We start from the raw sequence: 57671 nt of genomic DNA, 5'->3' as shown, positions 1-57671 counted from the left end.
TTCTTCGATCATAAACCGGTCGTACATTACCCAATCAGGTTGTATATCAGCTAAAATCTGATCCGTGCGTTCATCATTGAGGTAAATTGCAACTTCCTTTACCCCAAAAGGAGATAAGTCATCGCTATAAGGCGTTTGCTGTGCGGTAGATCCGAAATAAATCTCCATCTCCCACGATTGAAAAACAGCTAATAATTGCAACATGCGCTTGCCTGCTGCAGATGAACGTGATTCAGGCCATACCTGACCAATCACTACTATCTTTTTTCCTTTTAACGAATGCTCCATCTTACAAAAGTACAGCTTCTAAAGCAGTATCACTCCTTAATTTTTAATCTCTATTATATTTAGTATTTTTGCTGAAAACGAAAAGGAATTATGTTAGGACTAAAACTTTTAACCGATCCAAGATGGGCCAATATTGCGGAATCAAATCTTGAGGAAATCTTGACTGATCACTGTTGGTGCGAACAAAAAGCAGCAACTAACGCCATTACACTAATCACATACAACTCGGAATACGAGGACCTTGTAACCGAATTAACGGATATTGCCATTGAAGAAATGGAGCATTTCAAAATGGTTCACGAAATCATTAAGGAAAGAGGATACACCTTAGGACGTGAACGCAAGGATGATTATGTTAATCAACTCGTTAAGTTTTGCAAAAAAGATGGAAGCCGAAACGATGCTTTTATTGACCGTTTATTATTCGCTGCCATGATTGAAGCTAGAAGTTGTGAGCGTTTTCGCGTTTTATCTCAAAATATAAAAGATGAAGAACTCGCTAAGTTCTACTATGATTTAATGGTTTCTGAAGCCAATCACTATACGACATTCTTAAAATTTGCACGCAAATACAGCGAACGTGTTGACGTAGATAAGCGCTGGAAAGAATGGCTTGAATTTGAAGGTAACTTAATTCAGAGCTATGGTACAAAGGAACATATCCACGGATAAACTATAATATGCGAGTCTTTACTCGCATTTTTTATTCCAACTTTTGAACGCATTTCAATAATTTTCGGGCCATACTCTGATAGGCCGGAGTTTTTGCTGTATAGTTAACTTCGATTAATTCAGCAATCAATTTGGCTTGGGTGGGAAATTTCTTACACAACAACAAAATGATGCACATCGCATTAGCTTCTGTTGCTACTTTGGTCTCTGTAGTTAACCAAACTAAACTCTGATTCAACAACTGTTCTTCTTGTTGATCTGTCAATAAATGCCCTCGCTTTTCCAACAATAGAACTGCCATTTTACTTGTCAAGCGCTTGACACTCTCATCTGTTACACGCGGTAAATTTTCAATAAAAAAGACAATATAATCATCTAATAAGTGAGGATTCACTTGAACCAAATCGTCTAAAACAATACTCGCTAATACATTTACTTTACTCGTGGGATCAAACGTAAATTCGACTAAAGTTGACAGTACATTCGGTTGTTTTTCGATGTCTTCTCGTATTTTTTTTCTGCTTGCTAAGCTTGTATTTCCTTTGGATAAAATCTTATAAATCATAGCATAAATCGCTTATACTGCTCAATATAAAAGCATTGTATTGGTAAATATACTCCGTTTTTTTTCTATTTATTAAAAATAATAATTGTTTTTTCCATTTCTTATTCTATATTTGTAGAACAAGATCTACACAGATAGATACCTACGCATTTAACCTATTATTCTTACTTTGTTTGCAAAACAAAGTAAGGTCAGAGGAAAAGAGCGAATAGCAGGCATGCATTTAACAAGAACCACGCCTAACAAAAAACGAGAACAATGATAAAATTACCGCAAACAGAAGAACAGTTAATGGAATACATTTGGGATTTAAAGCAGGCTTTTTCCAAGGACTTATTGGAGAAATATCCTAATCCTAAACCAGCACAGACCACTTTGGCTACCTTGTTAAAACGGTTAACAGAGAAAGAGTTTATTACCTATGAAACATTTGGTAATTCAAGAGCCTATACTCCCTTAGTTAAAAAGGAAGATTACTTTGAAACCCACTTAAATACTTTAGTAGAGCAACACTTTAATAACTCTGCTTTTTCTTTTGCTTCATTTTTTACCCAAAAAAGCAAGATGAGTAAAAAGGAATTGGAAGCACTCAAAAAAATTGTAGAAGATCAACTAAAAGATTAATCACATGCTATTATACCTCATCCAAACCACAGTTTTATTGTTTATGACACTTGGGATATACAAGCTTTTTCTAGAGCAGACCAAGATACATGAATTTAAACGCTATTATCTTCTTGCGGCCTTGGTACTTGCGCTGATCTTGCCTTTGGTAAAAATTCCATCTACTAGTCCATTAACTATAGCCAATAGCAAGTTACAGGAACTAAATGAAATAATTATTTCGCCTACAACTTCATCCACAGCGGATGCCGTTTATTCATACATCACTCCATCCACTGTTTTACTTCTACTCTATAGCCTTGGAGTTCTCATCATGTTGATTCGCTTTTTTAAGTCAATACAGCAGTACAAAAAACTAGAACAACGAGGAAGTCTTGTTTACGACCGCGGACAGCGATTTGTTTTGGTAGACCATATCGATACAGCTTTTACCTTTCGAGATACCATTTACCTTCCGCTTTACATTCCCATTGATTGGACCAACAAAATTATCTTACATGAATACAACCATGTAAAGCAACATCATTCCCGCGATATTTTATTCATTGAGATATTAAAAATAGTCTTTTGGTTTCAGCCATTATTATATTGGTATCAACAGCATATTGCCTTAAATCACGAGTTTTTGGCAGATGATACCCTAAATACTTCTAAAGAAGAAACCCAAGCCTATTTACAATTACTATTAACCCAAACCTATCAAAACAATGAACAACCTATGAGTAGTTCATTCAACTTTAACTTAACTAAAAAACGGTTCATTATGCTAACAAAAGTAAACAAACCTCTGCACAATACCCTAGCGGTATTGGGTACATTCGCCTTCATTTGTATTCTAGGCGCAACGACAGTATTTGCACAAGAGCGCAAAAAGGAAAACACAGAAACAACCCGTGTTGGAAAAGAAAATCAATCATCAAATTCTGACGAAGTATATATTGCAGTGACCAAACCAGCGACTTATCCTGGTGGTATGGAAGAGTTTAATAAAGATTTTATTGCAAACTTTAAACTACCTGAAACAGAGCTAACAACAGCGCGAGTGATTCTGATGTTCGTCGTTGAAAAAGACGGAAGCTTAAACGAAGTTAAAATCGTGAAAGATCCAGGTTATGGTATTGGAGAGGCGGCCATAGAAGCTTTGTCAAAAACAAAAAAATGGATTCCTGCACAATATCATGAAAAAGTGGTTCGCAGTCAATTTACCTTACCTATTACGCTAGCTTATCCCCCAACAGAAAAGGAAAACAGTTAACCACCAAAACTAAAGAAATATGAGAAAGATTTATTCTTCGCTTTTTATTTTACTATTTCTACTAGTGAGTGGTCAAACAAAGGTAGTGGCGCAACAAGCTTCGTCAGTATTCCAAGAGTACAACCAGTTTTTAGACGTAAAGTTCTATGATTCCTCACCATATGTAGTGATCAAAGAGGTTGATTTAGCACTACCTGGAGCGACTGCTGTCAACAGACAACCGAGCTTTTGGGATTTTTTGATTATCAATCACTCTGCTCGTTTGGACTATGATGCTTTAGCTCAGATCAACGATAGCATTGTAGTGAGCCAAAAAGTAATTCAGCACCTGGAATCAGATGCTACTTTTGCTACTTTAGTACAGAACTACCGCGCCAAGGTAGTTGATCATACGCAAGCCAAAGACACGGTTCATATGGATAAAATACTCAACGTAGCAGTTAAGTTCTTTAACCTTACTGGAGTCACAGCTGAAGGAGCTTATAGTGCAAGAGTTTGTGTAGGGATCAACCCTTTAAAAAATACAGAGAGAACGCGTTCACCCTATTTAGAAGCTTTTGCTTTTGATGCTATTATCAACAACTTACGCAGTGAATCCTATCCCTTTTACGACTATTATATTAAAGCGATACAAAAGATTTACAAGTTAAACTTAGGAACGAATGACCAAGATCAATTGCTTCGTGCCCAAGGAGCATTATTTATCCAGATGTTGGATTCAACCGATCTACAGCAACTACTAAAAGATGAATACGAACGCAAGAAAGATATTTTGCCTTTCGTTTTAAGATCGAGCTAAAAAAAAGACAAAAGAGCGAGTATTCGCTCTTTTGTCTTTTTTTATTCTAGGAGTAACATCTTTTCAAGTAGGAAATTATAGTTAACCCAAGCTTTCTTTTACCTTTTTGGTCAAACTAGCATAAACTAATTCATAGGAATGATCGATCAATTGCTGTAACAAATTCCATTGAACTGATCCACCGAGATGTACGCTATTCCAATGCTTTTTGCTCATGTGATACCCTGGAACAATTTCACTGTAATCTGCGCGTAGTTCTTCTGCCTTTTCTGGATCACACTTTAAATTGACGAAGCAATTGCCTTGCTCCCATTTCGTCAAATTGAGTAGCAGATAAATTTTTCCTCCTACTTTAAACGTCAGGGTTTCCTCGTCAAAGGGAAAATCCTCTGTGGTGCCTAATTTGTTTAGGCAGTAATCGTAAATAATATGTACATCCATGAGATAGCCATTAAAGTATTTGATATAGAATAGGTTTACTAGGCGAAGCATCATTGACAAAAGAGGCGATCTGCATATTCAGGAGATAAAAACCATCGTGTACCCAGTCTGGCACATAGATCATCTCGGTTATTGTCGCATCGAATTGTGCGTCTTCATTGACATTATTGATGTCTTTCACATTCCAAAACGCTTTGTGCGCCAGTAGCTTGCCTTCGTCTTTTTCTTTGTCCACACTAGGCAAGTCGATCAACAAATGTTTGATGCCTTGTTCGCGTAAAAACAAGGCCGCGGCAGCATCCAAATAAGGTGGATTAGTATGGGAATACTTGCTGTGCTTCTTCGCTGTTGCATTGGGTAAGGTGCGGATGATTACGGCTGTTTGCTGTTGGTTAATCCACATAGCACGCAGCTGTTCTACCGTTATGATTGCATCACCATTGGCTTGTCTTTGAGGTTCAATCGTAAGAACTTGAGCGTAAAAAACAAACGTCTTCAACGTATCATTAATACTGTAAAATTCGCGGGTAATATGTCCTAAACACTCTGTATGAGTCCCGTGTCCATGAGGGTTAAACGCAATGGTATTAAAATTGGTAGACGATTGTCCTTCACTGACTTTGCCGACCCAATCTCCCATTCGAACTGGTTCAATCGACGGCTTATCTAAATACCACGCAATGGGATTATCATCCGTATTCGTGAGTGGAATAGAGAGATCAATCGGTTGTGAAAAATCCACCGTATAGTTTTGATCATGAATAGATAGGGTTGCTTTCAAGGTTTTATTTCAAATCTAACCAAAATAAATCAGATGCAATACCATCGCTTAAAAATTTTCCTTTGTCAGTGATCGTTAAGATTCCCTCTTGTTGTTTCATCAATCCATCTGCAATAAAAGAAGCTGATTCAGCTAGCACATAGTTGTGATAATCCGATCCAAATTCGCGTAAAATGCGATCTAGGTCTACCCCCCAAATTGTGCGTAAGCCCGTCATAATGTATTCATTGTATCGATCTGAGAGAGAGAGTTCTTCAATTTCAGAAGGCAATTCTCCTGCTTCAATAGCTTTGATATACAAGGGATTATTAGCGATATTCCAGCTGCGGTACTTGCCGTCAAAACTATGGGCTGAAGGCCCGATACCCAAGTACTTTTTTCCCAACCAATAGGCGGAGTTATTTTTAGAGAAATAACCAGGTTTAGCAAAATTGGACAACTCATAATGAATATATCCCTCTTGTTTTAACTTGTCAATCAATAGCATAAAATGCGCATGAGCCACTTCTTCCTTAGGACTAGGCACAACTCCTTTTTGAATGAGTTTATTCAAAGCAGTACGTTCCTCTACCGTTAAAGCATAGCACGAAATATGTGGGATTCCCAAATCTAAAATACGCTGAATATTTGCTAACCAACGCGTGTTGGACAAATCGGGAATACCGTAAATCAAATCGATAGAAATATTGTCAAAATATTGCGTGGCTTCTTGTAAACATGCTACGGCTTCTTGTGCGTTATGGGCGCGATTCATCATTTTGAGTTCATCTTCTCCAAAAGATTGGATGCCAATACTCAGTCGATTGACTTTGGACTGAGCTAGGCGTTGTATTGTCAAGGGATCTAGATCATCGGGATTGGCTTCTAACGTAATCTCGGGTTGATCCACCACCACAAACAATTCATAGACCTTTTCGATCAATGCATTTATTTCTTCGACAGCAAGAATACTCGGCGTCCCTCCTCCGAAGTAAATGGTTTCAATGGTTTCGTTGTTTAGCTCTTCCTTACGCAAGACGAGTTCTGTTTTTAGCGCTTTTAGCATATCTTCCTTCTTCTTTAAAGAGGTCGAAAAATGAAAATCACAGTAATGACAGGCTTGCTTACAGAAGGGAATGTGAATATAGATACCTGCCATTATTTTTTTACTCGATCTTGATTTTGTTTAATAAAAGCATCCCAACCGCTATAGGATTTACCTACTACCGCTTTTCCTGAATTGAAGAAATGACAAACGGCGGCGGCTAATCCATCAGTACTGTCCAAGTTTTTGGGCAATTCTTTTAACCCCAACAATTGTTGTAGCATTTTTGCTACCTGCTCTTTACTTGCATTTCCATTACCTGTAATTGCCATTTTAATTTTCTTTGGCTCATATTCTGTAATGGGGATCCCGCGAGAAAGTCCAGCAGCCATTGCAACGCCTTGGGCGCGTCCCAATTTGAGCATCGACTGTACATTTTTTCCAAAAAAGGGAGCCTCAATGGCAATCTCATCTGGACAATGTGTTTCGATTAACTCTATAGTACGCTCAAAAATTCGACGTAATTTAGTATAGTGATCGTCGTACTTATTCAATTGCAATTCATTTAGTTGAATAAATTCCATTTGCTTATTTACAACGCGAATAAGTCCAAACCCCATAATAGTTGTTCCTGGATCAATACCTAATATAATTCTATCTATTGTCAAATTCTCTTTTTTTTCTTTTGTGCTCACCAACCCAAAAAATATGATTTACTTTGTGTTGATGAAAATTATATCCAACAAAACTAAGCAATTCCTTGTACTTCTACTTAAGATAATTGTCGTAAGTAGCGCTTTTTATTATATCTATAACAAACTGTCAAGTGACAATACGTTAGATTTGGCTTTGCTCAAAGAAGTTTTTGTTAATCCTCAGCATACTTGGGCTATACTTGCTTTACTTTTTTTAACTTTTTCCAATCGCTTTGTCGAAATCCTAAAGTGGCAAAATCTGGCTTCGTTGATTCACCCTATCAGTGTTGGACAAGCGACGAAACAGGTACTGAGTGCGTTGACACTAGGAATTTTCACTCCCAATGGTATTGGAGAATATGCAGGTAAGGCGCTTTACTTTCCCAAAAAAGATACTGGCAGAGTTATTTTTCTCAATATGCTATGTAACGGTGTACAAGTAATTTACGCGATTTTATTTGGTTTACTAGGCTTAACGATACTCAACTATACCCATCATTTTATCCCGCCCTACTACTTGTGGATTCTTTATGGCATTGCATTGGCTCTTCTTTTGCTGATCTTCTCCCTGCGTCATTTGAGCATCAAGGGATATTCCATTCAGACTGTTGTTCAGATGCTTCGAGAGATTCCGAAAGGGATACATCGAAAAAACCTTTTTCTCGCACTGTTGCGCTATGCTTCTTTTACCCATCAATACGTCATTTTATACTATCTCTTTGACGTTGATATCCCCTACTTTGATCTACTATGTGCAGTAGCTGCTATTTATCTATTAGCCTCTTCTTTGCCCAATTTTCAGTTTTTAGAATTTGCAGTAAAAGGCAGTATTGCCCTATTTATTTTTACAGCATTGGATGTCAACCAATGGGTTGTTGCTTTAGTTGCTACCTTGATTTGGTTGTTGAACATAGTTCTACCAATTTCCATAGGTAGTTTTTTCGTGCTGACGTTTAGCGTAAAAAAATAGATTGACTCATGTCGTATGGTAGGAATTTATTTGCGCAATAAGGTTTTAGCTTTGGCACAAATAGCAGAATCACAGACAAAATAGCTTCATCTGCTTATTGTTTGTGTAAGACCAAAGGCAATACGAATTGGCTGGTAACGGGAACACCTCTTTTCATTGCTGGAGAAAGGTTTTGAAAGATTTTACTCTTTTCTTGCAAGAGGCTATCTACGCTGTTCACCTGTTGTTTAAGGCTGTCATTCACTTGGTATAAAGCCAAAGAAACACGGGCATCGGGTTGTATAGTAACGAGTACGTTTAGGGTATCCATATGGGCAAAGGTACCGCGAAGGGTATCTAGGTGAAGGTTGGCCTCGAGCTCTTGAGTAACATAGGTAAAGAAACATTCTTTGCGGGTTTCTTCGTCAAAAATAGAATCACAACTTGCTACGCTGGGATAGAGGTCGACTTTGGTCCAATCAATTTTATTCAATTCTTCTTCAAGCAATTGTTGCTCATCGGGAAGTCGGGAGGACATCCACTGACAAGAAGTGAATAAAACGGGAAAAAAGAAAACTATCCAACTCGGTTTCATGAAACAATATTGTTGTAATTTTAGTTAATCAAAAATACAAAAAAAAAAGAGATGGACTATTTCTTATTAATCTTAGGTTTTTTACTATTAATTGGCGGAATAATTGGCAGTGTACTTCCTGCCTTACCAGGGCCACCGGTGAGTTGGTTGGGTATTTTGTGTTTGTCTTTTGTTGAGGGCATGGAAATCAGCAGTCTAGCCTTGTGGGGCAGTTTAGTGGTTACCGTTGTGATTTCCGTCTTGGATTACGTCATTCCCGCTCAGGGAACTAAGCGATTTGGCGGCAGTACCTATGGGGTATGGGGCACGAATATTGGCTTAGTTCTCGGCTTGATTACACCTATCCCTTTAGGCTTTATTATAGGTCCATTTCTAGGGGCTTTGATTGGCGAACTTCTCTATGACAGTCGAGATATTTCACGTGCCTTAAAAGCTGCTATTGGTTCGTTTATTGGTTTCTTAGCCTCCACCTTTTTAAAAGTGGTTTTTGGCCTTGTGTTGCTTGTATGGGGGATTGTGTTACTTGTTCAAAAGTTCTCCGCAGCCGTTTTACTTTGATCGGCCAATTAATGGTTTATTGACAAAAGTAAGTGCAATTCCCAATAAAATAATACATCCTCCTGCAATCATTTGTAGGGAAATACCCTCGTCTAAGAAATACCATGCCAACAAGGCGGCAACTAATGCTTGACTTAACAAGCTGAGTGACACGCGAGTTGCACGCATATTTTGCGTCGCATAACTAATAAGTAACCACGCCAATAGTTGACAGACAATCCCTTGTACAACTAAGGTCATCCATCCTTCTGTAGAAAAACCAGTAAAAGCTGATCCCATCACGAAGTTTAGAAGAGCAAGGAAAATCGTCGATACTAGAATGCTATACGACATAAAAGGAACCACTTCTACTTGCTCCAAGACTTTCTTACTCATCAAAATATACGTAGCATAAAGCAATCCAGATAGAATACTAAAGAGAAAGGGGATATCAAACGATAGATTGACAAATACCTCAACACCAACAAGCGTTACCATGCCGATTAAGGCGAGTACCGTTCCAATCCAAAAATTAACAGAAGGTTTGATCTGGAGGAAGAAGTAGCTACCTATTCCCACCCACACAGGAGCTAAATTACCCAATAGAGTTGCTTGTGTAGCGGTAGATCCTTGGATAGCGATATTCCACACACCAATATCCAATCCAAAGCACATCCCACACAAAACAATCAACGTCATTGTTTTGCGATCGTACACTTTGAGTTTTTTGGTCAATAAGGCATAGGGAACGATGAATAAAGCAGCAATTGCCATGCGATAAAAGGCAGAAATTAATCCCGGAACAAGAGCCATCTTGACCAACACCGGAAAAATAGAAATACACAAAATCCCAATAAATAAGGCTATTCTAGGCTTTGATCCCATCAGACTATACACTTTAAATTTGCGCTGCAAAATACGCCGATTTTTGGGTTAAATCCACGCTTTTATTCTTTCTTATTTCTTTTTTCTATTGTTCATTCCTCCTTCAAAGGCTTGATGCATCGTTTACCGCTTAAAGCATTAAAAATACAATCTTATCACGCTGCATATTTTTTAGAATCACTTGTTACTTTAGCTGTAAATCCCAAACAAAAAAGCCTTACAAGAAATCTTGTAAGGCTTTTTTAGTATTGAATAAGTATTCCTTAATTTAAAATAGGATTAACTGTTAATTGATCCATAGTAAAATACAGGGCCGTATTGGCATATCCCTGTGCATTTACATCTGTTGTTTCCAAGAAAAACAATAAGTATTTCACTTCACCTAATGAAGATAAATCTACTGTTTTCCAGCCCTTATCAATTGCTTGAACTCCATTTCTAAAATCGACCAAATAATGAGTTACTGGTTCTGCCGAGGTTAACTTCATATCCGCTCCTACTCCATATACTTTAAGTGCAAAAGAATCTCCTGCTTCAAATTTTGTCGCAAAATCATCTCCTTCCGCAATACCATAATAGCTCCATGGACTTAGGGCAATTGCAGTACTAACCGCTTGATATCTGTTTTCATTATCTAACGCAACCACTGCACTGAAATTCTCCACATCGATTTCTGCTCCTGGTTGTAATACGCTCGGATCAGGTTTATGATCGGCATAGGCTACTAAAAACGGTTTTCCCTTTCCTGCTACTCCACCTTGAGCCATAGATCCCCATTGGTTTTTAATCCATCCTCCTTCACTATCCGCATGGTTGGTGTTATCCGAACTATTTGATACTGTAAATCAGTACCATACATCCCAATCTGTCATAGCATTATGACTGAACGAGAAAATCGAAGAGGCTAATGGAGCATCCTCTGTAAAAGTTTCTTTCCAAATTTTCCCTCCTGTTGTTTCGATCCCTTCACTTAAATCAAAAGCAGAAAGATCTAAACGGATATGATCATAATTAGCAGATTTTGCAACATCTACATAATAGGTGTAAAACTCAATTTGGCTGCCTTTTTCTATTTTTATTGAAACTTGGTGCTCCCCTGGCGTAGTAAACGCATGGCGTAAGACAGCCTCATTAGATAGTCTGGTATTGGTTGTATGATCAAACCAAGAATAAGAGGCTCCTTCAATAGTAATTCCAGGATCGATTACAGTTTCTTCAAAGGTAACTGCCGTTAATCGACCTTTATCAACGTTAATATTATATACACTACTGTCGTCATTTGAGCAGCTTGTGAGTGTAATGGCTGAAAAGCTCAACCCTAAAACCAATAAGGTACTAATTCTAACTAATTGTTTTTTCATATTTATATGTATAAGTGTTATTCGTATTATTCGTCAAGATGTAAGTCGATAGCGCCACCGACTTCGGTTGATGTTTCACCCAACCAACCTGCTTCTTGATTAAGTCCTGTGTAGACTTTGATAAAATCTATACCTGGGAGGTTGGCTTTGTTTCCGTTTTTGTCAACTGCCCAGTCAATATCTATTGTTGATCCCTCATGTTTATTTGGATAATTATCAGCATAGCCCCAAGCAAAAGGTTGTAACTTCCATCCCGATTCGGTTTCATTCACCTTTGTTGCATTAGCGGGCAATAGGGTACCTTTGAATCGCAAAACATCCGAGGTTACCCATTGAGGATAATAGCTTTGATGGTGGAAACTATTTTTCTTTTTCCATCCTTTATTCCCGAGGTTATCTTCCCATTGGATGTATTGTTCTATTTCTTCTTGGCTATCATCAAGTGCTTTAGCAGGTCTGTAATACACAATTTCATATCCTGATTGAACGCTTCCTTTCTCATGTTCACTACCTGCAATTTCAAACCATTCTTCCTCATCGGGAATCCCATTTTTATTTGCGTCATAGGCCACTAAAATTACACCAGGCTCAGCATTATTGGCAAATGCATTGCCTAGAATTCTAACATCGCGTTTTCCAGGAATATTGGCTATGGTATGATCAAAACCAAAAACAACATAACCGCCAAACCCTCCTAGCGTAATAACAGCATTATTTTGTAAAGCTTTTTCTGCCTTGATTCTCATGCTTTCAACCGTATCACCTTCTTCATATGGCGGTAGTGTATTAACAAATTGGCCAAACGCAGGCGCATATTCCAATACTTTAGTAACATTTGCTTTGTATACCTTTGGATCATCTGGCTGTGAAGTAGTATCACTCGAACAGCTGTTGAAAGCAACGATCGCAATACTGGCTAACATTGCTATTCCACTATTTCTTTTTATATTTTTCATTTTATTTATCCTTTTTATCTTTCCTAATTTCTTGTTTGTTCCTCCAACTATCTTTCTTAACAAATGCTATATGTGCTGGTACATTGCCTGACATTGCTTTCCACTTCAACAATCCTTCCGCAGAATAACAATACACATAGCCATTACCTATATAGTCTTGTGCATCTGTTATGAAAATATCTTTTGATTCAGGATTAACTGCAATACCATAAGGCATAAACAGCTGTTGATCTGTTCCATCCGTACTTATTGAAGTTCGGATTAGTTGTTTTGTATGGATATCTAACATCCCATAAGACGTTGTCTTCCCCCCACCTGTCTGATAATTAGCTGTATAATAATATAAAATAGCATCATCAATAGTCATGTTTGCTACGGGTATGTCTAATTTTTGTTTGACTTGATCCACTGCTGAGTCAATCACATACAAGCTAGGAGAGATATCGTTGTAATTTCCACGTGCGCTAACATATACATCGCCGTTTTTATCTACCTGCATACGGTGTAAATTTGGTGCTACTTCTATTTTTTTTATCTCCGTAAAAGTGGTTAAGTCCACCACAGAAACTGTCGTATCATAATTGGGTTCACGATAGCCTCCTGAGTTTGCCACATATAATTTATTGCGGTATACCGCCATTTCCTCTGGTTGATAACCCACATTCACTTTTCGGGTAATCGTTAGAGAAACAGTATCAATCTCTGCTACAAAGCCAATTTCGGCATTGGGATCAACTTCTATTTTCCCAGAAAAAGAACTCACATACACCTTGCCCTGATCAAAAGTTAGGTATCGGCAATTGGGAACGTGAATTTGCTTGATATGTTTAGCTGTTGCTACATCAAAAACTTCTACAAAATTGGAGGCATTGATAGTAGCATAGGCTTTTTTGCCATAGATTTTAAGATCATTTCCTACATCTCCTAATTCACGGGGCAGTGTTGGGTTGCGTTCTGAGAAAATATCGCGGGTATACACCCCTTGCTCATAGTCAAACCAGTCAATAGTTGCACGGTTCATCCCCATATTTCCCTCATTCAACAAATAAAATCCCTGATACTCTTCTACTAGAACAGGAATGGATACGACAGAGCTATCCGAAACGAAGATTAATTCTTCCTTTCGACAACTGCTACAAAGCAAGCTAAGTCCTAGTAATAAAAAAACAAATACTCTCATTTCATTAAATAGCTAAGCGCATGGATAAGCGAAAATTTCTTCCTGGCATGGGAAAATTAGTTACAACTTCATAGTGCTGATTGGCTAGATTATTTGCTTCTAAGCGAAAAGTTAGTTGGCAATCCTTCCATTTCAGTTGCTTTTGTAGTGCCACATCATGGGTATACCACGGTTGTAATTCATTTCGTTTGTTGTTATTTTTGTTGCCATTATAGCGTTTTCCTACATAGATAAAGCTGTAATTCAAGCTCCAATTGCGATAATCTACACCAACAATAGAGGAAGCTGAGTGCCAAGGCGCATAGGGAATCTGATCGCCGTAATAGGAGGGTTTTCCTGCGGGAAGTACACTGAGATCTCTAGCAACCGTATATTCATAGGTTAACCCAACCTGCGCTTTGACACCTGCCAAGGGCTCCCAAAGCGATTGAATCTGTCCCTCTAGTCCATAATTTTCTACTTTGCCCAAATTCGACATCATCCACCTCATCATACTTGAAGTAGGAGAAGCGATAATCTTATCAGTAACACGGGCATAGTATGCATCAAGTGAAACACTCACGGCTTTCCAGGATCCTAAAGACAAAGGTTGCTGGTGAGAAAAACCTACATTGACCTGACGAACATATTCTGGTTTTACGTTTGCCGTTCCCACTTGGGTATAATATAAATCGGTAAAAGAGGGCAGTCGATACGTGTGCTTATAAAAAGCATGTAGAGTAAATTCTCGATCGTGCCAAGGTTGATAGTTGACAAAAACCGAAGGAGTTATAAACGACCGATCAGTCGCAGGGGCATGATATTGTGCGTTCTCTTTTATAAAACTACCGAGTACAGCTGCTTGGGCCTTAAAGGCTCCATGGGTATAGGTAGTCGATAAAGCGGAATAAAAAGAATAGCGTTCAGGATCTGAAAAAGGAGAGCCTTGCCCTAGTCGTGTAGCTCTTACTATATTATACTGTGCATCTGTTGCCAAAGCCACCTTCCAAGAAGGTGTTAGTGCAACGGCATGAGCAGCGGACAAATACCACTCTTGCTGGTGATACGTATTGTCAAATTGGGGGTTGTACGTTACTTCTTCCCCTTCAAAATCAACGGTTTTTCTCGAGGTATAATGCAGTTGATCATAGGCAAATTTTCCTTTGACGATAAACTGATACGCAGGTGATACGCTGCTGGTCCATTCCGCTTGCATGAGTAGATTCTTATCTCCTTGTTGTTCATTTGCGCGTTCTGTTTGAAGGGTAATATCACTTTTCTTGATAATTGCACTAGGGAGTTCGCGTTGGGATTGGTAGTAATAGACTAATGCCTGCCACGTATTGCGGTGGTCTTTGCCAAACCAATTGTTTTCAATGCGGTAGGATTCAATACCACTATTCTTTCGATAACTACTGAGGTCATAGGCAATTGATCCATCGAGATTTAATCGCTTTTGCCTGAATTTATACACTCCGTTTGAATGGAGATAAGAGGCGTGAATACTCGTACTCACTTTATCGTTAATCTTTAGTTCTAGTCCTGCGGAGGGATTAACCCATTGAATGGAGCCTAGGGTATACTTCACATAGGCGTGTGCATTTTCGTTTTCTTCAAAAACAGGTCGTTTGGTTTGGATGTAAACTGCTGAGGCTGAAGCAAATTCCCGTGCTGATTGCAGTACTGTTGTGCGTTGTCCATTATACAAGTCGATTTGTTCTACATTTTCCAAGGTAAATTTGCCCAAATCAACAATTCCATTCTGCGCATTCCCTACTTGAATACCATTGTAATACACCCCAACATGATGGGTCCCCATGTTTCGAACATCTACGGTTTTCATACCTCCCATACCGCCGTAGTCTTTGACCTTTACCCCTGCGAAATACCGCAAGGCATCGGCAACACTTGCTTGGCTTAACCGTTCCAAAGAAGTTGCTGTTAAGGTTTGTGGAGGGATAAGGTCGATGGGGATTTCTTTGTGGACGACAATTTCTTTCAATGCCGTTATACTATCAGCAGGCTGTTGAGCAAACCCCAAATGAACATAGAGACTTCCCAAACATCCTAATAGAACAGAAACAGGTGATATACGCATACTTCTAATACTTTTACAAGCTTACACAGACGCATGCAAAGGCTTTACTTGTATTACAAGTAAAACTGTTCTACTGCGTTTATTGTCTTGGCATCGAAAACATAAAACAAATCCTAAAATGGCAGGTATTCTGACTTACTCTTAACAAGCGTCCTTCCCATTAAACAACAGTGGACAACTAGGCTTGCTAAACCATTGAGCTTACAGCAGCGGGCCTGTTGGAGATTTTCACTCCATTCCCTTTTGATTATCTCTTCAGATAAACCATTTTATTCTTGGTGCAAATATAGCTAAAAAAGCAAACGGTAGGCGGACATGGGTTTCCTATAAAACAAAAAAGCTCTCCGTGAATTTCAGGAAAGCTTTTCATTGGTCTAACTACTAAACCTAGTGCTTGCGCACTTAACAACACAACTAAATTTTACAACCTAATAATCAGTGATTATTAGAGGGCAAAAAAAGCCTCCCACGAAATGAGAGGCTTCTTTTTTACTGGCGGTCTGGACGGGACTCGAACCCGCGACCCCATGCGTGACAGGCATGTATTCTAACCAACTGAACTACCAAACCAGTATTAACCATAAAATCATTACAGCGACAAAGATAGACTTTTTTTAAAAACCACAAAGAAAAATATTTTTTTCTTTATCTTTTTCGCTTACTCAAATTTATCTTGAGCTTTGCGGTCTGGACGGGACTCGAACCCGCGACCCCATGCGTGACAGGCATGTATTCTAACCAACTGAACTACCAAACCTTGTCTTTATTGCTGTAATGCGGTGCAAATATACGACCATTTTCTACACTTCCAAATCTAGCAGTGAAAAAAAATCATCTTTTTTTCATCAAATCCAGAATACACCTGAGTTTCAACAAACTAAAAGACGAAAAAAAATGAACTTTTTTTTTAATTATTGACGCGTTTTTGATTCTAAACCTGCTTTTCACCTTCTCCACTCGCTCCCATTCGTTCCTAATCCACCCTATATTTCATTTTTTTTATGCATCTCCTCACCTTTTTTCTTCTTTTTTTGTACGTAGATCCAACAAAAAATGGAGTAGAGACACAAAAAAAAACAGTGATAAAATGATTTATCACTGTTTTTTTTATTTTTTTAATCGTTCAAAGTCGACTTATAACGCTTCGTTGATTAAATCTTCGTATGCTTTTTTAGGAGCAACTCCTACTTGACGGCCTACAACTTCTCCATTTTTGAATACTAATACTGTAGGGATGTTGCGGATTCCATATTTAGAAGCAAATTCTTGGTTGTTGTCTACGTCAACTTTTCCTACTACTGCTTTTCCTTCGAAATCTGCACTTAACTCAGATACAACTGGAGCTAACATCTTACATGGTCCACACCATACCGCCCAAAAATCTACTAAAACGGGTTTGTCTGATTTTAATACTACTTCTTCAAATGTAGCGTCTGTTATTTCTAATGCCATGGTAATACTTTTTTTTACGTTATAAGACAAAACTACTAAAATTATTATACTTACCTCATCCTTTTTAATCAATTTTATCTATTTGTGAATTTACAAAGCCGATTCTTTTTCTTTGTTTATTTAAACTCTCAAATTGCCACTTCCTCTGTTTTTGCTTTATTGGACTCCACTACACTCCATTGCTTATACATTTTTATACCTTATATAGTAAAACCTATTTTTTACTACTTTTACAAAAAAAATGCCGGACGAATTACAAACACTGGACAAACTTTTACTCCAACGACTGAATATAGTATGTACTACTTATGCCATAGATCCCGAATGTCAAGAGTATTCTGGTTGTAGCTGTACCATCGCCTCTCATCGCATTATTTATCGCAAAGCAAAAATTACACCTAAGAAAATTGGTCAGTTTGTAACGGTATGGAAACGCAATGAAGCAGGGATTACAGCGCCTTTTAGTACAGCGGATACTATTGATTTTTTCATCATTTTAACGGAGGATCAGCATCAAAGCGGATGTTTTATTTTCCCCAAGGCTGTATTGGAACAACACGGTATCATAACTACGGATGCAAAGGAAGGAAAACGAGGATTTCGCGTCTATCCTTCTTGGGATACACCGACAAGTAAACAAGCCTTAAAAACACAACAATGGCAACAGCAGTATTTTATATCGCTCACAGCATGGAATAATCAAACACAGGCTCTTGCTCAATCTATTTTACGCTTAGCTGACACAAAATAAAAAAACGCCTTGTTGTTGCTACAACAAGGCGTTTTTACTATATAAGATGAGTTAATTCAATTTAAACATAATTTGCTGGCGTTCTAACTCTTCGAGAAGATCTGCACTAATGGTAATGCGACTGTTTCTACTCGACATCTCAATGCGGTTAACGACTCTAAATTCTTCTTTTTTCTCTTCAAATTCGAAAGCCATCTCCTCTTCAACCATCATATCCTCGCTAACTTCGCCATCCTCATTCATTGATATAGGAAGAGTTGGTATCGGTATTGGCTTACTGTCTTCCTCTATGGCTACTTTTTCCAATTCGTATATATCAAAGAACACTTGTTTATCCCCATTGTATTTATCCAGTGTTGCCTTAATTTCATTCAACTTACGCTCACTCAATTCCTTCACATTCATTTGCACGATTAACTGTTTAGCAAAAGACGGAATAACTTCGTGTAGTAATTTCATTTCCATAAATTGTAAACGAGGTTCACCGCGTTCACCAGTATCTTTTCGAATCCAACCTTCGTTTACTTGTACGCGTACAAACACGAAAGTATTGATCAACAGAAAATGCCTGAACTTTAAAAATTCTTCGTTAAACAAGCGAAATTCAAAAGACTCATCATATCCTTCAATCGTAAAGGCAGCCCAGTCCTTCCCTTTTGCCGAAGTTCTAAATTGAACATCGCTAATCATTCCTCCAAAACTCACCACGCGTCCTGTAAAATTCTCTAAACGCGCCAATTCTTCCACACGTACATTGCAAAAGCTTTTCAATTCAAAGCGGAAGTCATCTAGTGGGTGTCCTGAAATATAGATTCCCACCACCTCTTTCTCTTTGGCTAATTTTTCCATCGTACTCCATTCTCCACAAGCTGGTAATAGGGGTTCAGGGATTTGCACCTCACTGCTATCCCCAAATAAACTCACTTGTGCTGAATTTTCGCTTTCTTGGGTTTTAGCACCATACTTGATTGCTTTCTCCAGGAATGTATTGGGATCCGTTGGATCAGTATAGAAATATTGAGCGCGATGTGTATTTTCAAAACAGTCGAATCCTCCAGCAAGCGCTAAGTTTTCAAATGCTTTTTTATTGGCTGCTCTCAAATCAATTTTCTTCGCTAAGTCAAAAATAGAGCGATAACGGCCGTTTGTACGATTATCGACAATTGTTTTTACCGCTCCTTGTCCAACGCCTTTTATAGCTCCCATCCCAAATCGAATCGCATATTCGTTGTTTACCGTAAACTTATAAAACGACTCATTAACATCGGGTCCTAATACGTGCAATCCCATGCGTTTACACTCCTCCATAAAGAAGGTAACTTGCTTGATATCATTCATATTATTAGACAGCACAGCTGCCATGTATTCTGCGGGATAATGTGCTTTCAGATAAGCCGTCTGATAGGCAATCCAAGCATAGCAGGTTGAGTGTGACTTGTTAAATGCATAAGATGCAAAAGCTTCCCAGTCTTTCCAAATCTTTTCTAACACAACAGGATCATGTCCTTTTTGTGCCGCTTGATCCACAAACTTAGGTTTCATTTTATCTAAGACATCCTTTTGTTTTTTACCCATTGCCTTACGCAAAACGTCGGCCTCACCTTTAGTGAATCCCGCTAATTTTTGCGATAGCAACATCACCTGCTCTTGGTATACGGTAATTCCATAGGTCTCCTGTAAGTACTCCTCGCAGGCATCCAAATCGTACACAATAGGTTCTTCTCCATTTTTTCGACGAATAAAGGAAGGGATATACTCCAAAGGCCCTGGACGATACAAGGCGTTCATTGCAATCAAATCCGCAAAAACCGTAGGTTTCAGTTCACGCATGTATTTTTGCATCCCCGCCGATTCGTATTGGAACACTCCAATAGTTTCCCCTCGCTGGAAGAGTTCATACGTCTTTTCGTCATCAATTGGAATTAAATCTGGATCAATATCAATTCCCGTTCTATATTTAACCAACTTAATGGTGTCTTTAATCAACGTCAGGGTTTTCAACCCTAAGAAGTCCATCTTGAGCAATCCTGCGCTCTCTGCTACGGAGTTGTCAAATTGGGTAACATATAAGTCGGAGTCTTTAGCTACGGTTACAGGTACGAATTTAGTAATATCGTCGGGGGTAATGATCACTCCACAGGCGTGTATACCAGTATTTCGCATAGATCCTTCTAATATCTTCGCTTGTTGAATCGTTTCTGCGGCTAGTGAATCTTCTTTAGCTAAGGCGATCAATTCTTTTACTTTGTCAAACTCCTCACTTCGCAATACGCCTTTAATTACATCCTCACTCTCCGATAAAAAACGCGCGAGATTCCATTTGGAGGGCATCATCCCAGGGATTAACTTCGCAATACGATCAGCCTCAAAAAGAGGTAGATCCAACACGCGTGCCGTATCTCGGATGGCAGACTTAGTTGCCATCTTTCCATAGGTAATAATTTGCGCCACTTGATTAGCCCCATATTTATCAATAACGTAATCCATTACCTTACTACGTCCTTCGTCATCGAAGTCGATATCAATATCGGGCATGGAAACACGGTCAGGGTTTAAGAAACGCTCAAAAAGCAAATCGTACTCAATCGGATCTAAATTGGTAATTCCCAAACAATAGGCTACAGCAGATCCTGCAGCAGATCCACGACCAGGTCCCACAGAAACCCCCATTTGACGAGCGGCAGCGATAAAGTCTTGTACAATTAAGAAATACCCTGGATATCCCGTACGCTCAATAGTTGCCAACTCAAAGTCTAAACGCTCGCGTATAGCCTCCGTCACTTCTGGATAACGGCGTTTTGCCCCCTCGTAAGTCAGGTATTTTAAATAGTTATTTTCCCCTCGTTTTCCCTCACCATCTCCTTCTAGGTCACGCGCATCTTGGAATTCTTCAGGAATGTCGAATTTAGGAAGTAGTACATCGCGATGCAACACAAAAGGCTCTACTTTATCGACAACTTCTTGTATATTGTAAATTGCTTCGGGTAGATCCGCAAACAATTTTTTCATTTCTTCTTCCGATTTGAAGTAGTACTCTTGATTAGGCAATCCGTAGCGATATCCTCTCCCTCTACCAATCGGTGTACTTTGTTTTTCACCATCTTTAACACACAATAAAATATCGTGGGCATTGGCGTCTTTTTTATCTAAGTAGTAAGCGTTATTTGTCGCTACCATTTTGATGTTGTGCTTGCGAGCAAATTCAATCAATACTTGATTTACCCGATTCTCATCTTCTTGACCGTGGCGCATGAGTTCGATATACAGATCTGCACCAAACTGCTCTTTCCACCACAATAATGCCTCTTCGGCTTGGCGCTCTCCCACATTCAAAATCTTTCCTGGAATCTCTCCAAATAAGTTTCCAGTAAGCACCATCACATCTTCTTTATATTGTTCCACCACACTTTTATCAATGCGCGGTACATAATAGAATCCGTTAGTATAGGCGATAGAAGCCATCTTTGCTAAATTGTGGTAGCCATTTTTATTTTTAGCCAAGAGTACCACTTGATACCCATTGTCTTTTTTAGTTCGATCAAGGTGATTTTCGTTAATAAAAAACTCACACCCAACAATAGGTGTTAATAAAGGCAAGGGTTGTTCACCCTGTTCTAAACGCTCTTTGTTCTGCGCTTCAATACCCTTGTTGTGGTTATTTACCGCCATTACAAAGTGAAAGGCCCCCATCATATTACCGTGATCCGTCATGGCAATAGCCGAGAGATTCATCTCTCCTGCTTTTTTGACCAAATTCGGAATTCCAATGGTTGATTGCAGTACAGAGAATTGAGTATGTACGTGTAGATGAGCAAATTTTGCCTCTTGAAATTTCAAACGCTCTTCTGAGGAAATCTTTTCTGTAGCACTCCCTTGCGATTTAGCTAGGCGCGCTCTAATTTCGTCAGAGGCTTTTTTTAGGTTGATATGCTTTAGTCCTACCGGTTGAAAAGGTTGGGGATTAAAAGCCGTATAGCGATCGATATATGTATCGTCGCATTGCAATTCTTCTTTGGTGAAGGTATGGCGTTTAATCAATTCAAGAAAACAACGGGTAGTTGCCTCCACGTCAGCGGTTGCATTATGTGCTTCCGCAAACGCATCACCAAACAGATAGGTGTGTAATTCAGTAAGGGTTGGCAGTTTATAGCGACCACCACGTCCTCCAGGTAGTTTCAGCATTTCGGCTGTAACTTCCGTACAAGTATCTAACACAGGCATTTCTGTGAGGGTACTACCCACCCCCATGCGATAGAATTCACAGCCCATGATGTTGACGTCAAAACCAATATTTTGTCCGACAATAAAACGCGCTTTGGACAAGGCAATATTGAATTTAGCCAATGCTTCTTCCAAGTCGATTCCTTGTTCTTCTGCTAATTCTGTAGAGATTCCGTGGATACGTTCCGAATCATAAGGAATATTAAATCCTTTTGGTTTAATCAGATAATCTTGATGTTCAACAAGTCGTCCCATATCATCGTGTAACTGCCATGCGATTTGCACACAACGTGGCCAGTTATCAGTATCCGTTAAAGGAGCAGACCAACTCTTCGGAAGCCCAGTGGTTTCCGTATCAAAAATTAAATACATACTTGATTTATAGCTTATTAACCCAAAAAAGGGAAGATTTGTAACAATTTCAAAGGTACAAAAAAAGCCGCTTACTTGGTAAGCGACTTTTCTCAATATAAATAAATTTACAAATCTCTATTTTCCTTTTTCTAATGGAATTCTGTAGAAAACACCGGCGTCAAATGCTTTTCTATCCACATAACGCTTTACAAGTGTACCATCTACTCCAAGTTCATTTTCTGGCAATTGTGCCGCATTCATATTAATAACAAATGTTCCTGAGATTGTTCCTGGCACTTGTTTATCTGCCGAATCAAGGATTACATATCCTGGGCGATTCACTGGTTTATTATCTATTAATGATAATGCATCCGTAGAATAAAACGCTTTGATTTTCTCAAAGTCATTGAACACTAAATAATCTGCTTTGATGTTATCTGTAGCGTTAAACTCGTATTTTGCACCAAATTCATAATCTGGCAAATAAATTCTCAATTGAGTAGAATCTGTCTTAGCATCAATAATCAACGTCTTATCATTCACTACATACGCTTTAAAACTTTGGGGCTTATATTCCGCAAAATGATTATAAGGATTTCCGTGTATTCTAGCTGTATCCGTTATTGCTTCTAACGTCATTGTTGCGTGCATGCCTGGGTCAGAAAATTTAACATCATTTTCACACGCCATAAATCCAAGAGCCAAAGCAAATATTCCTATTATCTTTCTCATACTATACTAACCTATTAGTGATATATATACATCGCAAAAATATATTTTTTATTGTTCATAAAAAAATTTTTTTAATAAAACTTTAACTTTGAAGTCAAACTATTTTTTGCGTTTCCTTAAAATACAAAATCAATGTTATTGCTTGTGCCACTGAGAATTAACTTTTATTGAGAAAAAGACAATATAATACGGTTCCTTCCTCCCTTTTTCGTTTGCTTCAATCCCACAAAAATAGTCGTGCATTCTTGTCCTATTTCCTCCTCTTAGACTAGGGGTATGTTACCCAAAGAAAGTGAGATTCTTCACGCGCTATAGCAAAAATACAAAAGATTAGGTCTAAAATTTTAACCAATATGACTCCTAATTTAAAAACGCATGCACTAGATATTTTGTAGAAATATAGATAATCACCTAAAAACCAATCGCCTAAAAAGAGATTTTTTTGCATTGAATTACCGCATTGCATTAAAAAAGTTAGTATATTTGCGCAAATTTTTAACCGAGGTCGGGTACCTCAAACAAAACAAATTATTATGTCTGTAAAAATTAGATTACAAAGACACGGTAAAAAAGGGAAACCTTTTTACTGGGTAGTAGCTGCTGATTCACGCGCTAAAAGAGATGGTAAATACTTAGAGAAAATCGGTACTTACAATCCAAACACTAACCCTGCAACTGTTGAGTTAAACGTAGATTCAGCTGTTAAATGGTTATTTAATGGTGCGCAACCAACGGATACTGCTAGAACATTACTTTCTTACAAAGGTGCTTTATTGAAACACCACTTACAAGGTGGAGTGAACAAAGGTGCTTTAACTCAAGAACAAGCAGATGCTAAATTTGCAGCTTGGTTAGAAGAGAAAGCAAACAAAATCAACGCGAAAAAAGATGGTTTAACATCTTCTAAAGCGGCTGATAAAGCACAAAAAATCGCTGCTGAAAAAGAAGCTAACGCTAAACGCGCTGCTGCTAACGTAGCTAAAGCTGCTGCTGAGTCTGCACCTGCTGTAGAAACTGAAGAAGCAACTGAAGAAAACAACGAAGAAACTCAAGCATAATTTCTTGGCGATATGCGTAAAAAAGATTGTTTCTATTTAGGCAAAGTCGCAAAAAAATTTAGCTTCAAGGGGGAACTTTTGGTCTATTTAGACACAGATGAACCTGAGTTATACGAAAATTTGGAATCAGTGTTCGTTGACTTTAACGGACAACTGGTTCCTTTTTTTATTGAAGATGCTTTTTTGCACAAAAACGATTTCCTAAGAGTCAAGTTTGAAGACTGTAATTCGGAAGAAGAAGCAGATCGCCTCATAGGATCGGAATTGTATTTGCCCCTGAACTTATTGCCCAAACTAGAAGGAAATAAGTTCTATTATCACGAAGTGGAAGGTTTTGAAGTAGTGGATATCACTTTAGGTTCTGTTGGAACTTTAGTCCGTATTAACGATAGCAATTACCAAGCCCTATTCGAAATTGATCACCAAGGTACCGAAATATTAGTACCCATGATTGATCAATTAATCGAAGAAGTAGATCGAGAAAACAAAAAATTAATACTAAATATACCCGCTGGTTTAGTGGACTTGTATTTAGGTAATTAATTTTTACCGTTGATAGTATCAAACACCTATAAAGGAAGCTTTTCTTTATAGGTGTTTTTTTTTGCGCAGATTGGTCAATAAACGGTTTGCTCATTATACGGTTTGCTCATTGGGAAGATAATTGTATTTTGTTTTTTTGTACATTTAGTTCAATGTCCCCCTTGTCAAGTAGAGATTCACCAGCACAACCAACAAAATAAAAGATCATGAAAATAAGTGCACTCAGTAAACTCACTATTAATCCTGGCGAAGAGATTCGAGCTAAGGATATTCGAAAAAGTATTTTTGAGCTGATTCAACGCGATTATCCTTCTTTTACAAAAGAAGAGTACATCACCTTAGGTGAGTTAAACCGATACCGACGTTTGTATCTAACGGAACTCATCCTACAAGAAAAAGGGGAACTAGCTCACCTCGATCAAGATGTCATGCAGGCCATAAAGAATAACTCCATTCTCTCTGAAAATATACAGGAAGACATGGAAACGAAGTTAACACTGGGGCAAAAAATAGCAGATAAAGTTGCTGCTTTTGGTGGTAGTTGGACCTTTATCCTCACATTTTTTACCTTCCTACTTATTTGGATGGTCATCAATATTTGGGTCTTCACTGTTAAACCCTTTGACCCTTATCCATTTATCCTGCTAAATCTCATACTTTCTTGTCTGGCTGCCATCCAAGCGCCTATTATTATGATGAGTCAGAACAGACAAGAACAGAAAGACCGACAACGAGGGGAACAGGATTATAAAATCAACCTAAAAGCAGAATTAGAAATCAAATTACTCAGCGAAAAAATTGACCATTTGTTGGTTCACCAAAACAAAAAACTACTGGAAATACAGGAAGTTCAAGTAGACTATTTGGAAGATTTGATGAAGGAAATCAAAAAGAAAGGCTAGTTTTGTGTGTGGTTGACTCCTTGCTCGATTTGGGCTTTGGACGCTTTTCGAACGAATAACAAACCGCGCACAAAGCAAACAGAAAACCAAACGAAAAAACATGAATAATCTAGAAAATTTAGGAAGTCGCATCTGTATTATAGGCAACAGTGCAGCAGGAAAATCGACCTTAGCACAGGCACTAGGGCGTAAACTTGGTCTTTCGATTTGTCATTTGGATCAAATTGCCCATCTCCCTCATACGGATTGGCAACCTCGAGACAAAGAACTGATGCGCATCGATCATCAAAATTTTCTCGATCACCATGACTGCTGGGTTATCGAAGGAAACTACAGCTATTTGATGCCGGAGCGCTTTGCCCGAGCGACCGTGATTCTTTGGTTGGATTTTTCTCGTTGGGATTCAGTTTACCGCTATACCAAACGCAGCTTAGAAAACAACAAAAACCGCGCAGGCAACCTCGAAGGTGCCACCACGCAGTTTAGTTTTAAAATGATCCGACACATTCTATTTCACATTCCCAAGAATAAAACCAAGTATCAACAACTCATTGATAACAGTGGTGTTCCTTGCATTCGAATGACATCTTTTGCCAGTTTACGCAACTATTACAAGCAATGGGGCTTGTAATGGCTATTGTGTTTACCTAAAACATTGGATGTTTTTACCTATGATTAATCCGTCTCTTCCAATTGAAACAACTCTTCAACAGCTACCTCAAAATAACGCGCCAACTTTAACGCTAACACCGTAGAAGGAACGTATTTATTCTTCTCCATGGCATTGATCGTTTGTCTAGTAACTGAAATAATAGTGGCTAATTCCTCTTGGGTTATATTTTTAATGGCACGGTGTACCTTTAACGTATTCTTCATTGCATTATTTTTTATGGCGCACTACTAAATAGTGAAAACGGAAAATGAACAAAATCAACATGGTGAACATATTGTAGATCATGACATAAAAAAAATCAAAACCGTAAATCAAGACAAAGGCCAAAAACAACAAAATATAGTTGATCAAAAAAGACCATTGAAACGATTCCAATCGCAATTTAGCAATAAATTCATCTTCTATTTTTTCCTTTGAAAAAGCAACGCCCAACCCGCCAAGTAAAAATAAGCTACCAATCAATGTAGTCGTAATATTCGCCTTGATTACGGTGAAAAAAGCCGTCTTATCCCCAAAAAAATAACTCCCCGCTATACTAAACACCGAAGTTTCTAAAAAAGGAAGTTCCTCTTGACCTGTCAATTGTAAATACAACCAAACAAGCCCACTCAGGATTAGTAAGATCCAACCAAACTTCTTACAAGCGTGAGGTAATAAAAATTTTGTCTCCATCGTTTTCTAATTATAAAGTGAACTCAAATGTAATAAAAACTTTTCATTATGTATGAAATACTTTACATTTAGACTTGCATTCTTTACATTTAAAAATACCTCAATCGTACTAAATCAACAACAAATGCGGAGGAGTAAAGGAAAAGTCAAGCCACGACACCTGCATTTTTTGTACTTTTGAGGGATCGAAATTATACTTATCCTTATGTTTCAATTCAAACAATTCACGATACACCAAGACAAATGCGCCATGAAAGTAGGTACGGATGGTGTACTATTAGGTGCTTGGACTCCCATAGATCACAACCCAACTAAAATTTTAGATATTGGTACGGGTACAGGGTTAATTGCCTTAATGCTCGCACAACGCACTAATGCGGAACAAATTGACGGCGTAGAAATTGATGCAGATGCCCATGAACAAGCCACTGACAACTTTGAGAATAGCCCGTGGGGGGATCGTTTATTCTGCTATCACGCAGGATTAGAGGATTTTGCCAATGGTATGGATGAAACCTACGATCTAATTGTTTCCAATCCTCCTTTTTATAGCGAAGATTACCATACACCAGATGAAAAAAGAGATCAAGCGCGTTTTCAAGAAGCACTTCCCTTTGAGTTACTCATCGAAGCAGTGGAGTACTTTTTATCCGAAGAGGGCATATTTAGTTTAATCATTCCTTCTAAAGAAGAAGAACGCATCATGTACCTTGCTGCGGAGTTTGACATCTACCCTATGCAGGTCACTCGTGTAAAAGGAACACCTAGCAGTGAGATAAAACGCAGTTTACTTGCATTTTCAAGAAAGCGCATAGAGAAAATTCCTCTAAATGAGTTGGTATTAGAAGAAAAAAGACACTGTTACACCCCTGAATTCACCACCCTAGTACAGAATTTTTATCTAAAATTATAGTATTACAAGTTTTTATACCTGTAAATCAAATTATTTTATAGAAATTTGCTCTACAACAAAGCAGTCAAAAAGATAGCTAATCTATTCCTCTATCTTCTTGCCTGCTACGGATAAATAAATAGAACCATGATTTCCAATTTTAATTCAATGATGATGTACATGACAATGAACACAATGATGTTCACTCCTTGTTATGGCCGGAAGTCAATGAATTGATCTGATATAAGTAGATAAATTAGTTGTAGTCTCACCGGTCATTCGGTGGGGCTTTTTTTTTTGTCTTTTTCTAAACTTCTAAAACCAATGTTATGAGCAATTTAAAATTTTCAACCCAAGCGGTACACGCGGGGCATCAAGTGACACAAACCTCAGGTTCGAGAGCGGTTCCCATTTACCAAACAACCTCTTATGTTTTTGACAATGCCGAACACGCAGCAGGTGCATTCAATCTGTCCATTCCTGCCTATATCTATACGCGATTAAACAATCCGACCAACGATATCTTAGAACAACGCCTTGCAACCTTAGAAGGCGGTATTGGCGCTGTAGTAACCGCTTCGGGAGCATCTGCTATAAGTACTGCGCTATTAACCCTATTAAAAGCGGGAGATCACCTTGTGGCTTCCAACAGTTTGTATGGAGGCACTTACAATCTCCTCAATGTGACACTGCCTCGTTTAGGCATTCATACCACTTTTGTAGATCCCTCATCCCTCGAGAACTTCAGCAAGAACATTCAGCAAAACACCAAAGCCATTTTTGTAGAGAGCTTAGGAAATCCCAAACTAGATATTATTGATTTAGCCGGCGTTTCCCAGCTTGCGAAAACACATCAGATTCCTTTTATCGTGGACAATACTGTTCCATCGCCTGCTCTTCTACGCCCCATTGAGCACGGTGCTGATATTGTTATTCACTCCTTGACCAAATACATTTCAGGTAATGGTACCGCATTGGGAGGTGCGATTATAGACGCGGGAACGTTTGACTGGAGCAGTGGAAAATTCCCAGAATTTACAGAACCTGCCCCGGGTTATCACGGGTTAATATACCATGAAGCCTTGGGTAAGGCAGCCTTTATTGGTAAAATACGCCTGGAAGGATTGCGCGACTTAGGGGCTGCTTTAAGCCCATTCAACGCTTTTCAAATCATACAAGGGCTAGAAACGTTGCCGATTCGACTACAGAAACACAGTGAAAATGCGTTGGGGTTAGCGCAATGGCTAGAAAACCAAGAAGCAGTGGCTTGGGTAAACTACCCTGGATTAGCCTCTAGCCCGTATCACACCTTAGCTAAAAAATACCTGCCCCAAGGGCAGAGTGGTGTCATTACTTTTGGCTTAAAGCAAGGGTTTGAAGCGGCTAAGAAGGTAGCCAATGAAACGAAACTGTTTTCCTTAGTTGCCAATATTGGCGATACGAAATCCCTGGTGATCCACCCTGCTTCAACAACACATCAACAACTGACAGTAGAAGAGCAGAAAGCTACGGGTGTTACACCTGATTTGGTGCGACTATCTGTAGGAATTGAATCCCTTGAAGATTTAAAACAAGATTTAGCCCGCGTATTTGAATTATTAACCTAATCTCCTTTTGATCGGTGTACAACCGAAAGAGCTTGCCTTATGAACCACTTGAACTATATCACCTTATACGATTGCAGATTACCCGACCAAACACGACAAACCTTACGGCTGAGTTATGAAGTGTTCGGTCAACCCTTGCATCGAGCACCTGTCGTAGTAGTAAATCACGCCTTGACAGGAAATAGTACGGTAACGGGGAAAAGCGGATGGTGGAAACAGCTCATTGGCCCAGGAAAAGTAATTGATTTACACCGCTATACGGTTATAGCCTTTAATATCCCTGGCAATGGATACGAAGGATCTACAGCTCATTTACTGTCAAATTATCGCGTATTCACTACAGCAGTCATCGCTGACTTGTTTTGGAAAGGATTGGATGCACTGCAAATCAAACAATTGTATGCTGTTATTGGCGGAAGTTTGGGTGGAAGCATTGCTTGGGAAATGGCCATACAACGTCCAAAGGCCATCACCCACTTAATTCCAATTGCCACTAATATACAAGCTTCGGATTGGTTAATTGGTCAAGTACACGTACAAGAAAGCATTCTCGCCCACTCGAGTCATCCTTTAGAAGATGCGCGAAAACACGCGATGCTGTTGTATCGCACCCCGGCGTCAATGATTCAAAAATTCAACAGGCATATGGAACAAGAACAGTACGCCGTCGAATGCTGGCTTAACTATCATGGTGAAACCCTCAAAAATCGCTTTCAACTATTGGCCTATCAACTGATGAACCATTTATTGAAAACCATTGGAAAAGAGTTGACAGAAGATAAACTCCGCATATTTGCCGCTCAAACATCAGCTCAAATCACGGTAATTGCCATTGATTCAGATTATATGTTTACCCAACAAGAGCAACAGCAAACGGTTGAAAAATTAACGAAATACGGTGTAGATATCACCTATAAAGAAATACAATCTATTCACGGTCACGATGCCTTTCTTCTGGAGTATGAGCAACTAAACCGTCTAATAAAAAATCTATTATAAATCAACACAACCATGAAAATAGTAAAGTTTGGAGGAAAATCACTTGCATCAGGGCAAGGATTCGACAAGGTCATATCCATTGTAAAAGACAAAGCAACTCAAGGAAAAATTGCCGTGATGGTTTCTGCCATTGGCGATACGACAGACACCCTTGAATCCCTCTTAGACCTAGCCAAAAATCAAGAAGATTACCTCGCTCCTTTCCTAGCATTTCAGGAGAGACCATATCACGCAGGCGTTGATTTAGAGGAGGAATTTACCTTGCTACAGAAGGTGTATGAGGGGGTTTCTCTTTTGGAAGACTACAGTTTAAAGATCAAAGATAGCGTGCTAGCACAAGGTGAACTCATATCGAGTAAAGTACTCACCCATCACTTAACACAGCAAGGCCTTCCTGCAGTTGCCATTGACAGCCGTCATTTTTTTGTTACCGATTCTTCTTTCGGTCAGGCTCAAGTAAAAGAAGAAATTTCCAAAGCCAAAACAACCTTGTTCTTTAAAAGTTTAGATCCAACTGTTCTTGCTGTGGTGACGGGTTTTATTGGGGCAAATGAAAGAGGGGAAACAACCACTTTAGGTAGAAATGGCAGTAATTATTCTGCTGCTTTACTCGCCAATTATACTGGAGCGTCAGAATTGCAGAACTACACTCACGTTGACGGTATTTATACTGCCAATCCTGACTGGGTAAAAAACGCGCAAAAAATAGATGAACTCCATTATGAGGAAGCTAATGAACTCGCGCATTTTGGTGCTTCTATCTTGCATGCAAAAACCATTTTGCCCTTAGTTGAAAGCGATATCCCCTTGCGAATCTTAAATACACTAAATCCCAAGAGTAAAGGAACGTTGATTTCATCCACTCCAAGTACAAAAGGGATTAAATCCCTATCCGTACAATCTGATGTGGCGCTCATTCAGCTCGAAGGGCGTGGATTATTAGGTATTGTCGGGGTTGACGCTCGCATATTTACTGCATTGGCTGCTGTTGGCATCAGCATTGGAGTCATCGCTCAAGGCTCTTCTGAACGCGGATTGGGCTTTACCGTGGAAGCAAAAAATGCGCAACAAGCTGTGGAGGTCTTAAAAAAAGAATTTCAGCCTGATTTTTATACCAAAGATGTCGATCAGATTACACACATACCCGATATTGCGATTATATCCATCATCGGACAAGACCTCAGTACCTTCGACAAGCCATATGCTTCTCTAGTAAAAAATAAAATAACGCCTATTCTCTTTCACAATACACTCACGGGAAAAAACGTCAGTGTCGTTGTGCGCAAAGAAGAAGCAAAAAAAGCAGTGAACGTCATTCACGGGCAGATCTTTGGGATGGCCAAAAAAATCAACTTGGCGATATTCGGTCATGGATTAGTAGGCGGTACGTTAATTGACCAAATACTGGCGTCAGCAACAGCTATTGGCGAGAAGAAAAATATCGAACTTCACCTATTTGCCATCGGAAATTCCAAAAAAATATATTTAACAGAGAATAAACTCCCTTCAAATTGGCGTGAAGCAGTAGAAACACAAGGTATACCTTATAATATTCAAGACGTAATTGCCTTTGCACAACAGCATCACTTGGAGAATCTCATTGCAATAGACAACACCGCATCAAAACATTTTGTTGACAATTATATTCCCCTTGTGGAGGGTGGGTTTGATTTAATATCCTCAAACAAAATTGCCAATACCATTTCGTATGCTTACTATCAGGAACTCCGTAAAGCGCTTCAGAACAACCATAAAGAATATTTATATGAAACGAATGTCGGCGCAGGATTACCCTTAATTGACACCATTAAGTTGCTGCATTTATCTGGTGAGAATATCACCAAAATAAAGGGGGTATTTTCGGGTAGCTTAAGTTATATCTTCAACACATATTCTGTACAGGACAAGCCTTTTAGTACAGTATTGGAAGAGGCTATTAGCAAAGGATTTACAGAACCTGATCCAAGGGAAGACCTCTCGGGCAACGACGTAGGTCGAAAGCTTTTAATACTCGCTCGTGAGCTAGATTTACACAATGAATTTGAAGAAATTCAGATTCAAAATCTTGTACCACCAGCCTTACAAACCATAGATACAGCAGCTTTTATTGCTTCACTCACTGCTTTGGATGCGCCTTTTGAAGCCCTTAAAAAAGAACTGCAACCGCATACCGTTTTGCGTTATGTGGGTGAACTATCGGGTGATTTACAGCAAGACAAAGGCATTTTGGAAACTAAATTAGTTGCGATACCTCATCAATCTCCTTTGGGTCAACTCCAAGGGTCTGATAGCTTTTTTGAAATCTATACGGAAAGCTATGGTGAGAACCCAATCATTATACAAGGTGCAGGTGCAGGTGCAGCTGTCACAGCCAGGGGGGTATTCGGCGATATTCTGCGTTTGGCCGATAAGTAACCCTAACATCTACTGATACTATAGTTCAATTATAGTTAACCGCGGAAAGAAGCTTGTTCACTTCTTTTCTTGGTTGTTGTTTTATTCTAAATTTCGTTAAAAGAGAGTAGCCACAAACTACTCTCTTTTTGTCCTTTGGGAATATCCTCTTTTTTCTTCTATATGCCATTTATTTTTTTTCGGGCAAAAAAACGGATGTACAACAAAAAGACGAGCAGATTTCCCCCCTTTTTTAATACTTTTAATCTCTGTAAACGCTATAGGTAGCCATCCACTAGGAATGCTCTTAGAGCACAAAAAAAAAAGCAATGAAAAAAAGAGTACTAAGTATTGTATTAGGAGGGGTTCTCCTTATAACGGTGGCGGCTTGCAACCAAAGCTATGAACAATCGACCGCTGATACAGCAATGAGTTTGGAGTCTGCTGATGTCAACTCCACTCCTGCTAAAAACCTCGAAAGTCAACAACAAACGACACAGCGCAAAATCATTAAAGAGGGAAGTATTCGCTTTGAAACTGCGAATGCAAAAGATACCCGTCAACAGCTTACTACTGCTGTTGCGAAATACCAAGGCTATGTATCTCAAGACAATGCAGAATCCTACGGAAATCGCTCTGTTTATACCCTGACCTTACGCATTCCAGCAGCCCATTTTGAAAGCGTACTGGCCGACATTGCTACAACAGCTAAAAACATAGAACAACAAGACATCAAAGCCCTCGATGTTACGGAAGAATTTATTGATGTAGAATCGCGTATACAAACAAAAAAAGAGTTGGAAAGTCGCTATAAAGCACTCTTGAGTAAAGCATCTAAGATTGAAGAAATCCTAGCGATTGAGAAAGAAATCGAAACTCTGCGTTCGGATATCGAATCTTATGAAGGTCGATTGAATTATTTAAAAAGTAGCATTGCCTTTAGTACACTGACTGTCGTATTTTACGAAACACAGCCTTCAACAACCTCCTCAGGTTCTGAATTTACTAGCGCTTTTAAAGAAGGATGGGATAATTTGGTTGCTTTCACCTTGGGACTATTTTACATTTGGCCATTTATCCTAATTAGTATAGGCGTATTCTTCTTGATTAGAAGGAGAATCAAACGCAAAAAAAGAAAGACAAACGAATCACTATAAATCAGTAGATTACAAAAAAATGAGCCGATTATAACATTTATCGGCTCATTTTTTTTTAAGGATTAATTGTTTCTATGGGTTTATGAAGTACAAGATTTAGTTTCCAAGGACATACTCATTTCATTGGAATCAAGTCGTTGCGTTCGCGACAGTTTAGCGCTAATTTCAGCTTTTTAACTTCGAAACAATTAAACTAGGGTAATTTCCATTCTCTAGTAAAATAACAGCAATTTAGCTATACTTTCACACCCAAAAATTGCACATCTATAAATATTACTTATTTTTGTCGTCACAACTGATAAACTTAAGAATATTATGAAACCAGATTTATTTCAGGCACCGGATTACTATCTTTTAGATGATTTACTTACAGAAGAGCACAAATTAATTCGTGATGCTGCGAGAGCATGGGTAAAAAGAGAGGTATCTCCAATTATTGAAGAATACGCTCAAAAAGCGGAATTCCCGAAACAAATTATCAGTGGATTAGCTGAAATTGGAGGATTTGGTCCTTATATTCCAACGGAATATGGAGGAGCAGGATTAGATCAAATTTCATATGGTTTAATCATGCAAGAGATTGAAAGAGGAGATTCAGGCGTACGTTCAACATCATCTGTTCAGTCGTCTTTAGTGATGTATCCAATTTGGAAATACGGAAACGAAGAACAACGCAATAAATACTTACCAAAATTAGCAACAGGAGAAATGATTGGTTGTTTTGGTTTAACTGAGCCAGATCATGGTTCTAACCCTGGAGGGATGATCACAAACTTCAAAGATATGGGAGATCACTACCTATTGAATGGAGCGAAAATGTGGATTTCGAATGCACCATTTGCTGATATAGCAGTAGTTTGGGCGAAAAACGAAGAAGGTAGAATCCATGGATTAATCGTGGAAAGAGGGATGGAAGGATTCACTACACCAGAAACACACAACAAATGGTCTTTAAGAGCTTCAGCAACAGGAGAGCTTATTTTTGATAATGTAAAAGTTCCAAAAGAAAACTTATTGCCAAACAAATCAGGATTAGGAGCACCTCTAGGATGTTTAGATTCTGCGCGTTACGGAATTGCTTGGGGAGCTATTGGAGCAGCTATGGACTGTTATGATACTGCTTTGCGTTATTCAAAAGAGCGCATTCAGTTTGACAAGCCAATTGGAGCAACACAATTACAGCAAAAGAAATTAGCTGAAATGATCACAGAAATCACGAAAGCGCAAATGTTAACTTGGCGTTTAGGTGTTTTGAGAAATGAAGGAAGAGCAACTTCAGCTCAAATTTCTATGGCCAAACGCAACAACGTGGCTATGGCATTAGAAATTGCTCGTGATGCACGTCAAATGTTAGGAGGAATGGGAATCACAGGTGAATACTCTATTATGCGTCACATGATGAACCTTGAGTCAGTTGTAACATATGAAGGAACTCACGATATCCACTTGTTAATTACAGGTATGGATGTGACAGGTTTCCCTGCATTCAAGTAATCTAGCTTATACTAAAATAGATAAACTTTATATAAAGAGCTTCTCCTAACCGAGAAGCTTTTTTACTTTTGTATAAATTCTTATAACACCATGAATATACTATCCGTTAATCAATTGATTACTCCCGAACGCAACGCTTTATTACAGCATCCTTTATATCAAAAAATAACGTCCATTGCACATTTGCAAAAATTCATGGAAGGCCATGTATATGCCGTGTGGGATTTTATGTCCTTACTCAAAGCGCTACAGCAAAAGCTCACTTGTACTACTACGCCTTGGTTTGCATCGCCCTATCCGCAAACCAGGTATTTAATCAACGAAATTGTCTTAGCTGAAGAGTCGGATCTTACTCTGGATGGACAGCGTTTGAGCCATTTTGAGATGTATTTTGACGCAATGGAAGACGCTCAGGCGAATACGCAAACCATGAAGGACTTCTTAGTGGAATTGCAAAACGGGCACACCATCGAACAAGCGATTGCCTCCTTAGCAGTTGATCCAGATATTAAAGCGTTTCTCGCGTTTTCCTTTGACGTAATTGCCCAAGGAAAACCACATGAAATCGCCGCTGCCTTTACCTTCGGTCGCGAAGATTTAATTCCCGATATGTTTACTGAAATATTAAAAGGGTTCCAACTTAACTTTCCCGAAACAGATTTGTCAAAATTAATTTATTACTTTGAGCGACACATTGAATTGGACGGGGATGAACACGGGCCCATGGCTATGCAGATGATCACAGAACTCTGTGGAACAGACGAACAAAAATGGCAAGACGTTATTCGCGTTTCCAAAGCCGCACTTGAAAAAAGATATGGTTTGTGGAATGCCATTGAACGCAACATTGAATCAAATTAATTCACTTTATAAATAAAAAACAAGGCTATGAGTACATTAAAAGGAAAAAATGCAATTATCACAGGCGGTGGGCGCGGATTAGGAAAGGCGACTGCACTTGCTTTTGCCAAAGAAGGAATTAACGTGGCTATCACGGGAAGAAACGAGGAGCGCTTAAAACAGACAGTCGAAGAATTGACTGCATTAGGTATTAGAGCGACCTATGCCGTATTTGATGTGGTAGACAAAGAAGCTGTTCAACGCGAAATCGCTAAGATCATTGCTTTTTTAGGTGGCATTGATATTTTAGTAAACAACGCTGGTATCTCTGAATTTGGAAAATTTACTGACATGCCTGCCTCACGTTGGGAAGAGATCTTATTAACCAATGTTATGGGGGTGTACAATGTTACACGAGAGGTACTTCCACATTTAATTGAGAAAAATGAAGGTGATATTTTCAATGTTGCCTCAACTGCTGGATTAAATGGAAACCCGACGACTTCGGCTTATTCGGCTTCTAAATTTGCAGTAATTGGGTTATCTGAATCCCTGATGAAAGAAGTGCGAAAAAACAACATTCGCGTATGTACGTTAACACCGAGTACCATTGCGTCAGATATGTCGATTGAACTAGGCTTAACAGACGGCAATCCCGATCACATTTTACAACCGGAAGATTTTGCGGAACTACTTGTTGCAACGTTGAAACTTCCGCGTAGAGCGATGCTAAAGACAGCTTCACTTTGGACAACAAATCCAGTATAAAATAAGCAAAAAAAGCTACCTCTTTTCGGTAGCTTTTTTTGCTTATTTTTTTTTCGTCTTGTGAATTGCATTTACCAATATGTTAGTACATTTGTACCCGTTTTTATATCGTATAAATCTATGGTTCGCAAACTTTTACGCTTTATCTTAAAGCTTGTGTTGTGGTTCTTTGCACTAAGCATTTTATCTGTTATTTTCTTCCGATTTGTTCCAATTCCCTATACTCCCTTGATGTTCATACGGCTGTATGAGCAAAAAAAGGATGGTCAATCCTTTACTTTAAAACACGATTGGGTTCCGATCGAACAAATCAGTCCGAATTTGCAAAAGGCGGTTATTGTCAGTGAAGACGGTCACTTCTTATCGCATAATGGTTTTGATTTTAAAGCGATTGAAAAGGCAATGAAAAACAACGAAAAGGGCAAGCGCATTAAGGGAGGAAGTACCATCTCTCAGCAAACGGCTAAAAACGTATTTTTATGGCCAGGGCGCAGCTATATTCGCAAGGGATTTGAGGCTTACTTTACGGTGCTTATTGAGCTTTTATGGTCCAAAGAACGCATTTTAGAAGTCTACCTCAACAGCATTGAAATGGGGAATGGCGTCTATGGTGCAGAAGCTGCGGCTCAACACTGGTATAAGAAAAGTGCTGCTAAACTCTCCGTTCAGGAAGCTGCCGGATTAGCTGTTATCCTCCCTAGTCCAAGACGCTACAATCCCGTACAATCTGGTCCTTATGTCAGCAGGAGAAAACAAACAATCTCTAAATACATCAAAGGCTATGGTCCACTTGATTTAAAGAAAGAAAAGAGTAAAAAGAAATAAAATAATACATTTTTCTTTATTTATTTTCATCTAAACTAGATTTTTACTAACTTGTAGTCAAACTTAAATTTATTTGTTATGAAAAAAATTGTATTAACATTAGCGTTAGGTGGATTACTTTTCGCTACATCATGTAAAGACAACAAAACTGCGCCTACCGAGGGAGATACTATTCCAGCAACCGAATTAACGGAAGCGAAATCAGAAGCGGAGCTTAAATTTGAACAAGCGAAACAAGCCCTAGATGAAGCAGTTAAGAGTGGAGACAAAGCGGCAGAAGAAGCAGCGAAGAAAACACTAGATGAGGCTCAAAAGGCTTGGGAGGCAACCAAACAAAAAACGGATGAAGCAGTCAATCACCTAGAGAACAAAGCGGATGAATTGAAAAAAGACGCTGAAAAATCGTTAGATGAGGCAAAAGACAAAGCCAATGAATTAAAAGAAGACGCCAAAGAAAAGGCAGAACAAGCAAAAGAAAATGTAAAAGAAGCGGCTAAAGAAACTCAAAAAGGGTTGGAAAATGCCGCTGATAAATTGAAAAAATAAATAATAGTGAGGGTGTCCCAAAAGGTCACCCTCTTTTGTTTTGTATAAAGCGGGACTTTTCCCTTTGATTAAAAATTCTTTCAATTGACCAAAAGCAGTCAAGAAGAAGACACAACGTATACAGTAGGAAGTAGAATGATTCACTATTGCTTTATCGCTTTAGCTCTATCTTCTTATGCTTATTGGACAGCCCCTTCTTTTTGTAGACATCAAAGGTTTTTCTGTATTTTATCAAAAAACAACTATTTTATCTTTTATTTACCACTCAAATACATGGTTCTTTCTTATTTTTTTCGTAATTTGTAAACAACTAAAAATCAAATACTATGAAAACAAATATTGGTCTAAAAGACGAAGTAAGACAAAAAGTAACGGATGTACTCGCTCGATTGTTGGCAGATGAATATGTACTGTACACCAAAACGAGAAAAGCGCATTATAACGTAGAGGGCATTGATTTTCATTCCATGCACTTATTTTTTCAATCCCAATATGAAGCCACGATTGTAGATGTGGATGACATTGCAGAGCGAATTCGCCATCTAGGTCATTATGCACCAAGTAGCTTAAAAGAATACCTTGCATTAACTCAATTAACTGAATCCAGAGATAACGAAGCAAATGACAGTGCGTCTTGGATTAAAGACTTATGCAAAGATCACGAGGCTATTATTATTTTCCTAAGAGAAAACATTGACCCGATTGATGAAATGAATGACAAAGGGACTGCTGATTTCTTGACGAGTTTGTTAGAAAAACACGAAGAAGCAGCTTGGATGTTACGCGCACATATTAAGTAATATCCTATTGCTTATTTATTATAGAGGTTTGTCTTTAAAAGGCAAACCTTTTTTGTTACTTTTACGGTCAACCCAGAACAATAAAAACAATGAAACGATTGATTATGCTTAGTGCTGTACTGTTGCTACAGTACGCTTGTACGTCTTCGCCCCAAACGGAAACGCAGAAAGCACTTTTATTTCAGAAAAGCTTAAATAAAGAGTTTGCCAATAAAGAGACTTCTCCCTTAGTGCCTGATGCCTTAAAGAAATTCGTGAGTTTAGATTTCTTTCCAATAAATGAGCGTTTTATTATCGAAGCACAATTCACGCGTACGCCAGATGAAGTGCCTTTTGAAATGCCAACCACTACAGAACGCAAACCGATATATGTCAAATACGGTGAAGCTAGTTTTTCACTAAATGGCAAAGAACAAACCTTAGACTTGTTTCAAGATATTAATCTACGCAATCAAAAAGAATACGAAAAGCATCTGTTTCTCCCATTTACGGATTTAACTTCAGGTGTGAGTACGTATGGTGGTGGTCGTTATATTGACCTAGAAATACCCGAAGGAGAAACCATTATCTTGAATTTCAACTTAGCGTATAACCCATATTGTGTGTATAACCCTAAATTCTCTTGCCCTATTCCACCGCCTCAAAATGACATTAATGCGGAGATTAATGCAGGAATTAAAGACTATAAATACTAAACAGCATAAAAAAAACCTCAATCTTTCGATTGAGGTTTTTTTATTATTCTAATTGGTAAAAATTTACTTCAATTTCTTGATACCCATATTGTATAAAGTGAACGCTTGTAAATCAACGTGCTCTTGAATTTGTTGAGCGATTGATTTTCCAGCTCCGTGTCCAGCATTTGTTTCAATGCGAATTAACATTGGATTAGTTCCTTTGTTGTGGGCTTGTAATTCAGCTGCGAATTTGAAACTGTGTGCAGGTACCACACGGTCGTCGTGATCACCTGTAGTAACCATTGTTGCAGGATAAGATTCTTCTTTTACGTTGTGTAGAGGAGAATATCCTTTTAAGTATTCAAACATTTCTTTGCTATCCTCAGCAGTTCCATAGTCGTACGCCCATCCAGCACCTGCGGTAAAGGTATGGTAACGCAACATATCTAATACACCTACTGCAGGTAAAGCTACTTTCATTAAATCAGGACGTTGTGTCATTGTTGCTCCAACTAATAATCCTCCGTTTGATCCTCCTTTAATAGCTAAGAAATCAGATGATGTATACTTATTGTCAATTAGGTATTGTGCTGCAGCGATGAAATCGTCAAATACATTTTGTTTTTGCATTTTTGTTCCAGCTACGTGCCAAGCTTTTCCATACTCACCACCACCTCTTAAATTTGGTACTGCATATACTCCTCCATTTTCTAACCAAATGGCATTAGCAATACTAAATGACGGTGTAAGACTAACATTGAATCCACCATAAGCATATAACATCGTAGGGTTTTTTCCGTTTAGTTCGGTTCCTTTTTTATAGGTAATGATCATCGGAACTTTTGTACCGTCTTTCGAAGTGTAGAACACTTGTTTCGATTCATATTGCGACGAGTCAAACTTCACTTTAGGTTGTTCGTATACGCTTGAAGTACCCTTTTGCACATCTAATGCATAGATTGTTCCTGGCGTAATGTAGTTTGTAAAAGAGTAATACAAGGTAGTATCTTCTTTTTTCCCTCCAAATCCACTTGCTGTTCCGATTCCAGGTAATTCGATTGTTCTAATTTCTTTACCCGTATAGTCGTATTGTTTTACCATTGAAACAGCATCTTTCAGATAGCTTGCAAAAATATAGCCTCCTCCTTTTGTTGGCGACAATACATTTTCAGTTTCAGGGATAAGATCTGTCCAGTTTGCTTGTTGTGGTTTTGCTGCATCTACTGTTACGATACGTGAATTTGGCGCATTGAAATCTGTTTCTATATACAATTTACCATCTTTACTGTCTAATACGCTACTGCTGCTATCAAAGTTGTTGACTAAAGTAACAATTGGACTAGCTGCCTTTGTTAAATCTTTAATGTACAATTCGTTTCCATAAGTTGAATTTGCTGCAGAAATAACCAAAAACTGGTTGTCTCCTGTTACATATCCACCTACATATCTTCTTTTTTGATCTTTACCAAAGATAAGTGTATCGTCTTTTTGAGCAGTCCCTAATTTGTGATAGAACAATTTGTGCTGATCTGTTTTTGCAGATAACTCACTTCCTGCTGGTTTATCGTAGCTTGAATAGTAGAAACCTTCGTTTTTAAACCAAGATACACCACTGAACTTCACGTCAACTAAGGTATCGCCAATGACTTCTTTTGTTTCTGTATCGAGTACGATCACTTTTCTCCAATCACTTCCACCTTCTGAAATAGCATAAGCAGCTTTGCTTCCATCTTCAGAGAAATCAATACTACCTAAAGAAGTTGTTCCATCCGTAGAGAATTTGTTTGGATCTAAGAATACCTCTTCTTTTCCTGCTTCATCTTTACGATATAAAATCGACTGATTTTGCAGACCGTCATTTTTGAAAAAATACGTGTATTTTCCTTCTTTAAATGGAGCACCAATTTTTTCGTAGTTCCATGCTTCTTCCATTTGTTTTTTCAATTGATCTCTAAATGGAATTTGAGCTAAGTATCCGTAGGTTACTTCATTCTGTGCTTTTACCCAAGCTGCAGTTTCTTCAGAACGGTCGTCTTCTAGCCATCGGTAAGGGTCTGCTACTTCAACCTCGAAGTACGTATCAACTACATCTCCTTTTTTTGTTTCAGGATATTGGATATCCGCTACCTGTTCTTTTGCCCCTTCATTTTTACAGGAAATAATCAAAGTTGCTACAAGAAGTGTCATTAACGATTTTCTCATAATAAATAATTCTATTTTTAAATTTCTGTGCAAGTAAATATATTAATAATTAATGCAAAAGCAAGGCGTAAAGCCTTGCTTTTATACAATTATAAACCAATTAATCATTAATGTGCGTGATCGTGGTCATGGTCATGATCGTGGTCGTGATCGTGATCGTGTCCTCCATCTCCTTCACCAGCAGCTACAATCTCAATATTTCTAAATTCCATCGTTTGATTTCCTGAATTGTCCAATACTTTTACCACAAAATGATATTTTCCTGGTTTTGCATTGGCATCAATAACAATCTCATGGTGGTGGATGTTATCGTTTTTCACCCCACCAAGACTCCATGTTTTATTAAATTCAAACGGTTTCCCCTCTGCAGCTGTAGTCTTTACAGCATGGGTATGATTGTCTCCTCCTGTGTGGTTGTGCCCATCAAAATTATTGTGAATATCCACATTATACGAAGCTAATCCGTCGTTATCGGATACGACCATATCAAAGTGAATATCTTTTCCCGCCTCTAATTTTGCTCCTTCTTTTGGTGCGATTAAATCAACTACGGGTTTCTCTGTATCTGTGTTGTTGTCACTTGAACATGAAGTGAAACCAAATGCACTTACTAGTGCTGTTACTGCTAAATATTGTAATCTTCTCATTGTTTTAATTTTTAATTATTGTGTGTGTTTGTTGTTTTGTTGTTTTGTTGTTTCCTCCTATATACATCACACAAACGGCGGACCGCGATTAAAATAAAAAAAATGACTTGGCTGTTTAATGCGTACGCTTATTACATCAATAACAACGGCATTTATAACAAGGGGGACTATAGCAATAGCAAAAGTCGGTACTTCAACAGCTGGATGAATCTTGAATAAGTATTGATCACAATAGTGAACTTTACTTCCGTCGATCCATTCTAAAGCGTGATTTCGCAGTCCATATTCATGTTCAATGACAACATAGTGTAGTAAATTGCTCGTTAGTGGGATAAAAAACACAACCACTAAGAAAAGGTACTTACTAACACTGCTGTTAGTTTGTTTCATTAAAACGGTATTTGGATCATTAATTGAATCGATCGTCCTAGTTCTGGGATTCCCAGCGGTCGATAAAAGCTCATGTGATTCAATATTTTTGCATCAAAAATATTGGTTGCTGTTAGACTTGTTTTCGCTTGTACTTTCCCTAAGTGAATCGTGGAAGAAATTCCAAATCCGTAGCTCTGTGAGCTAGGCGTAATATCTTCTCCTTGTGCAATTCGCTCTTGCTCAGCATACCATTTTCCGTTGACAAAAACTTCTGAATCGCGGAATACATTCCAATCGTTAAAGGTATAGCTCACCTGTCCAAAGAAGTTAGCTGGCGTTGAAAAGGGCAACGGATAATTTCCTTTTTTGCCGTTGTCCAACTGCTTGTTATAGATAAATTCAAAAATTCCTTCAACAGTCAAGCGATCCCAAAAGCGTTGTTGAGCTTTCCATTCAAATCCCGTAATCAAGGCTTTGGATTGTGTGTATTCGTAAATTTGCCCACTATCTGGTAAAATTGAGAACGTACCAGTAGGTTTTAAAAAGATATAATTGCTAAAAAAATAGGCGTAAGGGCTTAGTGTTGTACTAAATGTTTCTGTTTGTAGGGTAGCTCTCAAGTCAACGGCAATTCCTTTTTCCGGATCTAGGTTTGGATTTCCTTTTTCATGGCGAAATGCCCCGTGGTGTACACCATTGGATGCCAATTCAATGGCGGTAGGAAAACGAAAATTAGTTCCAACAGTTGCCGCGAGATTAAAATGCGGTGTCCAATCAAATTTAGCACCAATCATCGCATTAAAGCTCGTGAAGTCGCGATCTTGTTTTTCACTGCGCTGTGCGTAATTGGCTGCTGTTTCGATCGACTGTCCGCGGTCAATCAAATAATCATATAGAATTTCATCGTAAAAAGGCTTCACGTGAACACTTGCGTAGTCTGCGCGTATACCTGCTTCCCAAGTAAGGCGTTCATTGACAAAATACTCGTACATCCCAAAAGCACCTACGCCTATTTTATTAAATTTAGGCAACAAAAAGCCGTATCCTCCGATGGTATTATTCTGGTAATTCTGTTGAATTCCCATTGTTAATTTGTGTTCGTTATGAAACAGATGTTCGTATTTTACTGCGGCATCAAATGTATTCAACACAAATTCCAACTCTAGGTTTGGATTTTTTGTCGGTGGTGTTTGGTTTGAAAAATGGCTGTGAAACAAGCTGCTTTCCTGTCTTTTATTGTTTTGAAAAGCGACTAACACGCTTAATTTTTGACTTGCTGAGAGGTTCCATGTTGCGGTATTAGTCAGCTTAAAATGGTTGACTGATTGGTTGGGCAACTCAATATTGCGGTGATTACCGTCGTCTTGTACAGCAGCTATATTGGGAATGCCGTGAGCACCTGGAAAGAATCCACTTTTATCGTATACATTGCTAATGCTCAATATATTTTTAAAGTTCTCTTCTACATAGCCCACTTGCCCGTATAAGGCTACACTTTTTCCGGCTGTATTTTTCATACGTCCCCCTTCGATGGGAATAATCGTATTGAGGTAGTCAATTTGTTTGATCGGCACGCGATAATCAGCATAGTCTTGTGCGGTTGCTTTGAATTTATAAAAGAAGCGATCTCCTCTTTGTTTAATTTGAACAGAAGCTCCTACAGCATCGTTGACAGACTTGCCATATACAATAGCTTTTCCGTCAAAAGAATGCACTTGTGGTACTTTTTCGTTATTGATTTTAATAACCCCACCAATGGCATCACTTCCGTATTCGATTGCACCAACTCCTTTGATCACTTCTACTTCTTCAGTACTAAGGGCGTCAATTTCCAATCCGTGATCCGCTCCCCATTGTTGTCCTTCCTGTTTGGCGCCATTTTCTGCCACGGCCACACGGTTAAACCCAAGTCCGCGGATCACTGGTTTAGACGATCCTGAACCAATATCCATCGCGTTTACTCCTGCAACGGATTCTAGGGTTTTTGCTAGTGAACCCGCAAATTTTTCCACAAGTTGTTGATTGGATACTCTATCCACATGTTGCACTGTATGTTTTGCTTCACTAGATACTACTACTTGTTCTAGTAAGGTTGTGCTTTCTTTTAAATGCAGGTCTACTTCTTGATTTTCAACTAGGTTAATCGTGGAGCGCAATGTTTCATATCCCAAGTAAGAAACTGTCAATTGATATGTTCCTTTTTCTAGGGGTTTCGCAATAAATCGCCCTTTGACGTCCGTCATAAAAGCTTGATCTCCTAAGGTAATTGTTGCGCCAATTAAGGCTTCTCCATGGTAATCTGATACTCTTCCTTTGACAGTATAGGACTGTGCAAACATACCTAAAGAGCACAACAGCATGATCCATGTACATAGATTTCTCATTGTATCGTGAGGTTTTAATTAATGAAATAGCAGTTCTATTCAGCAATGTGAATGAACCAAAATTGAATAATTAAACCAATACGGGAGGTGCGCGAAGGGAATAGTAAACGTGGGCAAGGGGAACAAAGCGCAAAACAACTTCCGCTTGAACTTCTTGACTCGTTTGGTAAGTGATAGATTGCCACTCCATTTGAATAGGGGCTAATCCTGATGTAGGAATACTGTCACAAACGAAACAATGATCTGTGTGACTGTGATCTTCAGTGAATTGAAGACCTCCATGATCAACACGGCTTTCTGAGTAATGCGCGTGTGTGCGGTGCTCGTTTTCATAGGCAACCGCTGTAGAAATATGTTGATAGCTATGAACCAATTGGAATACGGTGGTAAACATAAAAGCTACCACTAACAATATCCTTGCTATCATTTTTTTTCTACTCATATTGGGACAAATATAGTACAGAATATTTAGTTTGACATTTTTTTGTGTGTTTTTTATTACTAATTCTGTAGCAATACTTGCACAAAAACAGGTCGCAACGATTGCTAATTGCGTTTTCTGTACCTAATTTTAATCAAACATACGCTTTTCTATTGTAGTTCTCTCCGTGCCTTACTATTTACTAACGATTTATTAAATTAATGCTAACACTGATAAAACAAGGCTCAATGCAATTCACCTTTCCGTATTATCAAAAAATTCACTTCGCACAATCAAAAAAAATAAAGGATCTCCGAATAAAGAGAAAAAGTCGTACATTATTATCAACTAAACACAGGATATTCAACCATAAGAAAAAAAACTATTTTACAAAAAGGGAAGATATACTCTATTCAAATAGTGTGTTTTTAACAATTAATACATTTTTACAAAACAAAATTATCTTAACATTAAAACAATAAGACATAAAGCTTCTTTATCTTTGTGTTTCGTCTAAATTTCAAACTAATGAAGAGTAAGTTACTAGGTAGTATTTTAATCATAGCAGGATCGTCCATTGGAGGCGGAATGCTTGCCATGCCGATAACATCTGCGGGTGTTGGTTTTATTGGAACCACTTTACTTTTAGGCGTTATTTGGTTTGCCATGTGCTATACAGCCTTACTGATGGTTGATTTATACGATTACAACGATGCTTCTGCTGGGTTTAATACCTTGACCAAGAAATACGCGGGCTCGTTTATCAATAAACTAGCTGGTTTTAGTTTGATGTTTTTGATTTACGGTCTAACAGCTGCTTATATTTCTGGAGGAGGAACCATCATCAAAACAAATATCGACCTACTTTTTGATACCAATTTTAATACCTATACCGCCATTTTACTTTTTGCACTTGTGTTTGGAGGTATTGTCATCATAGGTACACAATGGGTGGATTGGTTGACGCGTGGTATTTTTATCGCTAAACTCATTTTTCTGGTTCTACTTGTTGTATTGTTGTTTCCCTTTGTCAAACAAGCCAATTTACTGCACAGTCCACTATCTGTTGGTTTGACCATTAGTGCGATTCCCGCCATCTTCACTTCTTTTGGTTTTCACGGTAGCATACCCAGTATTGTGCAATACCTTGACGGCGACAAAAAACGACTCAAACGCGCTTTTATTCTTGGGAGTTTACTGCCTTTGGTCGTCTACCTCATTTGGCAGATAGTCGTTTTAGGCAGCTTAGATCAATTGCTTTTCATGCAAATCTTACAAGAAAACTCAGGATTGAGAGGGCTTATTATGAGTATACGAGAGATCTCACATTCGCCTCACGTGGAAACCTTGTTTAGCCTATTTGCTGCAACGGGATTAGGAACCTCTTTTTTAGGGGTCAGCATTGGTCTTTTTGACTACTATAAAGACGTATTCAAAGTAAAAAACAACCCTGCCTTCATTACGAGTGTAGCAGGAATATTAACCTTTATTCCCCCCTTGCTATTTGCTTTATTTTACCCTGAAGGGTTCATTCTTGCTCTAGGTTATGCTGCAATTGCTGGGGTTATACTAGCTTTGTTCATCCCACAGTACTTATACATTAAGGCCATGGCCTATCACAATAAAAGAATAAGTTTGGGCCAAGGCTCCCTAATGGCTTTTATTTTCTTGCTAGCCGCACTCATCATTGTGGCGCAGATCAGAATAGCTTTGGGTCATTACTAAAACACACCATAAAAACACACCATACCAATCATGAGATATTTAAGGGATCTGGTTTTACTGTTTGCCTTTTTGGGTCCGTTGTTTTCTTATGCACAGGAACAACCCAATCAAGTAAACGACACACTGGAAAAGAAAAAATTTTTTGAGCGGATTATTCACTACTTTGAAGAAGCCAAGAAAGATAAATCACAAAGTGAATTTGACATTTCCTTTATTGGAGGACCAAGTTACTCTGTCGATACTAAATTAGGTTTGGGACTCGTTGCCTCGGGTTTGTATCGCCTAGATCGGGAGAACCTCGACTTATCGCCTTCTAACGTGTCTATCTATACCAATATTACCACTAGTGGTTTCTTTGCTATAGGTGTGGAAAACAATACCATCTTTCCTGATGATAAGTTCAGAATCAACGCAGATATGTCTTTTACCTATATGCCCAGTAAGTACTACGGCATAGGTTATGATGCTGGAGATGCGGGTATTTATTCTAAATACAACGAATATCGCTTATCCCTAAAAGCAGACTTTCTCGCAGAAGTAGTTCCTAATGGATACATGGGCGTTACTTTTGCTGCCAAAAATCTCCGAGGTAGTGAATTTGAAAAAGAAGAATTCCAACCCCAAGAAAACCTGACCACTACCTTAGTTGGAGGTGGACTTATTTTCTCCTATGACACGCGAGATTTTATTCCAAATCCCGAAAAAGGTATTTTCCTTCAATACCAACAAACGTTTTTTTCACGCACTTTGGGGAGTAATATCCACTTTAGTCAGATTGAAACAGCCGCGCGATACTACAAACGCGTTTCTCCTAAAACAATATTGGCCTTTGACTTCAATGGAATTTTCAACAATGGGGATGTGCCTTGGAATATGATGGCCCAAATTGGAGGTCCTCGTCAAATGAGAGGCTACCTCACAGGACAATACCGCGATCGAAAAGAGCTGAATACCCAAGTCGAATGGCGTCAAAAAATATACAATCGACATGGTGTTGTTCTTTGGGGAGGTATGGGAACAGTCTTTGATAAGTTCAAGGCGTTTACTTGGTCTGAAACTTTACCTACTTACGGAATTGGGTACCGATGGGAATTTAAAAATCGTGTAAATATTCGTTTTGACTACGGAATTGCAAGAGGTCAAAGTGGTTTTTACTTTAATATTAACGAAGCGTTCTAAGTACAACTATATGCCTGAAAAAAAGCAAAAAACCAGTCTCCTAAGAAGACTTAGCCATAATCCTGTTGCCTTGTTCTATATTTACTTGTTAGTAAACATGGTGCCTACGGTATATTTTACTTTATTCCAACCCCTTAACCTGTTGGGCAGAGCAACGGTATTCTTATTTCCATTGAGCTTGTACCTCCTTGTCTTTTCCCTTTTTAAAAACATAGGGCGAACGCAGATAATTCTATTTCCTGTTCTATTTATTCACGCGTTTCAAATTGTGTTATTCTACCTTTTTGGCGAAGATGTAATTGCAGTGGACATGTATTTAAACGTTGCAACGACCAACACAACAGAGATTACAGAATTATTAGGCAGTTTACTTCCCTCCATTGGTTTTGTTTGTTTGCTGTACATTCCTACCGTGATATGGGCCAGCCTTCAATGGAAAAGAAAATTATACCTCCCTAAAACAAGTAGACATCGCGCCTTCAATATCGGGGTTCTCCTATTTGTTGCTTCGTTTTTGTTGTCTTTGGGATCACAAAATAAAAACAGAGAGGCTTTTGATTTCATGGTGGATGTCTATCCAGTAAATGCGTATTACAATTTGAATTTTGCCATAAAAAAGTGGGGAAAAGTCAAGGCATATCCGCATACCTCTGAAAACTTTACATTTGAAGCCAAGCGAACTGCCACCGATAGTATACGCGAAATTATAGTGTTGGTAATAGGAGAAACTGGGCGAGCACACAACTGGCAGCTCTACGGTTATGATCGACCGACGAATCCGCTTTTAGCCCAACAAGAACACTTGCTCCTCTATCAAGATGTATTGACACAATCCAACACCACACACAAAAGTGTATCGATGATTTTATCCGACGTAAATGCGGCTAATTACCAAGACATTTACTACAGAAAAGGGATTGCACAAGCCTTTAAAGAAGGTGGTTTTACGACGATTTGTCTTTCCAATCAATCGGAGAACAACTCGTTTATTGAATATTTCACTAAAGAAGCCGACATCTACAAAACCATACGCACAACGGATAGCAAAACACATTTAACGGTAAATCGTCCTGATGAGGAACTCATACCCTTAATGACTGAATTGATTGAAAAAACCCCAGGCAATTTGTTTATCATCTTACACAGCTATGGCTCTCACTTCAATTACAAGGAGCGCTATCCTTCGGATTACCGTCAGTTTACACCGGATAATCTCACAGCGGTAAGTCGCAGACAAAAAGAGCAATTGGTCAATACCTATGACAATAGCATTCGCTATACGGACTATTTTCTTTCTTCCACCTTGGAGGCATTAAAGCAAATTGACGCTGCGAGTATGTTGTTGTATTCTTCAGATCACGGAGAAGATCTCTTTGATGATGATCGTGGATTATTTTTACACTCCTCTCCAACCCCCTCTTACTATCAATTGCATATTCCGTTTTTTATGTGGTTTTCGGATGCGTTTATCGACGCCCATCCTGAGCAGTATAAGCTCGCACAAGCAAGACAATCACAGCCCATCAGCACCCATGTGATTTTTCACACGCTTATCGATGCGGCAGCAATAGAAACCCCTTACCTCAAGTCAGAATTTTCATTGGTGAACCCAGAGTTTAAGATCTTGCCTCGATTGTATTTAAACGATCATGACTTGGCGGTTCCTTATCAAAAAATGAATTTGAAAGAAGAGGATTTTGAGAAAATTAAACAGTTGAACTTAAAAAATTAACCGATATGAAGCTTTATTTACGACTATTTTACTTGGTGCTTGGCCTGCTTTTGTCCACCAATCTATGGGCACAAAAAGAGCGATTTGAGCTATTGCCTTTTGGCAACATGAACCAATGGCAAGTTCGAGAAATCAAGGAATCTCTCCTTATTGGGGGAAATATTCGATACTTGTATTCCATCAACGACACAAAAGACACATTAAAAGACAATACGCCATACAAAAACACGCGTTCCCCTTGGGCAACATCCTCAGTCTTAGCTGTAGTGAGTGGGATTACAAAGGGAAGTGTAACGGTGTTTCCTGAGAAAAGAGGCAGTGGTTTTGCTGCGCGTTTAGAAACAAAAGTTGAACGCGTTAAGGTTTTAGGCCTAATCAACATCAACGTTTTAGCAAGTGGAACGATCTTCTTAGGTGAGATGATTGAACCCATAACCGACACAAAAAATCCGCAGAGTAAATTGGTTACTGGAATTCCATTTACCAAAAAACCAAAAGCACTACAGTTTGACTATAAAGTAACTACAGGCGGAAAATCAAGTCGCATCAACGGTATGGGAAAAGGAACGGAACTCAATCAAAACGACAAAGCAGAGATTCGAGTTTTATTGCAAAATCGCTGGGAAGACAAAGACGGAAAAGTACACGCAAAACGAGTGGGAACAGCTTGGCTCAACTTAACCCAAACACAAAAAGAGTGGAAAAACAACTTCCAACTCCAGATTAACTATGGCGATATTCGAAATCAGCCTATTTACCAAAAAGAAATGGCACTTCGCACAGGAGAGTTTACCGATTATACCCGCAATAGTAAAGGGCAAATGACCGAAATTATAGAAGAAGGTTGGGGAAGTGCAACTGACCCCGTAACTCACCTGATTATTCAATTCTCATCAAGCAACGGTGGGGCTTATATCGGAAATGAAAACAGTAGATTGTGGATTGATAACGTCGGACTAGTATATGAGTAAGTAGTTGACGGTTTACAGAAAATGCAAACCGTCAATTACAACCCGTTAACTATAAACGTTCTCCAGCTTTTGGATCAGCGCCATATTCATTTGGTCCAACAGTACTATCCAAACAAGCGAAGTAAAGCAATACTAAACCTCCAATTCCTGTTAGTGACAATAAGATCCACCATCCGCTTTTTCCTGTATCGTGTAAACGACGAGCTAAAAGTCCAAGGGAAGGCACTAATACTGCTAAACTATATATGATTCCGACAAAACCTACCGGTCCTAAAATCTTATCTACAATTCCAAAAATGATTGAAATAATAAAACTAACTAAGGTGAAAGACCAATATTCTTTACGTCTTACACGTCCATTAAAATCCGTATAGTGATTTTTTAAGATGTTGATAAAGTTTTCTTTTAATGTAGTAAAATTCAATTCCATTTTTTTTTGTGTGTTTAAATTATAAGAGACGAATGTAGACTACTTTCATCAAACCTGCACAAAATTGGATTAAACTTCACTATAAATAGTGAGTTAATTATGGTAAAGTACAATAAAAAAGGACATCCAGCAGGATGTCCTTTTTAGGTACTAAAATGATCTAATATTATTATTTTCTAATACTGTCATGGCTGTGCGTTTCAATCCCATCATTCCATAAGGTTAAGATGTCTGTTGCGACAGCAGCGCCACTTCCAGCTGCAATAGCAAGTTGACTGCGGTGCCCCGCTAACGTACCTGCTACATAAATCCCTTCGGCTACAAGGTGATCTATATTTTTCAATTGAATTCTATTCTTTGCTGGGATTGACTTTTTATGGGGTTCTACGAACTCCATGAGTCCATCGATGGCAAAAGTAGCGCTTGAATTCACAGCGACCACAACCATTCGAGCCTCGTACACCGCTTTATTGGTTTCTATGCTAAACACACCTGCTTGCGCGCGGCTTACCTTGTTTACCTTCTCCCCTTCAATTTGGGTGACGTTTGAATAGATTCTCAGATTATCTTTTGCTTGGGCAAGTAAATCACTTCCTAAAGTTCCTGGTTCAATTCCAAAGGCATTGTTGAATATCGCATCTTGCAGCATGCTCCCCTTTTGATGCATTACAATTCCGATCGACTTCCCTTCCATGAAAGCCTTCTTTGCTGCACTACCTAGAACTTGAGCACAAGAAACTCCAGAAACACCTCCGCCAATAATTAAAACATCATAAATCAACATATTGATCTATTTTGTTTTGTCGTCAATTAACTTTGAAGTTCTGTAAATTAACAGAATACAAACCGCACATAAAAGTGCTACAATCCCAATTATAGCAACTAAACTGTCCCCTTGAAATAAGTTATTAAAATCAAGCATTGTGATATTTAATACAATTAAGGCAGCAACAAATGCAATAATAATGTAACTGAATATTTTCATTATTTCTTAAAAGATTTTAATTCTATTGTCCGAAAGTACAAAATAAAAACCACTCCCTGACTGCTTTAACATTACCCATACATAATTTAACAAGGCGTAAAAGCCGTTCTAAAATCTCATATTGCGCATTTCTGTCAGAGAGATCGTGTAAATAGAACTTTAATTTAGGGGAGACTTATGACATCGGCAAGCGGTCGTTAAAGCAAGTTTCCTCTATATATTTAGAAGTTTAAAAACGGTGGTATACCTTATAGCTAAGGTACTTTCGTTTGGGCAATTTAGTATCATTATAAAATAGAAGTTGCTCGAAGTGAAGGAGTCAACATCCGAGAAAGATTTGTAATTTTGTAGGCTCAAAAATAAATCAACATGTTTCAGATCGGTCAGGCCTTAGTTTCGGAGGATATTTTAGAAAAAGAATTTGTTTGCAACCTTACAGCTTGTAAAGGGCAATGTTGCATTGATGGAGATGCGGGTGCGCCCGTAGAGAAGGAAGAGACGGCCATTTTAGATGAGATATTTGAAACGGTAAAACCCTACTTACGTCCAGAGGGCATTGCTGCGATAGAGCAACAAGGCACTTATATTATAGGTGAAGATGGCGAATACGAAACGCCTTTGATTCACGGCGGAGAGTGTGCCTATGTAATTTACGACAACGGCATGGCCTTGTGTGGTATTGAAAAAGCGTATATAGAGAAGAAAATAGATTGGAAAAAACCAATTTCTTGTCATTTATATCCGATACGCATAAAAGAATACTCGTCTTTCTCGGCGGTAAACTACCACAAATGGCATATTTGCAGCGATGCATGTGCCTTGGGGAAAGAGTTAGAAGTACCGGTTTACAAATTTTTAAAAGATCCTTTGACGCGCAAATACGGTTCGGCTTGGTATGAGGAGTTAGAACTCGTAGCCAAAGAATACTATAAGAAATAAGCTTATTTCAAATAGAGGGTCTGTTGTCCATAGTCGAGAATTGCTTGACCTAAACCAAAAACATCAGACCCTATAATACCGTGTACATTTTTTGTTTTATACTCCGTCAAGGCTGTATTCACATGGCTTAAATCCAACAAGACGAAGTTAAAATGCTCTAATTTCCATCTTCCCATTTGGATATCGTTGTTGTAAGACACTTGGGTCATCATTCCATTGGCACCAGCCCCAGAGGCTCTTGTTTCTGAATCTGAAGTTGTTAACCCAAAATAAGCAGTATGTTGAAAGTCGATGCAACTGTTTGAAGCACCGGTATCGAGAATGAAGTCTCCCCAGATTCCATTTACTTTTACTCGTACAAAAAGGTGATTGGTTCGCGCTATCTTGAAGCGAATTTGTTTATAGCGTTCTTTTTTTAACCAATCTTTATAGTTTTCCATCAATTAAGTTTAGTTTTAATACTTTTTATAAGGTACTTTTGTAATTTGAAAGATACTACTTTGTAGAACATTACCAAAGCATGATTTTTACCGACACTCATACTCATCTTTACTCAGATGCTTTTGCGGAAGATCGCAAAGAAACAATAAATCGCGCAATAACGAATGGAGTTACGCGTTTTTTTATACCTGCAATTGATTCAAGCTATGCTCCGGCAATGTTTGAGTTGGAGGCGGCGTTTCCTGGGCATATTTTTTTAATGATGGGGTTGCATCCCACGGATGTCAAGCCAGAGACCTATAAACAAGAGCTTGCCTTTGTGGAACGAGAATTAGCTCGACGCAAATACTATGCAGTTGGGGAAATTGGCATTGATTTATATTGGGATAAGACCACCCTGTCCATTCAGCAGGAGGCTTTTCAGCAGCAGATACAACTTGCAAAAAAGTATCAATTGCCGATCAATATTCACTGTAGAGATGCCTTTGATGAAGTATTTGAGGTATTAGCGTTAGAAAAAGGAAAAGATCTCCGGGGTATTTTTCACTGCTTCACTGGAACAGCGGAGCAAGCCCAACAAGCGATTAGTTATAACCTCAAATTGGGAATCGGAGGAGTAGCAACCTTTAAAAATGGAAAGATTGATCAGTTTTTACATAAAATACCGTTAGAGCATATCGTATTAGAAACTGATTCTCCGTATCTTGCACCAGTCCCTTTTCGGGGCAAAAGGAATGAAAGTGCTTATATTTTGAACATTGCTGAAAAGCTAGCCGAATTGTATGCACTTCCTTTACAAACAATTGCTGACCAAACTACAGCCAATTCAAAAGCTGTTTTTGGCATTTAATTGTAAGAAAAAGAAACATAACATTTCAGTTTACATAAATATTTAAAACACTAATGTCTAAGTTTGATTCAATACGCCATTATCACGATCATGAGGTCAATGAGGTTTTACAAAAGATCTCCAAACACCCTATGATAAAAGCGTTAATGGGGTTTACTTTCCCTAAAAAAACTGAACAGGAATGGATGGAGGATTTGAGTAAAGTAACCTCAATTCAGCAATTTCAAGAGGAATTTGCCTACCACTCTATTCGTCGAATCTTAGAGAAAAGCTCTAACGGACTTTCGACCTCTGGTTTTGAGAAATTACAAAAAGATACCGCTTATTTATATATATCCAATCACCGTGACATCATTATGGATACTTCACTATTGAATGTAACTTTAAAAGATCACGGGTTGACGATGACGGCTTCTGCTATTGGGGATAACTTGGTACAGAAATCGTTTTTATTGGCATTAGCCAAAGTAAATCGCAACTTTTTGGTGCGTAGAAAATTAACTCCGCGAGAGTTGTTAGAGAGTTCTCGTTTGATGTCAGAATACATTCACAGCTTAATCGTATCGGAAAATCGTTCGGTATGGATTGCACAACGCGAAGGTCGTACGAAAGATGGAAATGACGCAACCAATACGGGAGTTTTAAAAATGATCGGCATGGATGCTGGAGAGGAGAACTTGATGGATTACTTCAAGCAACTGAAGATTGTTCCTGTTTCGATTTCCTATGAATACGATCCAACGGATGCATTAAAGATGCCTCAGCTGTTGGCTATTGCCAATAATGAGACCTACATCAAGGAGAAAAATGAAGATTTCGTCAATCTATACAGTGGGATTATTGGACAGAAGAAAGGCATCCACATCCACATTGGTGATATAATTGACACCGAGCTCGATCAGATCAAAGCCATTACAGAGAAGCCAAATAAACAGCTACAAGCGTTGGCTCAGGTTATTGATCACTCTATTATTACCAATTATCACTTGTGGCCGACGAATTATATCGCCTATGATATTTTAAACAATACCGACAAATTTGCTGCTCACTATAGTGAAAAGGAGAAACAATTGTTTGAGCGTCGTTTAGAATTGAGAGTAAACAAGCAGGAGCAAAAAGTTGTCGATAACTTTTTGGCGATGTATGCAAATCCAGTAGCGAATAAATTGAAATTACAAGATGAATAGCAAACCTTCAATCTTACTCATTTATACGGGAGGAACCATTGGGATGGTGAAAGATTTTAAAACGGGTGCCTTGCGCGCGTTTAATTTCAACCAATTGGTTGAGCGCATTCCAGAGCTACATTTATTGGATTGTGCCATCGAGACCTATTCGTTTGATGTGCCGATTGATTCTTCGGATATGCAACCCGATTTATGGGTGCAGATGGCTAGTATTGTAGAGGAGAACTACGATCGATTCGATGGTTTTGTCATTCTACACGGATCGGATACGATGTCGTATTCAGCCTCTGCGTTGAGTTTTATGTTGGAGAACCTGCATAAACCAGTGGTATTAACTGGATCTCAATTGCCGATTGGCGATTTGCGCACCGATGCAAAAGAAAATTTAATCACAGCCATTCAACTTGCTGCTTTACAAGAAGATAATATCCCAGTAATTCAAGAGGTATGTTTGTATTTTGAGTATAAATTATACCGTGGTAATCGAACGTCCAAGGTTAGTGCGGAGTTATTCAATGCCTTTACTTCACCTAACGTTCCACATTTAGCAGAATCAGGCGTAAATTTGCGCATTAACCATTCGTTATTGTTGCAAAAACCATTATCTTTGCCCCTTTCTGTTCACAAGGAGATGTCGCGTAATGTTATGATATTGCGTTTATTTCCGGGGATTCAACAACAAGTATTGGAAGCTATTTTAGCCATTCCAAATTTAGAAGGGATCATTTTGGAGACGTATGGTTCTGGGAATGCACCGACAGAGCCTTGGTTTTTAGAAACCTTGCGTTGTGCAACACAGAAGGGAATGAAGGTTGTCAATGTGACTCAGTGCTCCAGTGGCAGTGTGATGATGGGGAAATACGAAACCAGTACGGAATTAAAAGAGATTGGCGTTATTTCAGGAAAGGACATTACAACAGAAGCGGCGATTACCAAGTTGATGTTTTTATTAGCACAACCGAATATAGCAGATTTCAAAACAGCTTTTGAGACGCCTATTTGCGGCGAAATGGAAGCGTAAACTAATACAAAGAGAGGTGGCCGAGTGGTCGAAGGCGCACGCCTGGAAAGTGTGTATACGGCAACGTATCGAGGGTTCGAATCCCTTCCTCTCTGCTAGGAAAACCACCAACGGATGTTGGTGGTTTTTTTGTGTTTATATACC

Annotated in this window: 56 protein-coding genes, 3 tRNA genes, 1 pseudogene and 1 riboswitch (1 of these 61 cut by a window edge); of the genes and pseudogenes, 32 read left to right on the top strand and 28 right to left on the bottom strand. The window is 38.6% G+C overall.

All coding sequences use genetic code 11. From position 1 onward, the window contains the following. On the bottom strand, positions 1-288 hold the start of the coding sequence (locus tag HX062_RS01340) for a glycosyltransferase (protein ID WP_286466053.1). 975 nt of this gene lie to the left of the window's left edge; the window shows 288 of its 1263 coding nt (coding positions 1-288); it begins with the start codon at positions 286-288; its stop codon lies beyond the left edge, outside the window. Positions 289-378: 90 nt separating this feature from the next. On the opposite strand from HX062_RS01340, the gene HX062_RS01335 reads away from it, so the two are divergent. After that, positions 379-960, top strand: a complete 582-nt coding sequence (locus HX062_RS01335; RefSeq protein ID WP_182625410.1) for a MiaE family protein — start codon at positions 379-381, stop codon at positions 958-960. A 31-nt stretch (positions 961-991) separates the two neighbouring features. Here the strand turns inward: HX062_RS01335 and HX062_RS01330 are convergent, their stop codons facing one another. Further along, entirely contained in the window at positions 992-1525 is a 534-nt protein-coding gene (locus tag HX062_RS01330; RefSeq protein WP_286466051.1) for a hypothetical protein, read from the bottom strand. A gap of 258 nt (positions 1526-1783) precedes the next feature. On the opposite strand from HX062_RS01330, the gene HX062_RS01325 reads away from it, so the two are divergent. From HX062_RS01325 to HX062_RS01315, 3 genes are read left to right on the top strand one after another with little or no spacing between them, the layout of a single operon-like run. Beyond that, a complete protein-coding gene (locus HX062_RS01325; protein WP_182625408.1) occupies positions 1784-2149 on the top strand; it encodes a BlaI/MecI/CopY family transcriptional regulator in 366 nt (121 codons plus the stop codon). A 4-nt stretch (positions 2150-2153) separates the two neighbouring features. After that, positions 2154-3404 carry a M56 family metallopeptidase gene (locus tag HX062_RS01320; RefSeq protein WP_286466049.1) on the top strand — a complete coding sequence of 417 codons (1251 nt, stop codon included), beginning with the start codon at positions 2154-2156 and terminating at the stop codon, positions 3402-3404. A 19-nt stretch (positions 3405-3423) separates the two neighbouring features. Further along, a complete protein-coding gene (locus HX062_RS01315) occupies positions 3424-4203 on the top strand; it encodes a hypothetical protein (RefSeq protein WP_286466048.1) in 780 nt (259 codons plus the stop codon). An 81-nt stretch (positions 4204-4284) separates the two neighbouring features. On the opposite strand, the gene HX062_RS01310 is transcribed toward HX062_RS01315, so the two are convergent. The 4 genes from HX062_RS01310 to ruvC are packed head-to-tail and all read right to left on the bottom strand — an operon-like array spanning position 4285 to position 7117. Next, positions 4285-4644, bottom strand: coding sequence for an MmcQ/YjbR family DNA-binding protein (locus tag HX062_RS01310; RefSeq protein ID WP_286466047.1), 360 nt, complete (start codon positions 4642-4644; stop codon positions 4285-4287). Between the two features lie 10 nt (positions 4645-4654). Further along, complete coding sequence (locus tag HX062_RS01305) at positions 4655-5425, bottom strand: cyclase family protein (RefSeq protein ID WP_286466046.1); 771 nt, start codon at positions 5423-5425, stop codon at positions 4655-4657. A gap of 4 nt (positions 5426-5429) precedes the next feature. Continuing rightward, complete coding sequence (gene hemW / locus HX062_RS01300; RefSeq protein ID WP_286466045.1) at positions 5430-6563, bottom strand: radical SAM family heme chaperone HemW; 1134 nt, start codon at positions 6561-6563, stop codon at positions 5430-5432. Beyond that, complete coding sequence (gene ruvC / locus HX062_RS01295) at positions 6563-7117, bottom strand: crossover junction endodeoxyribonuclease RuvC (RefSeq protein WP_182625402.1); 555 nt, start codon at positions 7115-7117, stop codon at positions 6563-6565. The genes hemW and ruvC overlap by 1 nt, the downstream gene beginning before the upstream one ends. Before the next feature lie 58 nt (positions 7118-7175). On the opposite strand from ruvC, the gene HX062_RS01290 reads away from it, so the two are divergent. Further along, on the top strand, positions 7176-8114 hold the full coding sequence (locus tag HX062_RS01290; RefSeq protein ID WP_182625401.1) for a hypothetical protein: 939 nt from the start codon (positions 7176-7178) through the stop codon (positions 8112-8114). A gap of 94 nt (positions 8115-8208) precedes the next feature. On the opposite strand, the gene HX062_RS01285 is transcribed toward HX062_RS01290, so the two are convergent. Further along, positions 8209-8688 (bottom strand): hypothetical protein, encoded by a 480-nt coding sequence (locus HX062_RS01285; RefSeq protein ID WP_182625400.1) that lies wholly within the window; start codon positions 8686-8688, stop codon positions 8209-8211. Positions 8689-8739: 51 nt separating this feature from the next. Between HX062_RS01285 and HX062_RS01280 the strand changes: the two genes are divergently transcribed. Further along, positions 8740-9246, top strand: a complete 507-nt coding sequence (locus HX062_RS01280; RefSeq protein ID WP_286466041.1) for a DUF456 domain-containing protein — start codon at positions 8740-8742, stop codon at positions 9244-9246. On the opposite strand, the gene HX062_RS01275 is transcribed toward HX062_RS01280, so the two are convergent. From HX062_RS01275 to trxA, 9 genes and pseudogenes are all read right to left on the bottom strand, one after another. Further along, entirely contained in the window at positions 9238-10110 is an 873-nt protein-coding gene (locus tag HX062_RS01275; RefSeq protein WP_286466327.1) for a DMT family transporter, read from the bottom strand. The two genes, HX062_RS01280 and HX062_RS01275, sit on opposite strands and share 9 nt — an antisense overlap. A 263-nt stretch (positions 10111-10373) precedes the next feature. After that, positions 10374-10916, bottom strand: a pseudogene (locus tag HX062_RS01270) (DUF4465 domain-containing protein); the annotation flags it as partial. Positions 10917-10955: 39 nt separating this feature from the next. Then, positions 10956-11471, bottom strand: a complete 516-nt coding sequence (locus HX062_RS01265) for a hypothetical protein (RefSeq protein ID WP_286466039.1) — start codon at positions 11469-11471, stop codon at positions 10956-10958. Between the two features lie 26 nt (positions 11472-11497). Continuing rightward, positions 11498-12427, bottom strand: a complete 930-nt coding sequence (locus HX062_RS01260) for a PKD domain-containing protein (RefSeq protein ID WP_182625397.1) — start codon at positions 12425-12427, stop codon at positions 11498-11500. Between the two features lies 1 nt (position 12428). Next, complete coding sequence (locus HX062_RS01255) at positions 12429-13607, bottom strand: YncE family protein (RefSeq protein ID WP_182625396.1); 1179 nt, start codon at positions 13605-13607, stop codon at positions 12429-12431. 4 nt (positions 13608-13611) lie between these two features. Further along, positions 13612-15684: a TonB-dependent receptor gene (locus HX062_RS01250; RefSeq protein WP_286466034.1), complete on the bottom strand. Its 2073-nt coding sequence runs from the start codon at positions 15682-15684 to the stop codon at positions 13612-13614. Between the two features lie 103 nt (positions 15685-15787). Then, positions 15788-15968, bottom strand: a riboswitch (cobalamin riboswitch). 209 nt (positions 15969-16177) lie between these two features. After that, positions 16178-16254, bottom strand: a tRNA-Asp gene (locus HX062_RS01245). Positions 16255-16367: 113 nt separating this feature from the next. Continuing rightward, positions 16368-16441, bottom strand: a tRNA-Asp gene (locus HX062_RS01240). Between the two features lie 377 nt (positions 16442-16818). Continuing rightward, the gene (gene trxA / locus HX062_RS01235; protein WP_158961697.1) at positions 16819-17136 is read right to left on the bottom strand and encodes a thioredoxin; all 318 of its coding nucleotides are present in this window, start codon (positions 17134-17136) and stop codon (positions 16819-16821) included. A gap of 241 nt (positions 17137-17377) precedes the next feature. Here trxA and HX062_RS01230 point away from each other — a divergent pair, with 241 nt between their 5' ends. Then, positions 17378-17887: a MepB family protein gene (locus HX062_RS01230; protein WP_182625395.1), complete on the top strand. Its 510-nt coding sequence runs from the start codon at positions 17378-17380 to the stop codon at positions 17885-17887. Between the two features lie 51 nt (positions 17888-17938). On the opposite strand, the gene dnaE is transcribed toward HX062_RS01230, so the two are convergent. Continuing rightward, positions 17939-22480 (bottom strand): DNA polymerase III subunit alpha, encoded by a 4542-nt coding sequence (dnaE, locus tag HX062_RS01225; RefSeq protein ID WP_286466031.1) that lies wholly within the window; start codon positions 22478-22480, stop codon positions 17939-17941. Positions 22481-22597: 117 nt separating this feature from the next. Further along, positions 22598-23194 carry a DUF6252 domain-containing protein gene (locus HX062_RS01220; RefSeq protein ID WP_286466030.1) on the bottom strand — a complete coding sequence of 199 codons (597 nt, stop codon included), beginning with the start codon at positions 23192-23194 and terminating at the stop codon, positions 22598-22600. Between the two features lie 533 nt (positions 23195-23727). Between HX062_RS01220 and HX062_RS01215 the strand changes: the two genes are divergently transcribed. From HX062_RS01215 to HX062_RS01200, 4 genes are all read left to right on the top strand, one after another. Beyond that, complete coding sequence (locus HX062_RS01215; protein WP_182625392.1) at positions 23728-24252, top strand: 30S ribosomal protein S16; 525 nt, start codon at positions 23728-23730, stop codon at positions 24250-24252. Positions 24253-24264: 12 nt separating this feature from the next. Continuing rightward, positions 24265-24795, top strand: a complete 531-nt coding sequence (gene rimM / locus HX062_RS01210) for a ribosome maturation factor RimM (RefSeq protein ID WP_286466027.1) — start codon at positions 24265-24267, stop codon at positions 24793-24795. Between the two features lie 206 nt (positions 24796-25001). Continuing rightward, a complete protein-coding gene (locus HX062_RS01205; RefSeq protein WP_286466025.1) occupies positions 25002-25697 on the top strand; it encodes a DUF1003 domain-containing protein in 696 nt (231 codons plus the stop codon). Between the two features lie 100 nt (positions 25698-25797). Continuing rightward, a complete protein-coding gene (locus HX062_RS01200) occupies positions 25798-26328 on the top strand; it encodes a P-loop NTPase family protein (protein WP_286466024.1) in 531 nt (176 codons plus the stop codon). 44 nt (positions 26329-26372) lie between these two features. On the opposite strand, the gene HX062_RS01195 is transcribed toward HX062_RS01200, so the two are convergent. Both HX062_RS01195 and HX062_RS01190 read right to left on the bottom strand, forming a co-directional pair. Next, the gene (locus HX062_RS01195) at positions 26373-26573 is read right to left on the bottom strand and encodes a helix-turn-helix transcriptional regulator (protein WP_182625388.1); all 201 of its coding nucleotides are present in this window, start codon (positions 26571-26573) and stop codon (positions 26373-26375) included. A gap of 4 nt (positions 26574-26577) precedes the next feature. Beyond that, positions 26578-27042 carry a hypothetical protein gene (locus HX062_RS01190; protein WP_182625387.1) on the bottom strand — a complete coding sequence of 155 codons (465 nt, stop codon included), beginning with the start codon at positions 27040-27042 and terminating at the stop codon, positions 26578-26580. Positions 27043-27247: 205 nt separating this feature from the next. Here HX062_RS01190 and HX062_RS01185 point away from each other — a divergent pair, with 205 nt between their 5' ends. From HX062_RS01185 to HX062_RS01130, 12 genes are all read left to right on the top strand, one after another. Next, complete coding sequence (locus HX062_RS01185) at positions 27248-27955, top strand: tRNA1(Val) (adenine(37)-N6)-methyltransferase (RefSeq protein WP_182625386.1); 708 nt, start codon at positions 27248-27250, stop codon at positions 27953-27955. A gap of 308 nt (positions 27956-28263) precedes the next feature. Continuing rightward, positions 28264-29541 carry an O-acetylhomoserine aminocarboxypropyltransferase/cysteine synthase family protein gene (locus HX062_RS01180; protein ID WP_286466023.1) on the top strand — a complete coding sequence of 426 codons (1278 nt, stop codon included), beginning with the start codon at positions 28264-28266 and terminating at the stop codon, positions 29539-29541. A gap of 39 nt (positions 29542-29580) precedes the next feature. Continuing rightward, on the top strand, positions 29581-30540 hold the full coding sequence (locus HX062_RS01175; RefSeq protein WP_286466021.1) for an alpha/beta fold hydrolase: 960 nt from the start codon (positions 29581-29583) through the stop codon (positions 30538-30540). Between the two features lie 12 nt (positions 30541-30552). Next, positions 30553-32955, top strand: a complete 2403-nt coding sequence (thrA, locus tag HX062_RS01170) for a bifunctional aspartate kinase/homoserine dehydrogenase I (protein WP_286466019.1) — start codon at positions 30553-30555, stop codon at positions 32953-32955. 308 nt (positions 32956-33263) lie between these two features. Beyond that, positions 33264-34091 carry a DUF4349 domain-containing protein gene (locus HX062_RS01165; protein ID WP_286466017.1) on the top strand — a complete coding sequence of 276 codons (828 nt, stop codon included), beginning with the start codon at positions 33264-33266 and terminating at the stop codon, positions 34089-34091. Between the two features lie 315 nt (positions 34092-34406). Beyond that, positions 34407-35585: an acyl-CoA dehydrogenase family protein gene (locus HX062_RS01160; protein WP_182625382.1), complete on the top strand. Its 1179-nt coding sequence runs from the start codon at positions 34407-34409 to the stop codon at positions 35583-35585. 90 nt (positions 35586-35675) lie between these two features. After that, on the top strand, positions 35676-36446 hold the full coding sequence (locus tag HX062_RS01155; RefSeq protein ID WP_182625381.1) for a DUF3050 domain-containing protein: 771 nt from the start codon (positions 35676-35678) through the stop codon (positions 36444-36446). Between the two features lie 27 nt (positions 36447-36473). Further along, positions 36474-37193 (top strand): 3-ketoacyl-ACP reductase, encoded by a 720-nt coding sequence (locus tag HX062_RS01150; RefSeq protein WP_286466015.1) that lies wholly within the window; start codon positions 36474-36476, stop codon positions 37191-37193. A gap of 120 nt (positions 37194-37313) precedes the next feature. After that, positions 37314-38018, top strand: a complete 705-nt coding sequence (mtgA, locus tag HX062_RS01145; RefSeq protein WP_182625379.1) for a monofunctional biosynthetic peptidoglycan transglycosylase — start codon at positions 37314-37316, stop codon at positions 38016-38018. A gap of 78 nt (positions 38019-38096) precedes the next feature. Next, positions 38097-38564, top strand: a complete 468-nt coding sequence (locus tag HX062_RS01140) for a hypothetical protein (protein ID WP_182625378.1) — start codon at positions 38097-38099, stop codon at positions 38562-38564. A gap of 326 nt (positions 38565-38890) precedes the next feature. Beyond that, a complete protein-coding gene (locus HX062_RS01135; protein ID WP_182625377.1) occupies positions 38891-39364 on the top strand; it encodes a Dps family protein in 474 nt (157 codons plus the stop codon). Between the two features lie 89 nt (positions 39365-39453). Next, entirely contained in the window at positions 39454-40059 is a 606-nt protein-coding gene (locus tag HX062_RS01130; protein ID WP_286466012.1) for a DUF1684 domain-containing protein, read from the top strand. A gap of 63 nt (positions 40060-40122) precedes the next feature. Here HX062_RS01130 and HX062_RS01125 read toward each other — a convergent pair whose 3' ends face one another. The 5 genes from HX062_RS01125 to HX062_RS01105 form a co-directional block, all read right to left on the bottom strand. Beyond that, on the bottom strand, positions 40123-42228 hold the full coding sequence (locus HX062_RS01125; RefSeq protein ID WP_430529999.1) for a prolyl oligopeptidase family serine peptidase: 2106 nt from the start codon (positions 42226-42228) through the stop codon (positions 40123-40125). A gap of 122 nt (positions 42229-42350) precedes the next feature. Next, complete coding sequence (locus HX062_RS01120; RefSeq protein ID WP_286466009.1) at positions 42351-42890, bottom strand: DUF4625 domain-containing protein; 540 nt, start codon at positions 42888-42890, stop codon at positions 42351-42353. A gap of 66 nt (positions 42891-42956) precedes the next feature. After that, positions 42957-43280, bottom strand: coding sequence for a hypothetical protein (locus HX062_RS01115; protein ID WP_286466007.1), 324 nt, complete (start codon positions 43278-43280; stop codon positions 42957-42959). After that, positions 43280-45646 (bottom strand): TonB-dependent receptor, encoded by a 2367-nt coding sequence (locus HX062_RS01110; protein WP_286466005.1) that lies wholly within the window; start codon positions 45644-45646, stop codon positions 43280-43282. The genes HX062_RS01115 and HX062_RS01110 overlap by 1 nt, the downstream gene beginning before the upstream one ends. A gap of 70 nt (positions 45647-45716) precedes the next feature. Next, on the bottom strand, positions 45717-46073 hold the full coding sequence (locus HX062_RS01105) for a DUF2946 domain-containing protein (protein ID WP_182625372.1): 357 nt from the start codon (positions 46071-46073) through the stop codon (positions 45717-45719). A gap of 522 nt (positions 46074-46595) precedes the next feature. Between HX062_RS01105 and HX062_RS01100 the strand changes: the two genes are divergently transcribed. The 4 genes from HX062_RS01100 to HX062_RS01085 are packed head-to-tail and all read left to right on the top strand — an operon-like array spanning position 46596 to position 51674. Further along, positions 46596-47792: an aromatic amino acid transport family protein gene (locus tag HX062_RS01100; RefSeq protein ID WP_182625371.1), complete on the top strand. Its 1197-nt coding sequence runs from the start codon at positions 46596-46598 to the stop codon at positions 47790-47792. Between the two features lie 30 nt (positions 47793-47822). Next, the gene (locus HX062_RS01095; protein WP_286466002.1) at positions 47823-48971 is read left to right on the top strand and encodes a BamA/TamA family outer membrane protein; all 1149 of its coding nucleotides are present in this window, start codon (positions 47823-47825) and stop codon (positions 48969-48971) included. Between the two features lie 10 nt (positions 48972-48981). Next, positions 48982-50703 (top strand): phosphoethanolamine transferase family protein, encoded by a 1722-nt coding sequence (locus HX062_RS01090; protein ID WP_286466001.1) that lies wholly within the window; start codon positions 48982-48984, stop codon positions 50701-50703. Between the two features lie 5 nt (positions 50704-50708). Beyond that, positions 50709-51674 carry a PCMD domain-containing protein gene (locus HX062_RS01085; RefSeq protein ID WP_182625368.1) on the top strand — a complete coding sequence of 322 codons (966 nt, stop codon included), beginning with the start codon at positions 50709-50711 and terminating at the stop codon, positions 51672-51674. Between the two features lie 49 nt (positions 51675-51723). Here HX062_RS01085 and HX062_RS01080 read toward each other — a convergent pair whose 3' ends face one another. Together HX062_RS01080 and HX062_RS01075 are read right to left on the bottom strand one after the other, a co-directional pair. Next, on the bottom strand, positions 51724-52104 hold the full coding sequence (locus HX062_RS01080) for a DUF805 domain-containing protein (RefSeq protein WP_182625367.1): 381 nt from the start codon (positions 52102-52104) through the stop codon (positions 51724-51726). A 169-nt stretch (positions 52105-52273) separates the two neighbouring features. After that, positions 52274-52888: an FAD-dependent oxidoreductase gene (locus tag HX062_RS01075; RefSeq protein ID WP_286465996.1), complete on the bottom strand. Its 615-nt coding sequence runs from the start codon at positions 52886-52888 to the stop codon at positions 52274-52276. A gap of 570 nt (positions 52889-53458) precedes the next feature. On the opposite strand from HX062_RS01075, the gene HX062_RS01065 reads away from it, so the two are divergent. Continuing rightward, entirely contained in the window at positions 53459-54028 is a 570-nt protein-coding gene (locus HX062_RS01065) for a DUF3109 family protein (RefSeq protein WP_182625365.1), read from the top strand. Positions 54029-54030: 2 nt separating this feature from the next. On the opposite strand, the gene HX062_RS01060 is transcribed toward HX062_RS01065, so the two are convergent. Further along, positions 54031-54468, bottom strand: a complete 438-nt coding sequence (locus HX062_RS01060) for a retropepsin-like aspartic protease (RefSeq protein ID WP_182625364.1) — start codon at positions 54466-54468, stop codon at positions 54031-54033. An 80-nt stretch (positions 54469-54548) separates the two neighbouring features. Between HX062_RS01060 and HX062_RS01055 the strand changes: the two genes are divergently transcribed. The 4 genes from HX062_RS01055 (at position 54549) to HX062_RS01040 (ending at position 57622) form a co-directional block, all read left to right on the top strand. After that, positions 54549-55319 carry a TatD family hydrolase gene (locus HX062_RS01055; RefSeq protein ID WP_182625363.1) on the top strand — a complete coding sequence of 257 codons (771 nt, stop codon included), beginning with the start codon at positions 54549-54551 and terminating at the stop codon, positions 55317-55319. A 53-nt stretch (positions 55320-55372) separates the two neighbouring features. Next, the gene (locus HX062_RS01050; protein WP_182625362.1) at positions 55373-56506 is read left to right on the top strand and encodes a 1-acyl-sn-glycerol-3-phosphate acyltransferase; all 1134 of its coding nucleotides are present in this window, start codon (positions 55373-55375) and stop codon (positions 56504-56506) included. Further along, a complete protein-coding gene (locus tag HX062_RS01045) occupies positions 56499-57527 on the top strand; it encodes an asparaginase (RefSeq protein ID WP_182625361.1) in 1029 nt (342 codons plus the stop codon). Before HX062_RS01050 ends, HX062_RS01045 begins: the two co-directional genes overlap by 8 nt. Before the next feature lie 10 nt (positions 57528-57537). Further along, positions 57538-57622: transfer RNA gene (locus HX062_RS01040), tRNA-Ser, on the top strand. Positions 57623-57671: the final 49 nt, after the last annotated feature.

The organism is Myroides sp. DF42-4-2 (assembly GCF_030326445.1).
Lineage (GTDB): Bacteria > Bacteroidota > Bacteroidia > Flavobacteriales > Flavobacteriaceae > Flavobacterium.
Note: the sequence above shows the minus strand (reverse complement) of the source record. Positions and strands in the feature narration are given on the sequence as shown.

Bases quoted from the DNA above. Each gene is read 5' to 3' on its own strand.
- HX062_RS01140 (WP_182625378.1), top strand. From the start codon at position 38,097: ATGAAAAAAATTGTATTAACATTAGCGTTAGGTGGATTACTTTTCGCT.
- HX062_RS01205 (WP_286466025.1), top strand. From the start codon at position 25,002: ATGAAAATAAGTGCACTCAGTAAACTCACTATTAATCCTGGCGAAGAG.
- HX062_RS01310 (WP_286466047.1), bottom strand. From the start codon at position 4,644: ATGGATGTACATATTATTTACGATTACTGCCTAAACAAATTAGGCACC.
- HX062_RS01190 (WP_182625387.1), bottom strand. From the start codon at position 27,042: ATGGAGACAAAATTTTTATTACCTCACGCTTGTAAGAAGTTTGGTTGG.
- HX062_RS01195 (WP_182625388.1), bottom strand. From the start codon at position 26,573: ATGAAGAATACGTTAAAGGTACACCGTGCCATTAAAAATATAACCCAA.
- HX062_RS01175 (WP_286466021.1), top strand. From the start codon at position 29,581: ATGAACCACTTGAACTATATCACCTTATACGATTGCAGATTACCCGAC.
- HX062_RS01330 (WP_286466051.1), bottom strand. From the start codon at position 1,525: ATGATTTATAAGATTTTATCCAAAGGAAATACAAGCTTAGCAAGCAGA.
- HX062_RS01215 (WP_182625392.1), top strand. From the start codon at position 23,728: ATGTCTGTAAAAATTAGATTACAAAGACACGGTAAAAAAGGGAAACCT.
- rimM (WP_286466027.1), top strand. From the start codon at position 24,265: ATGCGTAAAAAAGATTGTTTCTATTTAGGCAAAGTCGCAAAAAAATTT.
- HX062_RS01155 (WP_182625381.1), top strand. From the start codon at position 35,676: ATGAATATACTATCCGTTAATCAATTGATTACTCCCGAACGCAACGCT.
- HX062_RS01255 (WP_182625396.1), bottom strand. From the start codon at position 13,607: ATGAGAGTATTTGTTTTTTTATTACTAGGACTTAGCTTGCTTTGTAGC.
- HX062_RS01085 (WP_182625368.1), top strand. From the start codon at position 50,709: ATGAAGCTTTATTTACGACTATTTTACTTGGTGCTTGGCCTGCTTTTG.
- HX062_RS01220 (WP_286466030.1), bottom strand. From the start codon at position 23,194: ATGAGAAAGATAATAGGAATATTTGCTTTGGCTCTTGGATTTATGGCG.
- HX062_RS01075 (WP_286465996.1), bottom strand. From the start codon at position 52,888: ATGTTGATTTATGATGTTTTAATTATTGGCGGAGGTGTTTCTGGAGTT.
- HX062_RS01120 (WP_286466009.1), bottom strand. From the start codon at position 42,890: ATGAGAAGATTACAATATTTAGCAGTAACAGCACTAGTAAGTGCATTT.
- HX062_RS01090 (WP_286466001.1), top strand. From the start codon at position 48,982: ATGCCTGAAAAAAAGCAAAAAACCAGTCTCCTAAGAAGACTTAGCCAT.
- HX062_RS01230 (WP_182625395.1), top strand. From the start codon at position 17,378: ATGCCGGACGAATTACAAACACTGGACAAACTTTTACTCCAACGACTG.
- dnaE (WP_286466031.1), bottom strand. From the start codon at position 22,480: ATGTATTTAATTTTTGATACGGAAACCACTGGGCTTCCGAAGAGTTGG.
- HX062_RS01115 (WP_286466007.1), bottom strand. From the start codon at position 43,280: ATGAAACAAACTAACAGCAGTGTTAGTAAGTACCTTTTCTTAGTGGTT.
- HX062_RS01065 (WP_182625365.1), top strand. From the start codon at position 53,459: ATGTTTCAGATCGGTCAGGCCTTAGTTTCGGAGGATATTTTAGAAAAA.
- trxA (WP_158961697.1), bottom strand. From the start codon at position 17,136: ATGGCATTAGAAATAACAGACGCTACATTTGAAGAAGTAGTATTAAAA.
- hemW (WP_286466045.1), bottom strand. From the start codon at position 6,563: ATGGCAGGTATCTATATTCACATTCCCTTCTGTAAGCAAGCCTGTCAT.
- HX062_RS01325 (WP_182625408.1), top strand. From the start codon at position 1,784: ATGATAAAATTACCGCAAACAGAAGAACAGTTAATGGAATACATTTGG.
- HX062_RS01280 (WP_286466041.1), top strand. From the start codon at position 8,740: ATGGACTATTTCTTATTAATCTTAGGTTTTTTACTATTAATTGGCGGA.
- HX062_RS01150 (WP_286466015.1), top strand. From the start codon at position 36,474: ATGAGTACATTAAAAGGAAAAAATGCAATTATCACAGGCGGTGGGCGC.
- HX062_RS01260 (WP_182625397.1), bottom strand. From the start codon at position 12,427: ATGAAAAATATAAAAAGAAATAGTGGAATAGCAATGTTAGCCAGTATT.
- HX062_RS01105 (WP_182625372.1), bottom strand. From the start codon at position 46,073: ATGATAGCAAGGATATTGTTAGTGGTAGCTTTTATGTTTACCACCGTA.
- HX062_RS01165 (WP_286466017.1), top strand. From the start codon at position 33,264: ATGAAAAAAAGAGTACTAAGTATTGTATTAGGAGGGGTTCTCCTTATA.
- HX062_RS01180 (WP_286466023.1), top strand. From the start codon at position 28,264: ATGAGCAATTTAAAATTTTCAACCCAAGCGGTACACGCGGGGCATCAA.
- HX062_RS01185 (WP_182625386.1), top strand. From the start codon at position 27,248: ATGTTTCAATTCAAACAATTCACGATACACCAAGACAAATGCGCCATG.
- HX062_RS01275 (WP_286466327.1), bottom strand. From the start codon at position 10,110: ATGGGATCAAAGCCTAGAATAGCCTTATTTATTGGGATTTTGTGTATT.
- HX062_RS01060 (WP_182625364.1), bottom strand. From the start codon at position 54,468: ATGGAAAACTATAAAGATTGGTTAAAAAAAGAACGCTATAAACAAATT.
- HX062_RS01080 (WP_182625367.1), bottom strand. From the start codon at position 52,104: ATGGAATTGAATTTTACTACATTAAAAGAAAACTTTATCAACATCTTA.
- HX062_RS01125 (WP_430529999.1), bottom strand. From the start codon at position 42,228: ATGACACTTCTTGTAGCAACTTTGATTATTTCCTGTAAAAATGAAGGG.
- HX062_RS01290 (WP_182625401.1), top strand. From the start codon at position 7,176: ATGAAAATTATATCCAACAAAACTAAGCAATTCCTTGTACTTCTACTT.
- HX062_RS01315 (WP_286466048.1), top strand. From the start codon at position 3,424: ATGAGAAAGATTTATTCTTCGCTTTTTATTTTACTATTTCTACTAGTG.
- HX062_RS01050 (WP_182625362.1), top strand. From the start codon at position 55,373: ATGTCTAAGTTTGATTCAATACGCCATTATCACGATCATGAGGTCAAT.
- HX062_RS01250 (WP_286466034.1), bottom strand. From the start codon at position 15,684: ATGCGTATATCACCTGTTTCTGTTCTATTAGGATGTTTGGGAAGTCTC.
- HX062_RS01135 (WP_182625377.1), top strand. From the start codon at position 38,891: ATGAAAACAAATATTGGTCTAAAAGACGAAGTAAGACAAAAAGTAACG.
- HX062_RS01130 (WP_286466012.1), top strand. From the start codon at position 39,454: ATGAAACGATTGATTATGCTTAGTGCTGTACTGTTGCTACAGTACGCT.
- HX062_RS01055 (WP_182625363.1), top strand. From the start codon at position 54,549: ATGATTTTTACCGACACTCATACTCATCTTTACTCAGATGCTTTTGCG.
- HX062_RS01160 (WP_182625382.1), top strand. From the start codon at position 34,407: ATGAAACCAGATTTATTTCAGGCACCGGATTACTATCTTTTAGATGAT.
- HX062_RS01320 (WP_286466049.1), top strand. From the start codon at position 2,154: ATGCTATTATACCTCATCCAAACCACAGTTTTATTGTTTATGACACTT.
- thrA (WP_286466019.1), top strand. From the start codon at position 30,553: ATGAAAATAGTAAAGTTTGGAGGAAAATCACTTGCATCAGGGCAAGGA.
- HX062_RS01200 (WP_286466024.1), top strand. From the start codon at position 25,798: ATGAATAATCTAGAAAATTTAGGAAGTCGCATCTGTATTATAGGCAAC.
- HX062_RS01045 (WP_182625361.1), top strand. From the start codon at position 56,499: ATGAATAGCAAACCTTCAATCTTACTCATTTATACGGGAGGAACCATT.
- mtgA (WP_182625379.1), top strand. From the start codon at position 37,314: ATGGTTCGCAAACTTTTACGCTTTATCTTAAAGCTTGTGTTGTGGTTC.
- HX062_RS01100 (WP_182625371.1), top strand. From the start codon at position 46,596: ATGAAGAGTAAGTTACTAGGTAGTATTTTAATCATAGCAGGATCGTCC.
- HX062_RS01335 (WP_182625410.1), top strand. From the start codon at position 379: ATGTTAGGACTAAAACTTTTAACCGATCCAAGATGGGCCAATATTGCG.
- HX062_RS01285 (WP_182625400.1), bottom strand. From the start codon at position 8,688: ATGAAACCGAGTTGGATAGTTTTCTTTTTTCCCGTTTTATTCACTTCT.
- HX062_RS01265 (WP_286466039.1), bottom strand. From the start codon at position 11,471: ATGAAAAAACAATTAGTTAGAATTAGTACCTTATTGGTTTTAGGGTTG.
- HX062_RS01095 (WP_286466002.1), top strand. From the start codon at position 47,823: ATGAGATATTTAAGGGATCTGGTTTTACTGTTTGCCTTTTTGGGTCCG.
- HX062_RS01110 (WP_286466005.1), bottom strand. From the start codon at position 45,646: ATGAGAAATCTATGTACATGGATCATGCTGTTGTGCTCTTTAGGTATG.